This window comes from Enterococcus sp. 5H, assembly GCF_028128615.1.
Classification (GTDB): Bacteria; Bacillota; Bacilli; order Lactobacillales; family Enterococcaceae; genus Enterococcus_L.
Genome location: NZ_AMDP01000024.1, coordinates 1 through 57,671 on the forward strand (window position 1 = coordinate 1; position 57,671 = coordinate 57,671).

Sequence of the window (57,671 nt, forward strand, 5' to 3'; positions counted from 1 at the left end):
ATGTTGTTACTGTTGGTTTCAGAAGCACCGAAGGCAATCGTCCAAACGCCGCGGCCATTTCCAGCTGTCGCTGTGGCTAATTCGTAAGCTGTGTCAATCGAATTTAGCGCAATCGTTTCTCGGGTTACCGTTGGTGAACCGCTGTTGCCACTGCTGTTAGCCCAGCCTTTATCTAAGGAAAGGACCGCACCGCTTAGTTCTTGTTCGCTGGCTTCTTGAATCACCGTATTACGAAACTGATGATTTTGCTTCACTTGAAGGGTCCAGCCAGTCGAATTGGTGCGCTGATCGGTAATTTGGATAAAACTACCTCTTGGCCCAGTTTCACCTAAAAATTGTTGCGCTAATGCTGGAAAGATCCGGTTGGTATCGGTTAATTGTGCTCGACCAAAGTCAAGGGATGAGACATAATCTATCCTCAATGGTCCTTCAGTAGAAGGTCCCTCTCCCGGGTCAATAACCTCACCAGGATTTTCTGGATCAACTGGATTAGAAATCGAACTTCCTTCAACCGTTACTGTTCCAGTTTGTCCTAATGAATCGGTCGTTGCATGAACTGACGGAGTATAGAGAGTCAATCCAGCTAGTATAAGGAGTAAGCTATTAACAGCTTTAAACTTCTGTATATTCATCTACTTCTCCTCCTTTGTCCATCTACGTAATACAATCAGCAGAAGGAAAAGTAACACTAGCCCAATACCGATAAAACCAAAATTCCCGATCAATTCACCAGTACTAGGCAGATTTCCAGCAGGTTTTTTCACCCCAGCAGTATCTTGATCGCTAGAGGAACCTGATTCTTCTGGTGCTATGGGCGCGACTTCATCAGGTATAGCTTCTTCTTCATAAAATGAAATTTTCCCACCTGTATTGACTTGCCCGCCTGCAGCTTCTGTTCCATAAACCATTAGTGGTGATATCGCTAGACTAACCAGCACTATTAAAGAGCAGAATAAGATGATCATTTTGTTTTTTCTCATTTTTCCCCTCTCCTTTTAGGGCTGTCCAGCCATGACTTTCCATGTAATTTCACCGACATAACTTCCTGTATGAACTGTATCAGATGAACCAATTTGTAGTTTGACTCCATCAGTACCAGTTTGATTTCCCCAGCTATTACTTATATCAAAAATTCCAGATGAGCCGTCAGTATTTAGATAAACAGTCTGTGCATTACCATCTAAAATCACTTCTTGCCCTCTATATACGTAACGTAAAGCGTTAATTAACTCTTGCCCCTCATTATTTCTCATCGGACTGGATAATGATGCCGTCAGGGTCCAACCATTAGCAGGGTTTGCACGTGTATCGGTAACAATTAATCGTTGGTCAATTTCCGGATCTTCTACTCGTTTGGTTGTAGCGTTATAGGTTAATGAACCGAAATCAAGAGCAGCAGGTGCTGAAGCTAAACTTAGAACGCCTTGAAGCTTGTAGCGAACTGTTACTTCTGTAGTATCTAAAACAACTGCCGTTTCATTTGCAGGCCGCTCAGAAATTTCATATCCCGCATTAAGTAAGCCTTCTAATTGCTTGACCACAGTCTCTTCTTTCGTTAAATCAATTTCGTCTCCTATCAGACCATCAATCATGATTGTATAGCCTGGAAGTAATTGATCAAGCTCATTAACAAATTCTACAGTTAAAATGGAATCTATTATTTCTGTTACAGTTAAAATAGTCCCTTGACTAAACGTTGCATCGTGAAACGCCAAGGCTTCTGCGGGATTGATATTTCCAGTTTCATTATTGGTGATAGGCGGATTAGCAACACCTGCATTTTCTGCTAGACCTGCTTTATCTCTTAGAAACACCTGTATTTCATCATTTTCAGATAATGTTAGCCCATTTAACAAGATTTCGAAGTTCCCTGAACTATCAATTGATACATCTGAAGTATTAATGGCTTGTCCATTATGAGTTGCAGTAACTTCTGCATCTCTATTTTCAGAATATCCTTGAATAGTGGAAGCTGTACTTAGCACTATTTCATTGTCGAATACAGCAGGTGTTGGCGGAACTATTGGAAACGTGACTGTTGGGTCACTTAAAATGGTATTCTCAAATCCTGGTGTTAATTCTCCACTAGTTAAACGAACCTCTTTTATTTCAACCTTATCTCCCGCTTCTAGATAATCATTTAGGGTAATTTCAAATAATCCCCCTCTTCGCTCTTCACCGTATATACTGATTCCAGGATCCTCATCGGAGTGTCCCACAGATTTTGCTCTGTAACTTTGGTTAGAACCATTAGATTTTGTCACTTCAACAGACACTTCTGCCTCATCGTCCCAAGCTGAGCGTGATTCATAAAGTCCTACTGGTATACTAATGTGTCCATAGATTTTCTTATCCGCATTTGTTGGAACTCGTAATTCATCAGCAATTGCCCAACGAGCATTGTTTGAACTTAAACGAGAATATGCTGTTAAACCAGTAGTTCCAAAATTGTCTGTGTTCAAAATATCCGGATTATTGGTAGACGCTAATGTATTGAAATTCTGACCGCTAAACGAATAGTCAAGTGTCCGATAATTAATATTCGGATCGCCATCTAAGTCCGCTCCATTTCGCCAAACAGCCAAATCACTGTTTGTGGCTGTTAAGGTCGAGCCATTAGACACATTAAAGATATTTCCCCCAGCAGGACGATTATTCCGGAAATTCATATACAAGGGATTATCAAATGTTACACTTAAGTTTCCTGCATTGAAAATTCCACCACTTGCGCTACTTGTTCGTCCTGATGCTTGAAAGTAGCCTTGATTCAATACATCAATCGTTCCTGTGCCAGTACCCATATCAATAGATGGGCCAGTTGTAGCATTAATGATAACGGATGAGCCAGGATCACTAACGGTAAAAGAATTCGGTGCATTATTTACTGTATAAAGGACTCCTTGATTCGCAGTATCATTGGCAGTACCATTACCAGGATTATTTATCCGAAACATCCCACCGTTTTTAACCTCTATGTGATTATTCCCACCGTACATACGAATTCCTGGAGAATTCCCACCACTTTTACTAATTTCTAACAATGCATTATCAATGGTGAAATTATAACTTCCAAAATATAAGAAACGTAAAACTGCTGCTTCACCTGTTGAAGCACCACTATTTAGCTTCAGACTAGCATCATCAGATAAAAGGAAAATTCCGTCTCGACTTTGAATCCCCATTGCAGAAGATACATTACTAGTCGCTTGAACTTGTGCACCATCAGTAATCTCTATACGAGCACCTAAGGTAAGTGAATTTGCAGTTGCTGATCCAAGATAGATCGCCGCATTGACATACCCAGCGCTTACTGTACTACTTGCAGTTAGCTCCGTTTCAGGATCAGCTACTCTTAATCTTGGTCTTTCTCCATGAAGAGTTAGTCCATTCGCAGCGCCAGAAACAATATTAGCAGTAGATTTACTATTTATATCTACACTGCTATCGTTACCTGACAAATGAATGCCCATAGCATTACCAGTAGTTACATCAATGGTTGAGCTCTCTACTTGCAAATTAGCTGTAATACCATTAAGGAACAGCGCTCTTTTAGTTCCTGTCGTTCCCAATCTAACTTTTGAACCGTCTTTAATTTCCACACTAGGTGTAGTCCCAGTCAATATAATCCCATTGTTTGCTGTAGCAGAAGCGCTTCCCGTAGTTGCACCCGGGCTAGTCATTTCAAAACTAGAACCTCCATCAACTCGGAATGTCGGATTAGCAGCTGAATTTCCTATTACTACAGTTTGTGCATTACCTGATCCAGTGGTTAAATTTGCCGTTGATCGTGAGCCTAGATGGAACAGTGAATTTGCTCCATCCAAAACAATCTGTTGGCCGTTTCCGGTACTAATCAAGTTTATTGAGCTTTCATTATTGATTAAAACTTGAGGAGTTGTTCCTGCCACATTAATACTTCGTCCTGTCACAGCATTAACGGTTAAATCACTCGAGTCAATGATCATTTTAGCTTCCGCAGCAACTAAACCAATCGCTCGCTTGGCACTGGTCGTTGTAACCGTCAGCTCGGAATTACCAAGCACTTCTAAAGTCGGTTGTGTCCCAGTCATAATAATCGCATTATTTGCCGTATTCGACGGTGAAGCTGCTGTTCCTGGTGCATTTATCAGCAATGTGGACTCCTCTGAAACTACAACTGAAGGATTTGGACCTCTCATATCAATCACATTAGCAGTCCCACTAGCTACAGTAATCGAAACATTCGCATTCTCACTAATCACAATTTTTGAATCAGAAACTGTTGCAGCTGAAAAGAAAACTGCTGAGTTTCCTCGAGTAATTGTTACTTCGGCTTTGTTATTAACATAGACTTCTTTTGTTTGAACAAACACATTTGTCAATGTTTGCGCAAATATATTCGCTCCGCCAGTGAACGTTAAGCGTCCCTCTGGAATTAAAGCTAGCCTAGCCGCATTACCTGTCGCTGTACTGACACTTTCAAGTTCCAAATACCAACCTGCTCCAGTCCCACTCGCATTAAAAATAGAGGTCGCTCCTGTTTTTACCAATGAAGCATTCTCCACTCGTAAAAGAGCTTCCTGCTCCGCCGCCAAGTTACCTAAAGTTAAACTGCCGTTATCAGCACCAAAGTTGATTAAATAGCCATTTCCTTTGATTAGTAAATTTCTATTTAAGGTTCCTATCGCAGTTGCTACGCCCGTCCCACTGCGAACCAAATCGTTTTGAACTTCAATTTGTCCGACTTCTGAGTTTGCTACAGCCAATCGTAATTCTTCGAAAGTTGAAACTTCCACCGTTTCGCCAATAAAAGCTGTTGTTTCAAGTTCTTCTGCCAAACTACTACTTTCAGTTTCTTCAATAAACGTATTTGGTGATTCTATTTCTGAGATTTGTTCTAACTCGACATCTTCATCAGTTCGATCTAGCTGAACGGCTTCATTTGAATTAACTAAATCCTCTGTTTCTTCTGTACTAGCAAAGAGCTTAGTAGCAGAAACGTAGAAATAACCAACTGTAATTGAACACAATAGTGACACCATTAAAATAATGCTATACGTTAGTCTTTTTTTTCTGTTCATTTCATTCATTTTGCCTCCTTTGTATTATTTTTTTCAGCTAGTGAGTTCTATCACCTCCTTTAATTTGTCACTTTCCAAATTTGAATCAAGTAGGTAACCAACTGAGCGAACTGTTCTCAACATTTTCGGATTCATGCTATATTTACTAAGTTTGTTTCGTATGTGAAAGGCTAAGTTTGATGTTCGATATCGTTTAGATGCACTATCCGTATCTTCCTCATCTTCCCAGATATATTTATAAATTTCTTCATATGTAAATGCCTGATTCATTCGGCTAGCTAATAATGAAATCATTTTGAACTCCATACGTGTAAGGCTTACCTCCGCTTTTCCAGGAGCTTTTATACTAAAATTCAACGAATTAAGAAGTAATTCATTACTCATTTTTGTTTCAACATTTCCTTCATTTTCTTTTTTATGAACAAGACTCAATGTGTTTTCTATAATGACAAACATTTCTTCATTCGTGACGTTTTCATCAAAGTTACCTAATACACCTAACTCCAGATTTAGTTTTTTACTTATAACATTTTTCGTCTCAGACCTTACCCAAATCGGTAAGATAAATCTTCTTTTAATAGATAAAATTAACTCAAGAACTTTATTTTGGTTTTCATCTGCAGAACAGTGAATAACAACACCGTGGACGTTCTCTAGCTGATTTAATAAATGACTTTCATCAGAAAAATAAAAATCACAAAGTTTGATTGATACTGGTATGGAATAATCGTGTAAGTTAAACATTGCCAAATTATACATACTTCGTTTCCTCCTTTTTTGTATTTTGCATATGAAAAAGATAATACATATATTTTTTTTTCACAAACTAGAGTTGTCCATTAAACGGACACGAAATAACATAAAATTTCATCTCAAAAAAATGATAATTTAATATATGAGCTAATTAAAAATGTTCCATTAAAGTACAGGCTATTGGGATTAACCTGTATAAATAGATTTCTCCTTAAAAATTTCAAAAAATCACTTTTCACAAAATTGATTTTTTCTAAAAAGAGGACAAATCGGTTATATCTAATTGAATTTTTATTTATATTTAATTTAAATTTACAAAAACAACCTAATTCTAATTTTAATGCTGAACTTATTATAGTATTCAAATAAAATAAAATAGTCCCAATAGCCTGTACTCTATTGGGACTATTTTGTTTTATTTCACTACTTTTCATATGTAAAAAATATTATTTAAACTACACTAAAATCTTTTAAAGCTATTTCTCACAAGCTCAATTTGAGGAAAGATTAGTTATTATTTTAGACTATGAAAATATTAGTAATACACAGGTTTCACACAGAAACGGTAAAAAATGATCATAACTTATCAATATATAATCATTTTTACTTTAGAAATCTTGGTTTACGATTTTTTTGTGATAATTTTGACTAAATTAAGGCCTATTCCAATTTCATCTTACATTTCTGTTCGCTTCTATAAAATGATTCTTAATAAGAAAAGCAGAGTGAATTCATACCATGACGGTAAAGTATAATTTATCAAAGAAAGAAGGAGAGATTTATATGAAGAAAAAAATTTTTACTTGTGCAGCTGTAGCTCTATCAACCCTCAGTTTAGTTGCTTGCCACTCACCTACGACTCCTAATAGAAAAAATACTGAAAATTCTACCAACTCTAAGGTACAGAGAAAAAAAACTACTACTTCCTATTTCAAAAAAAGACCAGGTTCTATTAAAAAAAATAAAAAAGTTCTAGAATCTTTGCCTAGAGATCCTAATACTAAACATAGAAGCTCTAATGCAAATCAACCAAAAGGAAAGCAAAGTAGTAACTTGTACGAAAAGGCGCCTCAAAAAAAGAAAAGAACAGGCAGTAGAATAAAAATACCTGGATTGGCTAAACAAAAAAGAAAGCTTGATACTGTATCACACAAAACTACTAATATAAATCCATTACATTTGGAAAAAAATTGACTTTTTCTAAGTTAAAACATTATGAAGTAGAATAGTGTTGTTCATCCCATAAAAATAAAACCTTTTGTATAATTGTCAGAACCAGCTCAAGTGAGACAATTTATACAAAAGGTTTTTAAAGCACTTAATATTAACCACTTAAAAACATTATATTTTCTCTACTGAATGTGTAATTTGAGTAATAAATTCCAAATAAATATGAATGGATAATAATTTTTCAAAAAAATAAAAAAGAGTAAGACTTTTTTCTAATTCTCACTCTTCTATCTATCTTGAAACTAATAGACCAATCTTAATATTAGTCTAATCTAAGAAGTACTTATATTTTTTTCAATACATTTATAAAAGATCATCTGCTCTTCTTTCAAGCTTAAAGGAACTTCTACAATCTCTCAACTCTGGTATTATTCAAAATAAAAACAAATAATATAGACGGTATCTAAACTCTAATCATTTTAAATAACTTCTATCGAATATTCTGAATTTGATAATTTTGAAGATAGGCTTCCAAATTCTATTTCAGAATAAATCACTTAACAAAATAATTATAGTCACTTTGACTGCCTTTTAAGCATACAAAACTTTCAGTTTTTTATTCGTCACTTTACTAGTACTTTTTCGCTTTTTATTGTTATACTAGAACTGAATAAGCAATCAGTAAAGGTGGTTATCTTATGATTGATACTTTTGTTGAAAAAGATCTGCTTGTTAAAAGTGAATTATTAAAAAAAATGTATTATCAAGAACCACTCATTATTTCACAATTAAGCCAACAATTTGCAATTTCCACGATAACTTGCACTAATTATATTGAATCACTTTGTATACCCTTTCAAAAATGGATTATCAAAAAACATTATCATCATGGAATATACAAGTTCTATTTAGATCAGCACAAACCATTGTATCAATATCAGCAACTTTTGCTACAACAATCCCATTTTTTAAATGGTTGCCGTTTTTATCTACAACGAAAAGAACACTATCTTCATTTTGTTGAAGAATTATTTATCTCTGTTGGAACTGCCTATCAACTTAAAACACAAGTAGCTTTATTTTTTGAAGAACTCTTTACAGAGCCTAATAATCCAACCGAATTAGAAGAACGCTTACTCATTCTCAAACTTAGTTTAAAAACAGCTCCATGTTTTCCGATTTCTAAAAACTTTGTGTTTCAACAACATATTAATTATTTTTTCTCCTATATTCGCCAAGAAGGATTACTTTTATCCGATGAAAGTCGCTACTATGTTGCTCTAGCTTTTTTACTTTCTTATCAGAGGGATAAGAAAGTCCAGTTTTCCGATACGCAAAAAATAATGTTGAAACAATTTCCAATTTATTTAATTATTAAAAAATTCTTTTCGGAAACAGCTTTATCAAACTACTTAGATCAAAATGATCTATTATTTTTAACAATCATAATCAACGCCGTTCCATATACATTTACTGATGTAAAACTCTTCCAAAAACATTATCAGCAACTGAATCGATTATTGTACACACCGCTAGAGCTGAAACAGCTTTTTTATCAGTTTGAACAAGCTTTTCATTCTGAAGTTCCTAAAAATATATTTTTTATTAATGCACTCATCAAGTTACTTAAAACGACTACACAAAACATGCAACCACTCTTTCCCGATATGACCATTTATTTATCCGAAAATGAACAGCATATCTATTCACTTGTCCATCAGATACTAATCAATCATTTCAAAGAGCAAAAACTTAACTTTCGTTTCAACAAAAGTTTCGTCCAACGTTTTACTAAAGAAGTTAATTTTCTCCTTGATGATAAAACTATAGTTATTCATCTCTTTTTTGTAGTTGCAAACAAGCTATATCTACCTTTGATGGAAAGTATTTTAGAACAGATTAAAACTAGCTACCTAAATATCCCTGTCATAGTCTGCACTAGCTACGATGAATTGCAGCAACAATCACAACAGACTTTGAAACAAGCATTAATTTTTTATGATGATAAACTTGAACCTCCAAAAAATATAGCGAAAATGACGATCCCGATTAATATTCAAAAAATTTGTGAACGTTTCTCTTAAAAAATAGAGTACCTACCAACACTATCTTCTGTGATGATGGGTACTCTATTCATGTTTTAATCTAATGCCATTTTATTTGCATTCATCATCAAGTGTTAATGTATGAACCGTCATCTGTTTTTTAACTGAAAATGCAATTGGTTCTGAATGAGTTAATAGTTCTTCGTTTAATTGAACAGTATACAGAGCATTGTTTTCATATAGCATAAAGTAATAGGTCAAATTAACCGTATCCAATGCTGCTTTATACTGAGTGAAGTCAATATCACCATTATCCTTTAAGTCAATACCTTTTGGTACATTTACACTATCCAATGCGTGGAAAATATTTCCTACTGTTTCCGTTGGCTTTTCACTTGTTACTAAGTATTGCTTTAAAAATGCAGCACGAATAAAACGATCTGTTGAAACGTAGCTTCCAGGAAGAGGTAAAGTTCCCGATCCTTGTCCGAAAGCTTGTAAGGTTAGTTCTCCCATTTTTTGTGTAGGTAAATTTGTTGGCTGAACGCCAACATAGCTGTTTAAATTTTGCAAATGCCATTCTAAATTTGGACTATTTGCCATGACACCGATTGGGTTTTCTTTAACAGTCAGTTGATTGTTTTCTGTTTCAATAGTGATTGTTTCACCTGTTGCATCAGTTACAATGAAATGCAAAGGTACCGTCAGACCAAGCAAAGGTACTGGACTATCTACTAAGCAAAGATCAACTACTTGCTTTCGAACCTCTTGAACGGTTGCATTTTCACCCAATAGCCACATAATGAATTGATGTGGCGCTATGTTTTTCTTACCAGCAGTAGGTTTATCTGGGTAACTGGCAAAATTAGGATAGTATAATTCAGCTGCCGCAAGTCCTCTTTCATTCATGCCATCTGCTACTAGATACTCATCTAATTTACGACCAGATCCAACAAAAGCATAACGTGAAACTTGTACTTCTTTGTTAAATGAAGTCCATTTATAGCCTCTCGGAATAAAAACTGGTTGGGCATCTAAAATAAAGCTAAAATCCATTGTCCTAGATAAAAAATGTTGATCTGGAGCACTAAAAGTAAAACTGGTACACATAAAAATTCCTCCTTGATTTTTGTTTTTAATAAGTAGTTCTACATTACTTGTTTTTTACCTGATCTTGAATAGAGATGTTTAATTTTGTTACAATTTTTTCAAAAGTTGTTACGTCTCCCGATGTGTAAATAATGGGTTTTAATTGGTTCTTCTTAAGAGAATCAATTATATGTATTTGTCTTTTTGCTGCTTCTGCTTGATAAATTGCAGGATTAATAAAAGTTATCTGCGGAAAGCACTGTTCAAAATGATCAAGAACAATCGGATAATGCGTACAACCTAAAACAACTTCTTTCATCGCTGTTTGTGCTAATAATTTAGTCATTTCCTCTTCTATCTCATGATTAATCATGTCACCGTTAAATTCACCACGTTCAATCAAATCAGCTAACGTAGCACTTCCTTGTCCTACAACATGAACTTCACTATTTTCGGCATGAATCATTTGTGGATAAACCTTTGATTGGATTGTATCCATTGTGGCAATTACACCTATAGATTCTGGTTTTAAAGACGTTGCCAGATAATGAGCTACTGGTTCAACAATACTTAATAACGGTATAGAACAAGATTTTTCCAATTCTTTGATGACTGTTGAAATTGTGTTGCAGGCAATACAGATAAACGTTATTTCTTTTTCTTGTAAAAATTGAATAACTTTTTGAGCCAACTGAATAATTTCTGTACGACTTCGGTTACCATAAGGACAATTACCGCTGTCACCATAATAAATGATTTGTGCATCCGGAATCGCACATGACAATTTTTCGACAACTGTTAATCCACCAACACCACTGTCCATGACGCCAATCTTTACTACCAAGTTTGTTTCCTCCTCTATTTTAATCAATGTTTCAAAAACTTGATTCTTGTTGCTATGCCTTTTAAATAGAAATTTATCGTTCCTCAAAGGCTAAAAACAGAATAACATACTGACTTTCCAATTTTTTTATATATTTTTACTAATATTGCTTAAAAGTTATAAAAAAATGAAAAGTCACTAATTCATTTGTGCAGAACCGATGTTAGAGTTAAATATAAATTATCATTTTTAAATAAAAACACATCTACTTATACCAAATAAGGCTTCTCAAAAAAAGAAAAAGAATGAAACAATAATCAGTTTTTTTCTGACTATTGTCCACTCTCATGAATTCGCTAGTATTTTATAAAAAATTATTATCAGCAATCAATGCATATAAATATAAGCCGAAATCAAATACAAAATCCAAATATGCAATGGATAAAAGAAATAAAAGAAATTGCGCATCCCTTTACCTTTTTCGCCATTAAATAATATAATCGGTAAAACTGCAAAAATCATCATCCATTGAGTTGAACCTTGGAAAAAGAAAAACAGTGCAGTTAATGCAATTAACAGACATTGAAGCCAACGATAATTTTTAGCTAAGTACATCAAAGGAATCAATAACACCATCACACTATTTTCAGTAAACAGCAACGCTGGAATAAAGTTAGCAGCCCAAACTCCTACGATAGTTGTAGCGGGAGTTGAAATTAACATCATTAATACTATTGAAGTAATAATCGGAAACAAGATTATCAAAATTCCAAAGAAAATCTCACTCATTTTTTTACTCGAATGTCCTTCAGCTATTTTATCAATTCCGTACATCATCAGCGCTCCCACCAACAAATCACGAAAAATATTATTCATTAATTGAACTTCCTCATAGCCAACAATATTTTGCAAAACTAAACTACCTAACGTCATCAACACCATGCCTAAGTATAAACGAGACATATATTTCCCTTTGCTTCTTGTATGGCTAAACCCAATTACACTGACAAAAAAGAACAATGTCGCAACTGGCCGACCAAACCAGTCTAACCAACTCGGTGCACCCATTGGAACAAACATTTGATGAATATGATCGATAAACATCAAAACAATCCCAATGATTTTTAAATCAAATGTAGACAACCCTCTAAACTTACTTGCCGATAAACTATTCATTACTTATTACTCCTCATTCTTTAATCTAGTTTATTATAGAAGAAACAGAACTTTGGCACCTTAGTTTAGCCTTTCAAAAAACTATCAATTTTGTTAGATAAATTTACCCACAACAAGCCATGTTTTTACCATTTAACTCTAGAATGCTGTGTTAAGACTTATTCTCCGTTTCATGTTAAAATTTAAGACTAAAACCTACTCATACAGGAGCAGAAAATGGAAATTAATTTAGGCGTACGTATCAGTGAAAACGAAACAGAAATTCAATGGAATAGTAACCAAAATAAGATCGCTATCTTTCATACACCAGACCAAAAAGTTAACATCGAAACATCTGAACTCTATTTTTTATTTCAAGATAACCAATTGGTCGCTATCGGACAATCTACTTTACCAACTGAAAAAGTAACCTTTAATAAAATAATCAAAATTGTTTCACCTTGGGACATCGAATTGGGCTATCTAGAACAACTCTTCATCAGAGATGCAAAAGAAAATGGGATTGAACTTGCAAATATCCCTGAAGTAGAAACAAAAATCCCTGTAAGTTCTGAAAAAACCATTACTGAATACAAAGACGAAATACTCTTAATTCTTGAAAGATTCGGCTACCATTTAAAACCTCAAGAAGAACCTAAAAAAGCGAAAGCAAAACCGGCAAAAGCTAGACATAAATGGACCAAAGAAGTAAGTCAGATTGAGTTTTTTATTGACACTAGAGAAAGTAAAGCAACTGCGCTTTGGCATAAACGTAATGAAATGTTGATAAAAGCTGGTGCCACTATGATGGCTGAACCACCATTAAATAAAGATGGGTCTCTTGGCTTTTCTGCCAAAATGGGGCAGCGAATTCGCGAAGACCACAAAGATAAAGTCAAAAACTTTGTCACAACTGAGGATATTATTTTGAAAAGTGTTAATGAAGTTGGGTTATTTTTATATTTTGGTGGTACAAATAGTTGGCTGGAATTAATTGATGAAAATGGTAAAACGATCAATGAATGGACCGTTGTCGACTAGCTAATATAAGGTATACGCTCTCTGTCAGTAATTACTGACAGAGAGTTTTTCGTATGTCTATCAAATTTTCAATACAAATACTGCTGACCAGATAGCTTTTGATTATTGAACCTATATTGACGATATCTTGAAAAATACAGGTATTCTTTGACATATCAAAATCTTCCCTTTGATTCTTTCCAGCATTCTTAGTATAATGATTATGTTTTTCTGGAAAGTCACTGAAAGCAATAGAGCGGAGAATATAGAATGATGAATAATTTTTGGGCGGAACTACCAAAGCCTTTTTTTATTTTAGCACCAATGGAAGATGTTACAGATGTCGTCTTTCGTCATGTAGTCAAAAAAGCAGGCGCACCTGATGTCTTTTTTACTGAATTTACAAACTCGGATAGTTATTGTCATCCGGACGGCAAAGAAAGTGTGCAAGGTCGCTTAGTTTTTACAGAAGATGAACAGCCGATTGTTGCCCATATTTGGGGTGATAAGCCAGAATTTTTCCGTGAAATGAGTCTTGGTTTAGCTGAAATGGGTTTTAAAGGAATTGATATTAATATGGGCTGTCCAGTTCCTAATGTAGCTGGACGAGGCAAAGGCAGCGGACTTATTTTACGTCCAGATGTAGCTGCAGAATTAATCGAGGCGGCTAAAGCTGGCGGCTTGCCTGTTAGTGTTAAAACTCGGATTGGTTATAAAGAAATTGCAGAGTTAGAGAATTGGATTACTCATTTGCTAAGACAAGATATTGCCAATTTATCTATTCATTTACGGACACGAGATGAAATGAGCAAAGTTGATGCTCATTGGGACTTAATCCCTCAGATTATGGAGATTCGTGATCGCATTGCACCTCAAACATTAATTACGATTAATGGTGACATTCCTGATCGTCAGACAGGTTTACAGCTTGCTGAACAATATGGGGTTGATGGTATTATGATTGGTCGAGGTATTTTTAAAAATCCTTTTGCCTTTGAAAAAGAACCGAAGACACATACACCGCAAGAATTACTTGGCTTATTAGAGTTGCAGCTAGATTTACAGGATCATTATGCAAATTTAGTACCTCGTTCGATTGTTGGATTGCATCGTTTCTTTAAAATTTATGTTAAAGGATTTCCCGGAGCTAGTGATCTAAGAGTTAAATTGATGGGGACAAAATCAACGGATGAAGTTCGAGAAATTTTAGCTGATTTTTATGCAGGAAAGTTTAAACATTCCGATGAAATTAAAAATTTTCAGCAGTTGTGATATGATTATTCTTGTTTTGTAAAAGTTAAGTGTGGAAAAATTGCTATACCGAAACCTTTCATTTTGGTGTTTATTACTAGTATATTAAAAGTGATCTTGTATAATTACGAGACCACTTTTTTGTTGTGAATTAACACTTTTAAGTAAATTATTATACCCTTATAGTTATAAATAAAATTGTTTCTATGTGTTTGTTCTGATATACTTTTCTTAAACTAAGAAAAGGAGCCTCACATGACGATTAATAGTAATTCAAGTATTACTGGGAGTGTATCTGCTTCCTTCAGTAAGTCTGCAAGTGCATTAAATAGTATTTCTATTGCTGTCAGTTCTGGACAAATAAATGTCGCTGGAAATTATACCGCAATCAATAGTTTTTCAAGTTTTCAATCGAGTGTAAAAGCTGTTTCTAACAGTGTGGTTAAAGCTGGAGATAATATTAATTCTGTTGCTGAAGAGTTTGAACGGATTGACCAAAAAATAGCACAGTTACCTAACCTATCCTTTAGAGGTATGAGGTAACTGTTAGTGGGACTTAAATTTGTAGTATCAGAAGCACAAACAAGAAGTACACAAGCTTCACAGGCAAGTAGTCAGGCACAACAAGCAGTAGTAGCGTTACAACAAAGTATTCAAACTTTTCTATCAGCGCCGTTATCTAGTAAAGCTTATGATTCCGCAAAAAATTACTTCATGGTTGCCTATACACCAATCTGTCAATCAATTATAATGACAGGCGAAGCCTTAGCGAATGCACACAAGAAGTTCTTAAGTGAGTACCTGGCAACGGTCAATGGATCTGATCTAGATGAAGACCAGTTAGTAGCCGAGATTGACAATTACAAAGTATTATTAAACACGATTGATGATCTAATTCGGGATGCAAAAACGCAAAGAACCGATCTAGAAAGACGCTCGGTGAACGTGTATCAAGCGATGCAGAAACGACAAGAAAAATTAGAAAAGTTTCGTGATTATAGTGGTCAGTCAGCAAGTTTCTTTTCAGAGTATGAAGCGTCTCAGAAAGAGTTGAATAATGGCATAGCACAAGTGAAAGACTGTAAAGCATGGAACGCGTCTACTGGTACATTTGATATTACAAGGCTAGATATGAGCTGGGCAAAAGATATCAGTGAACGTTGGGAATCAAGAGCAAAACAAATGGAAAAAGGACATGCTGATAAATTTAAAAAAGCAATGGAAAGCAGACAATACGTTCGTGTTCAATTAACATCGGGAGCCTATGAATGGATGTGGGTTAAAGACCCTTCCAAAGTAACGCAAGAAGATTTCAAGTTTAATGAAACATACAAAGATTATCTCTATATCTTAATGAATCCTAAGAAAAATGGCATACTGGATGATTATTTTGCAACAATGGCAGAAGAATTGAGAACTGGTATAAATGCAAAAACAGGTAACCCTTTGACCGATTTAGAAAAAGCTCAACGATGGGCAGCCGTCGCAAGTGCAGTCACAACCGTTATAATTGCAGCTAAATATAGTAAAGATGGAATAGATGCTAAGTCTGCAACACCTAAAAATCCCGTTTTAAAGGGGAATAAGAACGGTAAAAACTATACTTTAGATAGAAATAAACGTACAGGGAATGCTTTGTATAAAAAAGTTCCTAAAATACCCACGAAAAATTTAGATTCTGTACCTCAAAACGTACTGGAAGCATTTAACAAATATAAAGATAATGATTGGAGAGGTACCGTGGCTGGTCAAGCAGAGGGAACAAAAGCAGGAAAAGCATACAAAAATAGAGATAGAAAACTACCTACGGTTGACAATAATGGTAATGCAATAAATTACAAAGAATACGACGTTAATGATAAAATACCTGGTATGGATAGAGGTAGCGAACGATTAATAAGAGGTAGTGATGGAAAGATATATTACACTGATGATCATTATAAAACCTTCGTGAAATTGAAAGAATAAGGAGTAGGGATATGAAAAATGAAATCTGTACAATGACAATTGAGGAATATAAAAAATTAAGCCCTGTAATAAAGTTAAATAACTGCTTTGTTGTCAATATTGATGGAGAAAAAGTGAACAATAAAATTACTCTTTTCGAAACACTAATGACAGAATTTAGTTTACCTGATATTAATGGTTGGGATAGTGCAAGTGATTGGATGACTGATTTAGGCTGGATCAAAGCTAAAAATTTTCAGTTAAATATTCATAATTTTTCTAGTTTTTTAGAAAATGACATGGAATCAAAAAGAATATTTATGGAGATGCTTTCTGAAGATGTGCTTCCTTTTTGGGAGAAAGAAGTTTTAACAACCGTTGTCGAAGGTGAAACAAAAGGATTCGATGTATACTGTTTGGATTAGCTTATTTACTTAATATTATAGTCAATATAATCACAAAACAACAAAAATAGCCCTCCAGTTCATCAAGCAATTGGTTGGCTATTTTTAAGATAATTTTTGAAGGAACTTCATTTTCGAATAATACTATGGTTTCGCTATTCTCATTCTATTTTATTCAAAAGATTATTGATGCACACTAAAACGTTGATTCGGGTGAGCATTTTTTTCAATTTCGTCAACCATTGCAATGGCATAATCATTATAAGAAATATAACTCTTACCATCTTTATCCGTTTCCAACTCTTCCCCAGCGATCACATAGCTGCCAGTCGTTGCACCTTCAGCATCAAATTCTGCCGCTGGACTTAAGTATGTCCAATGAACATTTTTCGTTTCTTTCAACAAGTCTAATCCTTTCCCCATAGCTGTTGCTAGCGGTTGGAATGCCTCTGGAAAATCTGGCGTTTCACTCAAACGCAATGTATGTTCAGGATTTACATATAAACTGCCAGCGCCGCCAACTGTCAATAAACGAGTTTTTTGATTTTCTACAATATCAATTAAATGTTTTGTTGATCCAGTAAATTCACTGACATCTCCCCAAAAACCTAGAGCACTAACTAATACATCAAAATCTTTGATATCATCTGTCGTTAAATGATAGACATCTTTTTCAATAACTGGTGTTCCATCAGTGATTGTTGCCGCATTACGCACGATAGCTGTTACTTCTAATCCACGTTTTTTTGCTTCTTTCAAAATGGCTGAACCTGCTTTACCATTTGCTCCTAAAATTGCTACTTTCATTTGTTTATCCATCCTTTCATTAAATAGAACTTATTTTGTTACATTTAAATTTAAAAAGAGAAGAGACTTTACGATGTCTCTTGCTGCTTAATTTGATGAATCACATCAGACAAAGCAATCTCTTTTAATTCTGCTTCCATACTGCGTTGTACTTTCGTGTATTGATCTTCTAAAACGGATTGAATATTCGCTCCCACCAAACAACTCGGATTAGGATTCTGATGAATATTAAACACTTCGTGATCCAATTCTACTGCTTCATAAACATCGTATAGAGAAATGTCTTCTGCTTTTTTTAACAAATAAGTTTGTGTTGCGCCTCTGCTTGTATGAATAAGTCCAGCTTTTTTCAGCTTACTCATTAATCGTCTGACTACTACAGGATTGGTATTAACACTTCCTGCAATCAGTTCGGAATTCACACGATCAGGCGGACCGATTTCGATCAAACTGAGAATATGAATCGCAACACTTAATTTCGTCGACATGGCCATGTCTATCACTCCAACTTTTAGTAACAAATTAAGTTACATTTAAATCTTAATGCATCCTAAAAAAAATGTCAACTAGAAAGAATTTCGTCTTTTCTCTAAAACAAACCGAAGAATGGTCTCCATTTCAAAAAAATGACCATTCTTTAGCTAAATTTTTCTTATTGATTTTTTATATCATTTTTAGTAATAATCTGGGTATATTTTTTATAGTCTTCAATATTGGCTACTAGTTGATTATTCGTGATAACTGCTGTCAAATCAGATAAATGATAAAACGTATAAAAATCCTCACGATTAAATTTTGCGCTATCTACACATAGATATTTTTGAATCGAATTATCTAAGGCTAAACTTTGTGTGATACCTTCTTCCATTGTCGCTGTCATAATCCGATCTTGATGAATAGCATTGGTCCCTAAAAAAGCTTTTGAAAAACGAATATCCTGAATTGCTTTATTTGCCATTTCTCCAGAAAAGGCACCTGTTAATTGACGGTATTTTCCACCAACTAAATAGATTTCATACTGCTGTGTTTTATTTTCCAAAATATTAAATACAGGCAAGCTATTTGTTATAATTCGAAGGTTTTCAACCGTTAGCGCTTGTGCTAACAACTCAATACTTGTGCCTGGTCCTAAAAAAATCGTACCTTCTTCATTGATTAGCGTTAACGCCGTCTGGGCAATTTCCTTTTTTTCATCAGGCTGAATAATTTTCTTTTTCTCATGGGATAATTCTGCAAGGTTAAATTTATTCACACTTTGAGCGCCACCGTGAATTCTATGAATGCGACCTTGAGCATCTAATTCAGATAGATCACGCCGAATCGTCATATCCGAAACAGCCATATTTTCCACTAAATCAGTAACAGTGACTGTTCCTTTTTCATCAATCAAACGCAAAAGTTCCGTTAATCTTTCTTCTTTTAACATACTTTAGCTCCTTTTTATTCGTTTCTTTCTACAAAGCACACAAAAAAGAACGTTTATATCTGTTTATTCTTATCATAACAAACTATTTAGTAAAAAAAAAGTGCTATCCAGCTCTTTTACGAACATAACCAACCACTTTTTGTTCATTATTGTTTATTTTAATGTTGATTTTTGTTCGTTTTTACGTTAGAATGAAATCGAAAAAAAGAAATGGAGGTTTTATCATGAAAGTAGTACTTTCTTCTGACACACAAGGTTTAGCCTTGAAAAATTCAATAAAAAAATTCTTGCTGGAAAAAGATTATGATCTTATTGATGTAACACCAGAAAATGGTAATTTTATTGATTCTGTTAAAGCAATCGTCGAGGTATTACACGCAGATCAACAAGCCTTAGGAATTGCCATCGATGGGTTTGGTGCAGGAAGTTTCATGGTTGCAACAAAGTCAAAAAATATTGTTGCCGCTGAAGTTTCAGATGAACGTTCAGCCTACATGACACGTGAACATAACAACTCACGGATGATTACATTAGGTAGTGAAATTGTTGGTGATACGTTGGCTAAAAATATTGTTTTGGCCTTTTTACAAGCTGACTATGATGGTGGTCGTCACCAAATTCGCGTAGATATGTTAAATAAAATGTGCTAGGAGGAAAAGAAAATGAAAATTGCCATTGGTTGCGATCATATCGTAACAGATACAAAAATAAAAGTAGCAGATTTCTTAAAAGCTAAAGGTCATGAAGTGATTGATGTTGGGACCTATGATTTTACTCGAACTCATTACCCGATTTTCGGACGTAAAGTTGGTGTATTAGTAGCTACAGGACAAGTCGATCAAGGTGTGGTTATCTGTGGTACAGGCGTAGGTATTACAAATTCTGCTAATAAAGTTCCCGGTGTTCGTTGCGCTTTGGTTCGTGATATGACAAGTGCGCTTTATGCTAAAAAAGAATTAAATGCCAACGTGATTGGCTTTGGCGGACGGATTACTGGTGAATTTCTCATCTGCGATATTGTTGAGGCTTTTTTAAATGAAAACTATCAGGCAACACCTGAAAATGAAGCATTAATTACTCAAATCGATCAAATGGCTCACAATGATGAGGTTATTGAAAACCAAGATATCTTTAACGAGTTTATAGAAAAATGGGATCAAGGATTTTATCACGATTAAAGCTGAATCAAGTGCCAATAATCATTTTTCAGTTAACGATAAATAGAAAACGCTTCATTCGAACAAAAACAAACATTTATAATATTCTAAAATAAGGATGGACTCACTTATGCATACAATAACACAAGAAAAATATGCAGCAATGGAACGTTTATCAAATGAACAAAAACAAATTGCTGCTTTAGCAATCGATCAGCGTGGCGCCTTAAAAAAAATGATTACCTCTGCTGGTGGCAGTGAAGATGTTGCATTGATTGAAGATTTTAAAAAAATTGTTTCCACTGAATTAACCCCTTACGCTTCATCAATTTTACTAGATCCAGAATTTGGCTTGCCAGCAGCTAAAGTTCGCTCTGAAACTTCAGGACTTTTACTGGCTTATGAAAAAACCGGCTATGATTCTTCTACACCTGGTCGGATGCCTGATTTATTAGAAGATTGGTCTGTTTTAACTTTAAAAAAACAAGGTGCAGATGCAATCAAATTTTTACTTTACTATGATATTGATGAAGATGAGAAAATTAATGAGCGAAAACATCGTTTTGTCGAACGGATTGGTAGTGAATGTGCTGCTGAAAATATTCCTTTTTATTTGGAGCTTGTTTCTTATGATTCAGGGAATCTAGACCCAAATTCTGTTGACTACGCAAAAGTTAAACCTCATAAAGTCAACGATATGATGAAAGAATTCTCTAAACCACAATATAAAGTGGATGTTTTAAAAATGGAAGTCCCCGTCAATATGAACTATGTAGAAGGTTTTGGCGAAACAACGGTTTATACACAAACTGAAGCAGCCAATTTCTTTAAAGAACAAAGTACTGCAACTAATTTACCGTTTATCTTTTTAAGTGCGGGTGTTTCTGCTGAGTTATTCAAAAAAACCTTAACTTTTGCCCATGAATCTGGTTCAACCTTTAACGGTGTGTTATGTGGTCGGGCGACTTGGGCAAATGGTGTGACACCTTTTGTTACAGGTGGCGAAACTCAAGCTAAAGAATGGATGAATACACACGGTCGTCAAAATATTGATGCATTAAATGAAGTATTAGCACAAACAGCGCAACCTTGGACAGATAAAGTCACTGCAGAATAGGAGTTTAGACTATGATTGTTACAATTACGGCGAACCCTTCAGTAGACGTCTCTATGCCGCTGAATTCGTTTATGCTAGATCAAGTCAACCGCATCGAAAAAGCCGACAAAACAGCAGGTGGCAAAGGTTTAAACGTTACTCGAGTTTTGCATCAGCTGGATAAAGAGGTGCTTGCGACTGGGTTTGTTGGCGGAGATTTTGGGCGGTTTATTCAAAATGATTTAGCTAAACAAATGATTAACTTTAATTTTATACCGATTCAAGAATCTACACGCATCTCAATCGCCTTACTTCACGAAGGCAAACAAACAGAAGTATTAGAAAAAGGGCCTACGATCAATGACTCCGAACAGCAACAGTTCCTAGTACTTATGAATGAATTGGCTAAAACGACGCGTTTATTTACTATTTCTGGAAGCTTAGCTGCTGGATTACCCCAAAATTTTTATGCCTTGCTGCTACCTATTTTACAAAAACATGGTGCTAAAGTCATTCTCGATTCATCTGGCGACTCTTTAAAACAAGCTATTAGTGGATCTGCGAAACCCTATTTAATTAAACCCAACGAGCAGGAGATTAAAGAATTACTGGGAGATAATTTCACTGTCGATTCAGTTGCTTCATTTAAATCAGCTGTAGAACAACCACTATTTTCAGAAATTCCGTGGATCGTTTTGTCTCGTGGTAGTCAAGGTGCCTATGCGAAAGTTGCTGATTCGTTTTATAGCGTGACCATTCCAACAGTGGAAGCGATCAATCCAGTTGGTTCAGGAGATGCTACTATCGCAGGATTTGCTTCAGCTATTGAGGAAGATAACTCTATCGAAGACATTTTAAAAACTGGGATGACTTGCGGTATTCTAAATGCATTAGAAGAATCAACAGGCAGCATTAATATTCAGCAATTTGAGCAGATTTTTTCTCAAATAATTGTAGAAAAAATATACTGAAAACAAAAATAGTTCGTATTACTCTTCCAAAATTGTAGAGTAATACGAACTATTTTTATTTTGATGCTAGCTATTTTTTCTGTTTTTTTCTTATTAATAAATATAATCCAAATAAGCATAGTCCAAAGAGAAATACATTATTTTCCAAGCTTCCTAACTTTGGGAGTGCCTTCGAAGGTTTTTCAGTTTGTGAATGATTTGCCTGCTCTTGAAAAGCTACATGATAAATTAATTTTTCTTGGCTATTTTGTATCTGGTTATCGCTTTTTTCACCATGGAAAAACAACTGAGGGGACAATTCTGCTTGATCTGAAAACGTAATCGTTTGACCATCGATAGCTTGATCTAGAGAGATAGTTTGCTCTGACGACATTGTTTTTATCACTATCTGTCCTTCTAGTTTTTCTTGATAGGCAGCTGGAATTTCAACTGAAAATTGAACCTGGATATTTTTCATCCGACTTGAATTAGTTAATTTCAGCGGTTCAGATGCCAAGATAAGCCCAGGTTCAAAATAATCCTGCGTTGTAAAAGAGGAAGGCTGCGTCACCTGATAACTACTATCTGTGTCACTAATTTTCAATTCTGCCGCTTGCTCAATTTTCGGAAAAAAAAGCAAACTACTCAAAAAGAGCAAACTTAAGAAATGTCTATTTACCACGATTTAATAATTGACGCAATGTGCTCATCGCTTCTGATTGCGCCCCTCTAGCGGTCAGACTGCGTGCTGCTGGAGCATTTGGATCTACGTATTCTTGTAATGTTTCTGCATCAATCCCAAACTCAGACTTAATTGCCCCTTCTAAAACTTGTGTTGCTTTTAAATTACCTGCAACTTTTACTTCAGCATTTGCATAATCAGCATCCATTTTTTCACCAACAAAGTCAGTATTAACATTAATTGTAGCTACCTCTCCCGGAGATAACAATAGATAATGACCGCCAGCAGAATCACTGTACCAATAACCAGCTCCACCAGCAGGTTTGATACTTAATTTAACAGCTTCATCATCTGCTTTGGTAAAATCTGCTGCATTCCCTAACTTCACTTGGCTATCGCTTTCAATCTTAATAATCGCATCGATTGAACCGCTATTTGTAACTGTGCCATTTTGTTCAATTGACAATCCCGGTTCAAAATCTGTATTGTCTGAAACATCTTCAAACTCTGCAGTAACGGCTAAGTTCCCCATAATAACTTGTTGTTCTACTTTAGAAGATGCTGTCCACCAAGCATAGGTTGTTCCTACTGTTACTACTAATAACGCCAAACCTGTTAATATTAATTTCATTTTTCTGTTTTTCATTCTGTACAAATCTCCTCATTAATCATCTGATTTTTTTCTTTTGTAAATAGTAATTGGACAAAGTAGTCAAATAGTAATAACTGAATAATCGTTAAAATCGAAGCGATTTTCCCTCGCGGCGACTGAATCACGGATAGTATTCGACCTAATTTTGGAATAGAAAAAATGATTTTTCCGGTAATATCTTTAGGAAATACTACTGTTTGGTCGATTGTTTGATTACTATCGCCTTTAGTTTGAAAGGTAAGTTGCCCTTGTGTTTGGTCAATCTTGGTGATTCTATGACTAACTGTTTCATTGCCTTTTTCAAACGAGATAATATCCCCGACTCTGAGCTTTTCAGGAGTTTCATCTTTAACAACTAATAGACTTCCTTGGGGGAAAATCTCCGCCATACTTCCTGTTAGAACTGTCTTTAACTGAATTGGTCCTGCTTGACCACATAAATGAATCCAGCTAAAAAATAAAATGATGCAGATTAGAAAAAGCACATACATTTTTGCCGTAACTTTATTCAACAGTTGTATGATTCGTTTCAATTTGAACATCTCCTGACTCATCACTCGTGCTGCTTTGTTCAACAGTTGCATTGGTCGATCCTGTTTCAATTTGCTTGTTGTCGTTTAACTGTTCACTATCGGTTGTTGCAATAGTTTCACTTTCCTCAATAGTAGAAGTTGTTATTTGTTGTGCTACTTCTTTACTTCGGTAAAAACCGAGAGGGAAAGTTGTTTCATAGACAAAGTAGCCGAATGCTTCACTTACAACTCCTGTTAGCGCTGCACTTAGCACTAAAATACTAATAATTATTTTGACGTTCTTTCCCACTACGATTCTCTCCTTATTTTGTAACTCTAATAGTAAAAGTTGCTGTTTTACCGTTATTTGTTGTACTTGTCACACGAGCCGTTCCAGCTTTTTTTGCAGTTAAAATCCCAGCTGCATTAACTTCGGCAATTTCGGGTTTATCTACTTGCCAGCTCAAGTTTTTATTTGTCGTATTTTCTGGTAAAACTTGAGGATCAAGATTCAATGTACCATTGACTTTTAGAATACTAAGAGTACTGGCATTTAATTTTACTGATTCAGCTTCCACTACAGCCGGCGGATTTTCAGTTGTGACTAAACTCCAGCTATCCGTTGTCCCCCAAGCTCCTGCATCTCCTTTGACACTTAAACCTAGGTTGACTTCTGCGGCTTCAGTTAAGGTAAATTCAACTAGTCCTTCTTGCCAGTTCGCTAAACCTTGCAATTTCAGTTTACTACTGCTCTTAATAATACTTCCATTGACTTTAGCATAAGCATAAATATCTTCTGACGTTCCTGTTTCATCTCCTTGGATAAATAGATTGAAACGATAGTGTCCCGGTGCTAAACTAACCTTTTGTTCAACGGTAAAATCAACAGCATCTTTGTTCCAAAAATGAAGTGCATTGGTACCAATTTTCGGTGTATCAGCTTTACGAGTAACATAAGGTTGAGAAATAAGATAATCACTGAGGTCTGCCGTTTCAAAACTGCCATTTTTCAATAAATTTTCTTCTACAGGCGCTTCGTTATACCCTGTTTGTGCATATTTAAAGACTTTTAGGGAATCTAGTGCTTTTCCTGAAAAATCAAATAATGCTTGGTTATCCCACTCAGAACCACCATAATTTGTAGCATTTACTGCAGTATCATAGCCAATAGCTGCTGTCGATGCCCAACCTGAGCCAAATTGTTCCCAAATCGGCAAATTTGCTTCTCTATCAGCAGCGCCAACTGGTGTCCACGCTGGTTCCCAATAAAAAATTCCTAAGGCACTATCACCAGCTTTAACTGTAGCATTCATCACATCTCTTAAAGAGTTGGCTTGTCCTTGGACAGAAGCTGGGTACCCACCGGCTGTTATTTGACTTGCACTATTCACTACGTTTTTCTGCCCATCACCATCTGCTAGTGTATACGCATAGCTTGTTTCAGCTATAATTGTTTTTTTGCCATAGGTAGACGAAACAGTTTTTAAAACATTGGTTAAATTATCTAAACTCCCATGCCAGAATGCATAATAACTTGTAGCAAAAACATCATAGTCAACACTGTTATCTTTTAAGGTCTTCGCATAATTCAGAATCGTAGATGTCTTTTCTGGATTCGTAAAATGTAACGCAATTAAAATCGACGGATCGACTTCACGAATCGCTTTACTGCCTGCTTTAAATAATGTGTAGCGACCATTACCAGATTCACCAGCAACTCCGCTTCCAGTCGTTTCATTTCCTACTTGAACCATGCTGACATCAACACCAGCTGCTTTCATTTGCTGTAAACTATCTTTAGTAAAATTATAAAGAGCTTCAGCTTTTTGATCGACAGTAAATCCTGTCCAAGCTTTTGGTGCAATTTGACGTCCTGGATCAGCCCAGAAATCTGAGTAGTGGAAATCAATTAGTACTCGCATACCAGCTTTAGTCGCGCGTTTACCGATTTCTATCGCTTTAGGCACATCACAATTCCCAGCCCCATATCCTTGACCATCTGCATTATAAGGATCATTCCAAACACGAATCCGCACATAATTGACACCATTTTCTTTTAAAATTAAGAATAAATCTTTTTCCCCGCCATTTTCATCATAGTATTTTACGCCGCTCTGTTCTTGAGCAATTACCGTTGAAATATCAACACCTTTGATAAAATCTGCAGGCATTCCGTCAACTTTTTCGACGTAAAAATCATCGGTCTCAGCAGCAAAAGTACTAGATGTACCTATTGTTGCAAAAACAGCACATACACCTAACGTGAGCCCTAAGGCTGTTAATAATTTTAGCTTTTTCATCATACACCTTCCTTATTTTGTTATTCGAATAGTAAAACTAGCTGTGTGTCCATTAATTGTTTTAGCTGTGATTTTTGTTGTTCCCGTTTTAACTGCTATTAATTTATTATTTCCATCTATTTTTACCAAATCAGGTTTATCAATCAGCCACTCAATCATTTTTTCTGTTGTTGCATTTGGTGAAAAGCTAGGAAGTAAGTCAATTGAGTCACCATTTTTCATAGTTTTTATACCAGTAATATTTAATTCAACATTATCAGGTAAGACTTGGTTATCTACTTCTACCAAACCATTGATTGCATCTGTTAATTCTGTAATAATCATATCAATTTGTATTTGAGTAGCTTCGTTATTTTCATTAACCGCTTGCGCTTTTTGAATGACTGTTTCAAGAAATGCTTTACTTGCTTCAGTAAATTCTTTCCCTTGGCTTGGCTTTATTTCTACAGCTTTTGTAATCAATTCATCTAGTTTCATTTTATCTGTTGTTTGTTTTACTAAAGATAGATTGTCTAATTGAATATATTTAGTTCCCGTACTACTTTTAGCTTGCAGTTGAATTTTAACTTTACCTTCGCTTAAACGAATATTTCTTAAATTAAATTGCTGCCAGCCATTGGTCTTTTGGTTTAAATCGAGCGTATACTTTTCATCATCAGCACCAGAAATAATTACTTTTGCTTCATCTAAATCACCTGCACCATTGGCAAGAATACTAAACTGATAGGTTCCTTCTGGAATTTCGTTTTCTTGTGTAACTAGCCCAGAATATTTAGTGTCAGCACCTAATTTCAATCCAAACCGACTACCATTAGCACCCGGGGAAACATTACTGACAAAATTAGCCGATCCTTCATCAATCGTATTTGTCCAACCAGTCAATTGATTTACAATAATTCGATCTGCTGCGAATTCAGGATTTAGTACAAAATTATTTTTATCACCAACTTGCCATTCTCCTGTCGTTGCATTCAATTGCCAGTCACTTAAAGAATTAAAATATAGACCGCTTTCATTTTCTGATATTGGTACCCATTGATTATATCCTAGACCATTCCAAGCAAAATCTGCCCAGCGATCACCACAATAAATGACCGTTTCTTCTTTTGTTCCTTTAACTTTCACAAAAAATCCAGCTTGAGTCACATGACTATAATCTTTTTCCGTGCCGGCTAAAACGTATCCATTACTGTATTTCCCTTGAATGTCATCTGTTAGAGAACTGATTAAATAGGTAACCGAAGTATTCCAGCCATGCAAATCAGAAGATGCCGCATGATATCGGTCATTCAATTTAAACATCGCATTCCCTTCACGTCCGCTGCTGACATATCCAACTTTTACACCTGGATCTAATGTCAATGAATCTTCATCAGAAATTTTACTTACTAAAGTATCTTTTCGACCATTACGACCAGAGAAAACTAAATAATCCTCGCCGTCATCATCTGTGAAAAGCGTTTGATCTCCTGTACCTTGAACCGGCGCATTTTCAATATGCGTTTGGATGTTTCCATATTTGAAATCACCAGTCGGAGAATCTCCTTGTAAAAACAGGACACATGCATTTGTATCTCTAACAGGATCAAAACGATTTTCCATTTGCGTTAACAGCGTATATTTCCCTGTTTTTTCATTGTATGCAACTCCTAAACGACCAATCCAAGATGCATCCGCTAATGTTTCCATACGTGAAAAATAATCGCTAGAGACATTTTTACTGCTGTCGATAAACACTTTTGTCTGCTGTGTAGCAACATTATTTTCAAACGTCCAATTCACTAAATCAGTGGACGAATAACAAGTAATTGAATAAAAAATAGGTGAATTTGCATTATATATTTTGGTTGGATTATTATAATAATATTCGGCTTCTACATAACGCACACCATACCAATAATACTTATCTCCAAAACGAAAAATACCGCCACCTTGCGAATAAATCGGATTGCCGGCTGTATCATGCCAAAAAGTATTATTTGTAATCGACTCAAATTGACCAGCAGATGTACTTACCAAGGCATCAGCCGCTGTTTGTAATTGATTTTTTGCGTTCACCACTGCTTCATTCGTTGCATCTTCCGTTGTCGAAACTGCTTCTGCAAGTGTTAACGCTTGGGTGAAAGGCAACCATGAAGCATTATCATAATCGGTTGATATTCTAGTTTTATACTCCATTACTGACTGTTTAAGACCAACATTCATAACTAATTCTTTTGCTGCTGCGTCAATATTTTTGTGTGCCTCTGCAAGTTCTGTAACTGTTGCGGCAGAATTATTTACAACTGTTTTTGCCTGAATGAATACTAAACTAAACGCTTCCCATGAATGACTTGTATAGTCACTTTGCGTTAAGTTATCGTACTTTTTCACCCATTGTCTAGGATCTTCGGCTTCTTGATACGTTACAACTGTGCTCACATGATTAATCCAGCCAATCGCTTGAACACGAATTGTATGCTCCCCTTCAACTAAATTCTCTTTTGTAAAAAGCAAAACATTTGACGTTTTAGCACCTTGATAATCAACTTCTCCTACTAAAACATCATCAATAAAAACTTGCCCTTTACCATTTGTAGTATTCCGATTTCCATATAAGCTAACCTTATTTCCAGTAAACTTCACTTCAAAAAAATCACCATTATTACCCCAATGATTCGTACTATTACTACCCCATTCATCGCCTTCATAATAGGTTTTGTTAGCTGTTCCCCTAGTTGTTGTGACATCGGTATGGCTGATCGTCGTTGTCCGTTCTCCTGCAAAAGAATGTCCGGGAAATAACAACAGCGATATCATAAAAATCAATGTACCTATCATTTTATTTTTTTGACTGTTCTTTTTAGTCATTTTATCTACCTCCCCATCGGTAATCGCTTTCAAACAAATATACAGTCTCATTTTTTCCTTTTTATTCTTTAAGAGCTACGTTTAACTCAAGCCAAATATTTGAGATAAAAGTCCAAAAGAGATATTTTTATTAAACTTAAAGATAAAATATATTTACATATAAAACATCACTTGTTTAAAGACCTTTATCTCATTTTTAATCTACTATTTTTTATATCTGGCTTAATACAAAGTCAACTGCACCTTTAGGATCGCGTGTTAATTTAATATATTCTGCGCCCTTCGTTGCAACAACTTTAACGCCAATTTTGTCTGCGTCTTTTTGAATATCATCCAAATACGTATTCACTTGCGGAGCTAGCACCACTAAATCAAAGTTTTTCATAATATCATAGTGCGAACCATAGGCACCAGCTTGTGCTTTAATATTAACCCCTGTTTCTTTTGCCCCTTCTTCAAGCGCATTCGCCAACATTGCACTTGTTCCTGCACCCGCACATAAAACTAAAACATTTTTACCATCACCAATTTTACCTGTGTCAATTTTGGCTACCACCGCTGCAGCTGTCGCACCTAGTTCTTTAACAATGTCTTCGGCTTCTTCTTCTAATTCAACTTCGACTGCATTTTGTGCTTCCTGAAGAACTAATTCTGCATCGTACGCTTTAATAAATGGTAAATAAATGACTGAATCAACAACAATCAATACAACAGCTAAAACAACAGCCAAAATACTTACCCCTGTACCTAAAATCAAACCAATCGGAGCAGGTGTTGCCCATGGTAAAACATACATAAAGCTGTTCATTTTAAAAACATCAACAAAGAATTTGAAAATCCACACGTTCGCAATTGGAGCAATTAAAAACGGAATAAAGAAATATGGATTCAAAATCATCGGTGCCGCAAATAACAATGGTTCATTTACCGCAAATAGAACCGGTACAGACGATGCTTTACCAACTGCTTTTAATTGTTTTGATTTTGCAAAAATCATGAATAAAAATGGAACGACCAGCGTTGCCCCAGTTCCTCCCATGGTTCCAACAAAATTTCCTAAACCAACCGTTAAAACTTTTGATGCTTGTTCGCCATTTTGGAATAATTGCAAGTTTGTTTCTACATTTGCGTAAATGATCGCAGCGATTGCCGGCTCCACAATTGATGGTCCGTGTACACCTACAAACCAGAATAACGCCATTGCTCCCCAAATAATTGCAATTCCTAAATACCCATCCGCTGCTGTAAATAATGGTTGTAATGCTGTAATAACAGTCTGAGCAACTGAAGCACTAAACACATTTCGGAAAATCAAATCAAGAATAACTGCAGAAAAAACAGCTAATGAAAATGGAATTACATCACGAAACATTTGAGAAATTGTTCCCGGTACTTCTTTCGGCATTTTAATAGTCAAATCACGTTTCACACAAAATTTGTATACGTTTACAGTCAAGAACGCTGCAATGAAAGAGGCGATTAACCCTTTCGTTCCCATGAAATCACTACCTAAACCACCCTCGACTTGATCCACGCTTAACATCAAGAATCCTGTGATTGAAGCCAACATAACAGAAACATCATTGATTACTTTTCCTTCTGGCATTTTGCGATTCATCGAAACGGCCAAACAACGTGCAGTTGTTGCTGCTACTAATAAACCGACGATTCCCATTGAATAGCCATAGACTTTCCACAACCAAGTAGATACAGCTTCCGGCCAAGCAAAACCAATAACTTCCGGTACTGCGGCTACCATAATAAAAATACTAGAAAATAAAATTGCAGGCATCGCTGTCAAAAATCCATCTCGAATTGCTCCGAGATAGATATTGCGCGAAATTTTCTCAAAAAACGGTTTACCTTTTTCAATTTGCTTGATAATTGCATTCATGCTAAAACTTCCTCCTTCTTAAAACTATTTAGTATATTTTTCTTTATACAAATTGATAAAATCCTGAACCATATCTCTCAACAAAAGAGTTGTCATTAAATGATCTTGTCCATGTATAAAGATAAACCCAATCTCCAAATCGCTGCCGCCAGCTTCTTCTGCCAGCACTTGTGTTTGAGAATTATGCGCCAATTTTAAATTCTCATCAGCTTCTTTTAATGCAGCATCAACATTTGAAAAGTTCCCTGTCCGAATTTCTTTTAAAAGATTCAACAATGTACTGCGTGCATCTCCCGAATAGGCTACTATTTCAAAACCTAGCATTTGTAGTTCTTCTTTGTTCATTCTATTTCCCTCCTGCTTACTAGAGTCTGAGACAAAACTAAAGATCCGTTTCGCTCCGTACACTACACCCGAATAAACGGTGGGATCAAAAGCAACCTCTTCGGAAATAAGCTGAGATTCACAAAAATTTAAAGAATAATTTCCGTGTATTTCTTCTTATTTCTCGAGGTTTAACACTTCTGCCCCAACCTCTTTTTCTTTCATTCATTGTATTTGTGCTCCTAAGTTGTTTAAATAATCGTTTTTGTTTCACTCAAAAATTTATACCAATAAGCTGACTCTTTTGGATAGCGTTTTTGTGTTTCAAAATCAACATAAAATAAGCCATAACGTTTATTGTAGCCATTTGTCCAAGAAAACATGTCCATTAATGACCACAAGAAGTACCCTTCCACATTTACACCATCTTCGATCGCATCGCTTAACGCACCTAGATATTGACGTAAATAATCAATTCTTGGCGTATCCATAATGACACCATCTTCAAAATCATCTTTGTAGCCCATACCATTTTCGGTGATATAAATCTTTTTATAATTAGGATAATCTTGTTTAATTCGCATCAATAAATCATATAGACCTTGCGGATAAATCAACCAATCCCAGTCTGTACGTGGAATTTCTTCTCGATAAACGCGCTCCGCAATGCCATTAACCCGATAGACCGATGTTCCTTTATCACCAGTACCGTTATGATAGATTTCATTCGGACCTGTATAAGCTTGACAAAAATGACTATGATAATGATTAATTCCAAGAAAGTCATTACGATCAGAAGCTTTTTCCATCTCAATATAGTCTTCTTCTAAAAATTCATACGAAGCATCCTGCGCTGCACAAATTTCATCCAGCGCACCTAATAATTCTTTCGTATAACGCCCAAGATAAGTAGCTTCAAGCAAGAAACGAATTGATAAAGCATCTTCTAAAAAGGCTGCGTGTTGATCTGCTTCTGAATCTGAGTTTGCGTATTTTGTTTCTAGTGAATGAACAACCCCAATTTGCCCATCATAGCCATTATCTTTAAACACATTCACAGCTTTCGCATGAGCGACCATCATATTGTGCAGACACATAATAATTTTAGTAAAATCAAACGTAATCCCTGGCGGAAATACACCTAACAAATACTGATTTGTAGCAACTGGATAAATTTCATTGAACGTACTCCAATGTTTCACTTCCGTAAATTCTTCAAAACAGAATTTCGCATACGCAACAAATGCATCAATATTTTCACGATTTAAGAAATCACCATTATCAAACAACGCTTTCGGCGTATCAAAATGATGCAGTGTAACAAAAGGAATCACATGATGTTCTTCACATTTTTTAAACATAGCATGGTAGTAATCAATTCCTTCTTGATTCGGTTCACCCACACCTTCTGGAAAAATCCGACTCCATGCAATAGACAAACGAAGCCCATTAACCCCAAATTTTTCGCAAAGCTCGATATCAACTGGATACTGATGGTAAAAATCACTTGCAGGATCCGGACTGAATCTTCCTTGTTTTTCCAGAAACTCATCCCAAGCAACTGCCCCTTTTCCGCCTTCTTTAGTCGCACCTTCACATTGATAAGCTGCCGTTGCACCGCCAAAAATGAAGTGCTCAGGTAATTTTTTCATGATTGCTACTTCCTCTCATTGATAAAATTTAAATAAACTTACATCAGTCGTTGAATATGGATTGTAAAATACACTTTTTCATGCGTGTTCAACTGAATGCCCATGCTATCGTGGATAATCTGATAAATCTCTTCTGATATTTGAAACGCCGCCGGATAGTCCTTCTTTAATTCAAATGCCATTTTTTCAGCAAATGGATCATTCTCAGTCTCTTGACTTGTTCGTTCCAAAACATAGCGTAAGTGGATCATCATTCGATCGTAAAAATTTTGATTATCAGCATTGCGGGAAATATTTCTTTTCCGCAGTTCGCTTTCAATCAAATCTAGTGTTGTCCGCTTTTTGTCGATCGTTTTATCATCTGTTGCATGTTCGGTTTTCCCTTTTGCATTAATGAAATGCAAGCTGATATTTTTACTTTCTTCTGTAGGAAAGTCTATATCTAGCCGCTCCTTGATTATTCGTAACGCATCTTGGGCAATTTGATATTCAGTTGGATATTGATCTTTTGTTTCTGGTAACTGGCTTTTTTGGTATTCGTTTTTCTTTAATCGTTCATAACTCCAAAAAATATGATCTGTCAACGTCACATAAATATATTCCTGAACTGGATAATTATAATTATTAATAGCGTTTTCAATAATTTCATAAGCAGTTTTGATAAAGTCCAATGGAACATCTTTTAACAATACTGAAAAATTTTCTTGTGACTCTTTGTTTTTTAAGACAAAAAGATTAGTGACTTCATCCGCTGAGATCATATCCCCTTTTTTCTTCTGAAAAACTATTCCCTTGCCCATTGCAATAGCTTGTTGATCTGCTTGCGTTCGTATAATAGCTACATTGTTATTCAGCACTTGGACAATTCGATACACTACATTTCCTCCTATCCTAAACAGAAAAAAACCGCAAACAACAGATTGAGCCAATCAGTCATCCGCGGTTTTTGCCTAATTTAATAGTAACAATCCACATACGTATTAAGTTTATGCCAAGATAATAGCATAGATATTTTTATCTGTAAACCCTTTCTTTTTAAAAAATATACTATTTTTTTGATATATTAGATATTTGTCTTGTATTTTTTAGTTGTGATATGAAGGAGATTACATTTTTATTTTTCAGTTTGCTTGGCTAAAAAAAAGACACTTTCCATTTTTAAGAAAGTACCTTTATGTTATTTATCTATGCTGTTTACCTAGAGAGTCGCTCATGAAAATAGTTACTTGTTATTTAACTTATTTATTGTAAATCTTTGGACCTTTTCGCATATTTGTACGATCATTTTTTGGTGTAGTTGTTTGCTTGGATTTTCCTCCACCAGCTTGTTTCTTTTTGATTAATTCTAACATTTTTTCTTTTGAATTCATTGTGTGCACCACCTTTTTTCTACTTGTGCTTGTACTAAACTTGTTATAAATAAAAAATTCAGCAAGATTATTGAGAAATGTCTTAAATGTTGTTTTTTATGTACACTTGGCTCGGTAAAGCTTTAATATTCACAAGGAATAATGGTATCAGTTATGGTTGTAAAAGTCAATCTTGTTTATATGGGAATGTCTGAAGTGTCTTAGATGTTTCATATGGTGTTCGTAAGCGAATAAATTCGCAATGACTGCAGCAATTAATGTTTTGAGAATTGTGAATTTTACGGGCTTTTTTAAGACATTCTTAATAGCTATAAATTCCCATACAGTTTCAAAATAAGAGTACAGATGTATTTCATGTCATTACACCTTATCACTTTCTAAAAATACTTAAGTAACAGAAAATAAGGAAGAGATGCATCATGAGCGCGCAACAAAAAGAAAGTTTTTTAGCAAAGAACCACAGCCGAATCTGAAACAACCATTTTTAGCATTTTATATTATCCTTTGTTTTCATGTTAGCAAAATACAAATTGTTTCCGAATTATCAACATAATAATTTTTTACTTCTGAATAATTGAATAAACATTAAAAGGTATTTTTTCTTCTCTTAACAACTCAAAATATTTTTCTAATGGAATAGGGCCTTGAACTATTTTTACGTCGCCACTCTGATATCTTGGATGGACTACAAGAGTTTTATTCGGAGAAGTATCTAGCATCTCACTTAATAAAATAAATAAATCTTCTTGAAATTCTTTTTTTACCCTTACAGGAGTAAACGCTTCAAAATCATCTTCATCATCTATCCATGGAGCAGATATAGACAATGGTTTGTTAAAATCTGTATCAATCAAGCCCAATGCCCAAACAAGCCCATCATCATTTTTTCCTAATGTATACCACTTACCTTTCATACTATCATAAAAATAATCAGGTTCAGATTCGGGAATAATTAGTTTTTCACCATATTCTTCATATAGTTCCTCAAAATCTTTTTTTGTTGATTCATGATATGCTTTTGCTCTAAAAGAGTTTGTGGTAGTATATTCTTGAATTTCTTCTTGATACAAAACAAGTACATCTAATGAAAATGACATTATTTTCCTCCTTAATTATGGTAACAAATACCATTCTAACTTTAAATTGGTTATAAGTTCTGCAAATGGTTTCTTCCCGTTGGTTGCTCTTAAAACAATATTCCCCAAACTATCTACGCCTATATCGGGATTATCTCCAAATTGGTTCAACCACTTCTTAAACTTTGGGTCAGCTTTTAAATCTTTTTTGATTTCTGGTTTAACCTTGTCATGGAATGTATTTTTGTCAGTACCAAAATTCTTTTTAAATTCCTTATTTCCTTTTGGAAATTTTTTATTATAACTTCCTCCACCATCACTTGAAGTAAAGTTACTTGTTGTTAATCCATTTATACCACCAACAGTAACCTCTATTCCTTCAGCTGTCAAAGCTACTCCATCAAGAATAACTTCCCCACCAACTAAAATCCCAACGCCATTCGTGGTAGAAACTATTGCCATACCTCCGATTGTTCCAATTATGCCTGTAATTGTTGTCGCTATTCCTAGAGAAGTCCACACAACATCTCCTACAATATCCAAAAATTTAGCAACTGCGTCTATACTTCTGTCCAGCAAACTTCCTTTCATTGCTTCCGTTAACTGAGTTGTTAATTTTTCATCTCTTACACCATTTCTATAGACCACATAAACAACATTTCCAGCATCATCTAATTCTGTCACTGTTTCAACACGACTTTTTGGTTGGCTATCATTATATCCTTTTAAATTTTTAAACCATTGTTGATTACCATAGTCAACAATTCTATATCCGTCTCTTGGATTCAGGAAATTTGCTGGATTGCCTAATTGTGCTAACCCTGTGTTTACATCACTGATCAAACTAGATAATTCCGAATAATGAGAGGCATGGCTGGATTCAAAAGCTTGATATTTCTGTAAAATCTCAATATCTTCTTTAATAGGATCAATGCTCTGTTGTTTAAAAAATTCACCTAATATAGGAACATTCTTCGTCTCCTTAGCCAAATCACTCATTAAATTAGTATATTCGTTTTGAGCCATTTGTAAATCTCTAAGCAATCCTCCTAAATCATCTGTGTCTAGTACTTCATCTGTCTTGCCAACTTCACCAACAAAATCTGTTAGATAGCTATTTAAACTATTATCCATTTCATAATAAACATTAAATAATGCTTTGTCTATCTCTTGATAGGCTTGCAAATGATCCGCAGTTGAAATCCATCCAGTTCCTAATAAATTTCTATTTTCTGCTAATCCATCAATAGAACTTGTAACAGAATTGAAACTACCTACAGCATTTAACCGTTCCGAACGAATACTACTTTTTACATCACTTAATTCCTCATACATTATTTTCATCAGCGTCCTCCTTTCTAGTTTCTTCATATAATAATTCAGCTTTTTCGTAAACTGCTTTTCTATTTGTTAGTTCTTTTTCGATTTCTTCATCGGCAATAGAAAAAACTTTTGTAAGTTCCCTTTGCTTTTCTTCCAGTTCATCTAATTTTCGATAGACTTGTCTTTCTGAATCTGTCCCTTTAGAATAGTGCAAGACTCTTTCCCATATCTCTTTTTGTCGATTGATTATTTTTTGACAATCTTCATAGATAAACGGAATATCACCTGTTTTCTTTTTCAAACTATTAAAATCTTCTTCTGCTTCCTCTACTTTCATACGCAAGCTAAATAAATTTTTATCCATCTATTCCACCTCATGCTTGCATCGTTGTTGCTATGCTATCTTTTATTTTTTTATCTGCTTCTTCAATTGCATTATGTACAGCTTGTACATTTCTTACCGCTGTAGCTAGGCAGGTTTTATAGATATTAATTGTTTGCTGAAAAGAAGACATCAATGTTTTCAACTCATTTGTTGCTGGACTTGTAGATGTATTAATCCTATTTGTTGGCTTAAAATCAATATTTCCCTTTGCAACTAAAATATCTGCGGTAAATTTAGCTACTGCATTTCCATCAGTACTGACCGTTTCTCCCATTTTTTTCACTCCTATTAGTTTTTTTGACAACGATACACTAAAAGTAAATATAACATTATTAAAAAGTTAGTAAACACGACAAATAAAAAAACATATATTACTAAAAATGAAGTATAGACTCAAACAGAAGTATTTTGGTCCTTTTTTATAATTTTTCTATCAAACTCTTTTCTATTTATCTACATTCTCTTCCAAGTTCATTTATAAACATTTCTAAATAATTAGTGACATAGTTAGAGAAAACTATACTCAAAAAAGACACCTTCCAAAATTTGGAAAGTGCCTTTTAATGTTAAAATTGAATGGTACTCGATTTCCTTAGAAATCTCCGTCCCATACTGCATTCGTAAGCGAAGAAATTCGCAACGATACCAGCAATTAACGTTTTGAGAATTGTGAAGCTTTACGAGCTTTCTTAAGACCTGGTTTTTTACGTTCTACCATACGGGCATCACGAGTAAGAAGACCAGCGCGTTTTAAAGCTCCGCGGAAGTCAGGATCTACTTCTAACAATGCGCGAGCGATTCCGTGACGGATCGCACCTGATTGACCAGAGTAGCCTCCACCATTAACGTTTACGATAACATCATAAGCGCCTTTAGTTTCAGTTACACCAAATGGTTGGTTGATAACTTCACGCAAGTCAGCGTGTGGAATATATTCTTCAACGTCTTTTTTATTTACAGTAATTTTACCAGTACCTGGTACTAAACGTACGCGGGCAACAGATTTTTTACGACGGCCAGTGCCGCTATATTGTACTTGAGCCAATGAATTTCCCTCCTTAAATTAGGTTAGTAATATCTAATACTTCTGGTTGTTGTGCAGCATGTGGATGCTCAGCTCCACCGTATACGTTTAATTTTGTAAGTTGTTTGCGACCTAAAGTATTTTTAGGAAGCATTCCTTTTACAGAAGTTTCGATTAAACGACGAGAGTTTTTATCGCGTAATTCACCAGCAGTAACAGATTTCAACCCACCTGGGTATTGGCTGTGACGGTAGTAAATTTTATCACTTGCTTTGTTACCAGTTAATTTAATTTTGTCAGCATTAATTACAATTACGAAATCTCCAGTATCCACATGTGGTGTGAATGTTGGTTTATTTTTTCCACGTAAGATAGAAGCTACTACAGTTGAAAGACGTCCCATTGGGATATCTGTCGCATCTACTACATACCATTTACGTTCTACTTCGCCAGATTTGGCCATATATGTTGTACGCACGTTTCTTTCCTCCAATTTTCTATTCGATGTTTGACATACACTTGAGTTTCCGGGGCTCATTGTGGGGCAAACAATACCATTTAACATGATACCTTCTATCACTAGTAAAGTCAATGAATTTCTGCGGTTTTCCTGATATTTTTCTTACTCATTTTATTCTATAAGTCTGTAAAAATGTAAATGAAAAAAAGCTGCGTATTATATATTACGTAATCCCTCAAAATAAAAATGTATATTTTTCCTTTAATTTCTTTTTTTATGTATATTTATTTATAAAAACGGTTGATTTTTGCATTATCAGATGATATGATGAGAACAACAAAAAAAGATAATTAGAAAATGAGGAGTGTCCCTGATGAAAGAAAAAGTTGTTTTAGCCTATTCTGGCGGTTTAGATACCTCTGTTGCTGTAAAATGGTTAGTCGATGAAGGCTACGATGTTATTGCCTGCTGTTTAGATGTTGGTGAAAAAAAAGATTTAGACTTCATTAAAAACAAAGCACTTCAAGTTGGAGCTTCTGCTTCTTATACTATTGACGCCAAAGAAGAATTTGCCCAAGATTTTGCCTTAATTGCTCTACAAGGTCACACATTCTATGAACAATCTTATCCATTAGTATCTGCTTTATCTCGTCCATTGATTGCTAAAAAATTAGTAGAACTAGCACATGAAACTGGTGCTACAACAATCGCTCATGGCTGTACAGGAAAAGGGAATGATCAAGTACGTTTCGAAGTAGCCATCAACGCCCTTGCACCTGAGCTTAAAGTTATTGCACCCGTTCGTGAATGGAAATGGTCGCGTGAAGAAGAAATAAATTATGCCAAAGAAAAAGGCATACCTGTACCCGCCGATTTAGACAATCCTTATTCAGTCGACCAAAATTTATGGGGCCGGGCAAATGAATGCGGTATTCTAGAAGACCCTTGGGCTACACCGCCTGAAGGTGCTTATGAACTAACTGCTAATCTGGAAAATGCACCAAATGAAGCAGACATTATTGAACTGACTTTTGTTGAAGGTATACCTACCGCAATCAATGGAAAAGAACTCCTTCTATCTGATTTAATTCTCGATTTAAATGATTTAGCCGGCAAGCATGGAATTGGCCGAATTGACCATGTAGAAAATCGTTTAGTTGGTATTAAATCCCGCGAAGTATACGAATGTCCTGCTGCCATTACTTTGATGACTGCGCATAAAGAATTGGAAGATTTGACCTTTGTTCGTGAAGTTGCGCATTTCAAACCAATAATCGAAAATCAATTGTCTCAAATTATCTACGATGGCCTGTGGTTCAATCCATTAACAGACGCGCTAATTGCCTTCTTAAAATCAACTCAAAAATATGTTAATGGTGTTGTCCGTGTGAAACTATTTAAAGGACATGCTATCGTTGAAGGACGCAAATCAGAAAATAGCTTATACAACGAGAATTTAGCAACATACACTTCAGCTGACACTTTTGATCAAGATGCTGCTGTCGGTTTCATCAAACTTTGGGGACTACCAACAAAAGTTCACGCTGAAGTACAGGCATCACTAAATAAAAAGAACTAGCTTTTGAATAACGTTAAATGTGAGGTAACATTTACACAAGTGTAAATAAAGTTATCCGATTCACTCACCTGGCTTATCCTTGGAGAATTTCTTTTCTATCTGCGGACAGAAATAAGGAAATCGATAAGCAGTTAATAATAACGCTCGCTACGACAGATAACTACATTTAATTAGAGCTATAGAGTGTGGTACAAAACTAAAAAACAGTTTTACTCCACACTTTAAATCCGAATAAACGGCGAGAAAAAAGCAACTACTCCACTTCGTTCCGATCACATTGTCGTAAATCACGAAGAATATTGTGATCCGATGATGAACGGTACAAGGCACATAATGTGCGTTGCTCCTTTTAAAAGCTCTAAGAATTGAAGGCTTCGGAAATAAGCCAAAATTGCTATGAAACACAGTGAGGTACGAACTGATGTAGAATAGTACCTACTTGGTTCAAAAATTTGAAGAGCACCGAGTAGACACCAATCATCATCCATTCGCAAGCTCATGGTGATTCTTAGCAATTTTCGTGAATCCCTTCTTATTTCTGTAAAACACAACGAGAACCGAGTTGATGTTGCGCAGTACTTACCCGGTTCTCGGAGTTAAGCGCTTTTCTCCCAGTCTCATTTTTACAGAATGAATAATAATACAGTATATCGAGGTGCAGATAATGGAAAAATTATGGGGCGGACGTTTTGAAGGTAAAAGTGAAACTTGGATCGATGAATTTGGTGCATCGATTCCTTTTGATCAAAAATTAGCGAAACAAGATATCATTGGCAGTTTAGCCCATGTCAAAATGTTGGGAAAAACCGGAATACTAACTGACACAGAAGTTATTCAAATTACAAATGGATTAAACATCCTTCAAGAAAAATTATCAACTGGTAAACTCGAATTCACACTTGAAAACGAAGATATCCATTTAAATATTGAAAAATTTTTACATGAAGAAATTGGATCAGTCGCTGGAAAATTACATACTGGACGTAGTAGAAATGATCAAGTAGCTACTGATATGCATTTATATTTGAAGGACATTGTACAAGAAGTTATTGAAAAAATTCATTTGTTTCGTCAAGTCTTAGTAAATACTGCTGAGGCAAATATCGAAACAATCATGCCCGGCTATACTCACTTACAACATGCTCAACCTATTTCATTTGCTCATCATATGATGGCTTACTATGGTATGTTAACACGGGATCAAGAACGCTTTTCCGAAAGCCTAAAACGAGTTGATATTTCTCCTTTGGGCTGCGCTGCCTTAGCAGGAACAACCTTCCCAATCGATCGGGAATATACTGCGAAATTACTAGGTTTTTCTCACATCTATGAAAATAGTTTAGATGGCGTTAGCGACCGAGATTTTATCTTAGAGTTTCTTAGTAATAGTTCCATTTTGATGATGCATCTTTCTCGTTTCTGCGAGGAAATTATCCTATGGTGCAGCCATGAGTTCCAGTTTGTGGAATTGACAGACACATTTTCAACAGGAAGTTCTATTATGCCTCAGAAAAAAAATCCTGATATGGCGGAATTGATCCGTGGAAAGTCAGGTCGTGTCTATGGTAATTTATTCAGCTTATTAACAGTTTTAAAAGGCTTACCTTTAGCATACAACAAAGACTTGCAAGAAGATAAAGAAGGCATGTTTGACACAGCTCACACAATTTTAACTAGCTTAGAGATTATGGCGGGCATGGTTGATACAATGAAAATAAATCGTGAAGTTATGGAAAAATCAACTGAAAAAGATTTTTCAAACGCTACAGAACTCGCCGATTATTTAGCTAGTAAGGGAATGCCGTTCAGACAAGCCCATGAAGTTGTTGGTAAGTTAGTCCTTTCTTGCACAAAAGAAGGTATTTATTTGCAAGATGTTCCGTTAGAAAAATATCAAGCAATTACGCCATTAATTGAAGCGGATATTTATCAGACGCTGGCATCTAAAACTGCAGTGGAGCGTCGACATTCTTATGGTGGAACAGGTTTCGATCAAGTAACATCAGCTATTCAAAGAAGCAAGCTGCAATTACAAAGTGAAGAAAAGTAAAAAAAGGTATGACACAAATGAACTGTGTCATACCTTTTTCAATATTACTAACGAGTTTTTGTACGTGAATCGGCATCAATACCTGGCGCTTTGCCAAGTTTTGCTTGAAGCATCCAGATATTCTTTTCGATATCTGTTTTATTAGCAATAAAAATATCTTGTGTAGAATCATCACCTTCATCACCAGATACTTCAATTCCTTTTTGGTAAAGATCTGCCAAATAACGATATCCTTCTACTAATTTTTCCATACGTTCAGGGATTGTACGTTCATATGTACCGATTTCATCTTCGATACCTGTATGATCTGCGAATTCTTGTAATGTTGAATAAGGAGCACCATCTAATGTGATTAAACGTTCTGAAATAACATCTAATTGATCGTTGATTTGATCCATGTATTCGTCCATTTTAGGGTGCAATGTTAAGAATTCTGGTCCACGCATATACCAATGTGTTTGGTGGATTACCACTGAAAATTGACTAAGATCTGCAACTAGTTGATTCAATACTTCTTTCGTTTGTTCGAATTTCATTATACATCATCCTCCTAATGTTTTTTCTACATCTATAATTGTAGTACGAATCACTGAAAAAGTACACTGAAATCTGTCATTTTAATAATATTTTTAATTTAATAATAATTCTAATCTAACTTTTTAATTATTATTAGTTATTGGCTGTGAGTTTAAAGTATCTACTACTTCTTTTGCAACTACATTTAGGGCTTCTTCTAACTCTTTATTCATTGTATCTGCATCTTTTGTACCTGAAATAAACGCCATAAACAAGTTCGATACCGCTTCTTCTTGGTCTTCAGGTACGAACCATTCGCCTTTTTCTTTTTCTAAATGCAATTTTAGTTCCACTGGATCAGTTTTAATTTTAATTGCTTTAACACGTTCTTCTAAAATAGAAAATGTTGCTTCTAAAGCTTTTTGGTCATCCTTTGCTATTTCAGGATCATCTGTAGCTTCTTTTATTAATTGTCGTGTCATTTCCTGCATTGCACTAACAAGATCTAAGCCAGTTACATAATAAGAAATTGTCGCGCCTGATTTTTTTTCATCTATTTGAACAATTTTATAGGTTGTTTTTTGTTTAACTTGCTTCAATAATTCTTGTGTTAATTGATCTGCTTGTTTTTTAGGCACGTCTACGCCAGTAGCTGCCAGTCCTTCTGTAAAATTTTCCTCAAAGGCATCACTGTTTTGATCCAACTCTTTTCCAACTTCTTTTCCATCACGAAATTCGTTAGCAAATTTACTTTCATCTTTTTGATAAACTAGTCGATTAACAAAAAGCTCACCAGCATCTTCTGCCGAAATTCCTTTTCTGCCACAACTTGTCAGGAAAATTCCCACTAGTATCAACGGAACTATCCAAATTTTTCTCATTACCTTTCCTCCGTTCTCTTATCTACTAGTAAAACAAGTTCAGCGTTATTTGTCAAAAAAAGTTTTATTCCAAATCTAATCGTAACTTAGCCAACTGGTGATAGCTAGCTGCTATTTGTTGTTGAGTATTCAAATAAAGTGGATAAATTTGTTGGTATAATCGCTGATTTTCTATTGTAGGATCGACCACTTCACTGATTTTTACCAAATGACTAGCTGCATCTAAGTCTGAAATTATTCCTAAGCTTTTCCAACCCAGCAAAACAGCTCCTAACGCTGAAGCCTCCACGCTTTCAGTAAATGAGAGCTTTAGACCTAAGACATCCGCCATTACTTCTTTAAAAACAGCCGACTCAGCAAAGCCACCTGTTGCTCGAACTTCTTTGACATTGCCACCTAATTCCTCTAGCTCAATTAAAACACGTTTTAAATTCAAACAAATTCCTTCAATCACCGCACGCATCATCATTCGGTCATCATGATGCCTTTTTAAGCCAATAAAGCTTCCAGTTGCTTCTGCATCCCATAATGGTGCTCTTTCCCCTAATAAATACGGATGAAATAATACACCTTTAGAACCAACAGAGGTTTCCTTTACAACTTCCATTACTGCATCATAAGGATTTTCTCCTGCTAAACGTGCTTCTCTTTGGACTTCCTTTAATAAATTTTCACAAGCCCAGTCAAAAATACCTGCACCATTACTAGTAGCTCCGCCAATCACCCAGTGATTTTCATCTAATACGCAGCAAAATGTTTCTCCATGTGGATGTATCCTAGGATTATCTACTATATAACGCAATGCGCCACTCGTTCCTACAGTTAAGGTAGCCGTTCCTTCCGTTAATGCACCTAATCCTAAATTAGACAACGGACCATCTGCCCCACCAAGGATAAAAATCGTATCTGCTGATAACCCCAATTGTTCTTGCCACTCTTTTGCCAGTCCAGTTACTTGATGAGTTGATGTAACTAATTGAGGCAGCTGGTCACTTGTAATCCCAACTTCTACTAATGCCTGTTGGTCCCAATCTAGTTCATGTATATTCAAAAAACCAGTTCCTGATGCTGTACTGATATCTGTCACGTATAGATTAAAAAATCGATAAAAAATGTATTCTTTCATTCCGACAAATTTAGCTGCTTGCTTGTAGATTTCTGGTGACTCCTCTTTTATCCACCTAATTTTTTGAAAAGGCGTCATTGGGTGCATTGGCATGCCAGTATTTTGATAAAGCGTTTGGCCTAATGCAGTATCTTTTAGTTCTTCTGCAAATTTTTCCGCACGATTATCTGCCCAGGTAATAACTCTCGTCAATGGTTGATTTTGTTTGTCCATCACAATTAATCCGTGCATTGCCGTAGAAAACGACACTAGTGAAATCTCGCACGGTTGAACAGTTCCCACGACTTTTTTAATACATGTAACAACTGCTTGAAAAATCTGTTCAATATTTTGTTCTGCCATTCCTTCTGTTTCTTGAATCAAAGGATAACGAACGTAAAATGACGTACGCACAGTTCCATCCTCATTAAATCCAACAGCTTTAGTTTGAGTTGTACCAATGTCTACTCCAATCGCTATTTTCTCCATTAGATCGCCTCATTTCTCACTTCCATTATTCCTAATAAAAAAATATTTGTCTAGTTGAAAAAGTGTTTTTTTTGCGTATTCTTTTTTTGAAAGGAGAATTTCTATGTTAATTGTTTATTTTATCTTTGGTTGTATTCTCGGGTCATTTCTTTGTCTAGTTGCAGAAAGAGTCCCAGCAAAAAAATCTATAATCATACCTGGTTCCCATTGTGCTTTTTGCCAAACAAAATTAAAAGTATTTGAGCTTATTCCACTCATATCCATTTTATTACTGCGATTTCGTTGTCGCTATTGCCAGCATCGTTTGCCTATAACCTATTTTTTGAGCGAACTGTATTGTGGAATGTTATGTGTACTAGTTTTTCAAAATACACAGCCGCTTTATTCATTCAGCATCTTAGCTATGGCATTTCTATTGTCCTTAACTGATATTTTTTATTTAATTGTTGAACCGAGATTATTTTATCCGTTAGGAATTATATTATGTATTGAACACATTATTTTAGCTTTACCAATTCACTTTTTCACTTGTTTTATTGTCTTCCTATGCCTAATTATTTTGAATTACCTAGTGCCAGATTCTGTCGGTGGGGGGGATATCTTTTTATTAACACTTTGGGGCGCCCTTTTAGGTAGTCAAGCCCTGATACTTTTATTGTTTGTTGCCAGTGGTAGCGGATTGTGTTTCTTTTTATTTTATCGCTTTATTTTAAAACAAGAACTTCAACAACTGCCATTTGTTCCATTTTTAAGTTTTGGATTGCTTTTTGTTTTGTTACTTAAATAGATAGACAGAAGTATATTCTACTCCTGCCTATAGTCTAATCATTATTTTTCTTTCCAATTTTTACGGATAAAGCCGGCTCTTCCAGAGCCTTCTCTGTAGAGGTTGTAGTGAACACTATGTTTTTTATAATAATCCTGATGGTAATCTTCTGCTGGATAAAAAGTTTGTGCTGGTTCAATTTTTGTAACAATCGGTTGGGTAAAACGCCCACTGGCTTGTAGATCCTCTTTAGATTGTTCTGCAATTTCTTTTTGGGCTTCATTTGAATAAAAAATAACTGGACGATACGAATCACCACGATCTGCAAATTGACCTAAAGCATCAGTCGGATCTGTTTGCTGCCAATAAGTTTCTACTAGTTTTTTATAGGAAATCACGCTCGGATCAAAAGTAATTTCAACAGCTTCTGTATGTCCTGTAGTTCCTGTCGTAACCTGTGCGTAGGTTGGGTTTTCCACATGCCCGCCAGTATATCCTGATATAACAGAAATAATCCCCGGTTGACTATCGAATGGTTTGACCATACACCAAAAACAGCCGCCAGCAAAGATAGCTTTTTCATATTGATGTTCCATTTGTCTTTCACCTCTTCTTTTTCTCTATCATAAATCGGAAGAAAAAATAATGATATTGATTTGCTTAGAAGTTATTGACATGGGATGGATCCCACATGTTATGGTAAGAAAAAGAAAGGACTGTGAATAAAAATGAAGATTATTGTTGAAGAAACATACGAAAAAATGAGCCGTGTCGCTGCAAATATTTTATTAGGCAAAATGTATCAGAATAAACGTGTAAACTTAGCGATAACAGCTGGTTCCACACCCGTTAAAATGTATGAATATCTTGTAGATGATGTGAAAGATAAAACATATTTTGACAATGTTCATTATTACAATTTTGATGAAATTCCTTTTATGAAGAAAAAAGGCTTTGGGGTTACAATGACAAACCTGAATAAGCTTTTCTTTGACCCAGCTGGAATTGATACAGAACATATTCATCCGTTAGACCAAGATAATTATCAGACACAGGACTTGAGAATTAAACAAGACGGTGGTTTAGACTTAATTTTGTTAGGTATCGGTGCTGATGGACATTATTGCGGAAATCTTCCTGGAACAACAACTTTTGAAAATGAAACTTTTCTAGTAGACGAGAACGCTACACCAAATATGAAAGAAATTCTACTAAATGAAGTTGGTGGTGATGAAACTGAGCGCCCTAGTTTCTATGTTACAATGGGTCCAAAAAGTGTCATGCAGGCAAAAGAAATCGTCTTATTTGCAACTGGTAAGAAAAAAGCCCAAATCATTAAGCAAGCTTTCTTTGGACCTGTTACAAACGATGTTCCCGCTTCTCTTTTACAAACTCACCCTAATTTAACGATTGTGCTTGATAAAGAAGCTGCAGCGGAAATAATTTAATCGTCAGAAGAGAAAAAAACCTTGGAATCAAGCTGATTCCAAGGTTTTTTCTTATTTATTTAACTCATTCAACGCATCTTCAGCAGCCATTTGTGCTTCAATATCAGAGATACTGTAGACATTTTCGCTAGCTACGCCGACTTCTTTTGGTTCCATGTTACGGTAACGAGCCATACCAGTACCAGCTGGAATGATCTTACCAATGATAACATTCTCTTTCAAACCAAGTAATGGATCTTTTTTACCGCGAATTGCAGCATCGGTTAACACACGAGTTGTTTCTTGGAATGACGCAGCGGATAAGAAACTATTCGTTTCTAATGATGCTTTAGTGATTCCTAGTAATACTGGACGGCTTGTTGCAGGAACGCCACCAGCTACTAATGTGTCGTAGTTACGATCTTTAAATTCTGCGATATCTAATAATGTTCCTGGTAAGATTTCAGTATCACCTGGATCCATAACGCGAACTTTACGAAGCATTTGGCGAACCATTACTTCGATATGTTTATCTCCGATTTCCACCCCTTGCATACGGTACACGCGTTGTACTTCACGCAATAGGTAGTTTTCAACTGATAATACATCACGAACTTGTAGTAATTGTTTCGGATCAATTGAACCTTCTGTTAGAGGCTCGCCACGATGAATTGTATCGCCTTCTGCGACTTTCATACGTGCTGTATAAGGTACTGTATACGTACGAGTATCAGTTTTCCCTTTGATTGTTACTTCTTTTTGACGCGTTGCAGGATCTTCAAAGATATCGATGACTTCACCAGTTACCTCTGTGATTACTGCTTGCCCTTTCGGATTACGTGCTTCAAAAATTTCTTGAACACGAGGAAGACCTTGAGTGATATCGTCTCCGGCAACCCCACCTGTATGGAACGTACGCATAGTCAACTGAGTACCAGGCTCACCGATTGATTGAGCAGCAATTGTACCAACTGCCTCACCAACTTCAACACCTGAACCGGTAGCCAAGTTACGGCCATAACAATGTTTACATACACCATGTTTTGTATTACATGTAAATACAGAACGAATTGTTACTGTTTCGATACCGGCATCAATGATTTCTTTAGCAAGATCTTCAGAGATTAATTGATCTTCACCCACGATTACTTTACCAGTTTCTGGATGGATAACTGATTTACGTGTATAACGTCCTAGTAAACGTTCTTCTAAAGGTTCGATGATTTCATTACCTTCACGAATTGATTTAATTTCAAGACCGCGGTCAGTTCCACAATCGTCTTCACGAATGATAACATCTTGTGCTACGTCAACTAAACGACGAGTCAAGTAACCTGAATCGGCTGTCTTCAAGGCTGTATCGGTCATACCTTTACGAGCTCCATGGGTAGAGATAAACATTTCCAAGACAGAAAGTCCTTCACGGAAGTTAGAGATGATCGGTAATTCCATGATACGTCCATTCGGAGCGGCCATTAATCCACGCATACCAGCAAGCTGAGTAAAGTTAGAGATGTTACCACGGGCACCTGAATCTGACATCATGAAGATTGGATTTTTTGCATCCATACTTTCGATCAGTTTTTGTTGGATTTCATCTTTAGCTGTATTCCAAACACCAATAACACGTTCATAACGTTCGTCATCTGTAATCAGACCACGACGGAATTGTTTCGTGATGTTTTCTACTTGTTTATGGGCGCTATCAATGATTTCTTGTTTTTCATGTAAAACCATGATATCAGCAATTCCCACTGTCATACCAGCATAAGTTGAGTGTTTATAACCCAAGTCTTTCATACGGTCAAGCATTTTAGAAGTTTCAGTGATATGGAATCTCTTGAATACTTCAGCAATGATATTTCCAAGATTTTTCTTCTTGAATGGTAAAACAAGTTCTTGAGCTTTAATATGCTCTGGAATATCTGTCCCAGCTTCTACAAAATATTTATCCGGCGTTTGCACAGTTAAGTTGTAGTCAGTTGGTTCATTCAAGTAAGGGAACTCTACTGGCATGATTTCGTTAAAGATAATCTTACCAACAGTTGTCACTAAGATGCGTTCTTTTTGCCAATCTGTAAATGGTTTATCTCCAAGTAATGTTGTTTGAACACCGATACGAGAATGCAGATGGACATAGCCATTACGCCATGCTAATACAGCTTCATTCATATCACGGAAGATCATACCTTCGCCTTCGCGATCGTCTTCTTCCATAGTCAAGTAATAGTTACCTAAGACCATATCCTGAGAAGGAGTTACAACTGGTTTACCATCTTTAGGGTTCAAGATATTTTGAGCAGCTAACATTAGCATACGTGCTTCTGCTTGTGCTTCTTCATTTAATGGAACGTGAACGGCCATTTGGTCCCCATCGAAATCGGCATTGTACGCTTCACACACTAATGGGTGAAGACGAATTGCGCGACCTTCAACTAAGACAGGTTCAAAGGCTTGGATACCAAGTCTATGAAGCGTAGGTGCCCGGTTAAGTAAAACTGGGTGTTCTTGAATAACTTCTTCCAGAATATCCCATACTTCATCTTCTTGACGTTCAATTTTACGTTTTGCGTTTTTAATATTTGTGGCAATTTCACGTTGAACTAATTCACGCATTACAAATGGTTTAAATAATTCAATCGCCATTTCTTTTGGAAGTCCACATTGGTACATCTTCAAGTTAGGTCCAACGACGATAACTGAACGACCAGAGTAGTCTACACGTTTACCCAGTAAGTTTTGACGGAAACGACCTTGTTTCCCTTTCAGCATATGAGAAAGAGATTTCAATGGACGATTACCTGGACCTGTAACAGGACGGCCACGACGACCATTATCAATCAATGCATCTACTGCTTCTTGCAGCATACGTTTTTCATTTTGCACAATAATGTTTGGTGCATTTAAGTCTAATAGGCGTTTCAAACGATTGTTACGGTTGATTACACGACGGTATAGATCGTTTAAATCAGATGTCGCAAAACGTCCACCTTCCAATTGAACCATCGGACGTAAATCTGGTGGAATAACTGGAATAACATCCATAACCATCCAGCTTGGTAAGTTTCCTGAAGCACGGAAGGCTTCTAAAATATCCAAACGGCGGATTGCACGGGTTCTTTTTTGACCTTGAGCTGATTTCAACTCTTCTTTAAGTTGAACAACTTCGCCATCTAAGTCAACGTTATCTAATAATTGTTTTACAGCTTCTGCACCCATTGCCGCAGTAAAGCCTTGACCATATTGATCACGTTTATCGCGATATTCGCGCTCTGTTAATAATTGTTTTTTCTCTAAAGAAGTATCACCAGCATCAATTACTACATAAGATGCAAAGTAGATGATTTCTTCTAACGCACGAGGACTCATGTCCAATACAAGTCCCATACGAGATGGAATACCTTTGAAGTACCAGATATGTGAAACTGGCGCTGCTAACTCAATATGTCCCATACGTTCACGACGAACTTTAGAACGAGTCACTTCTACACCACAACGGTCACAAACGATACCTTTATAACGAATACGTTTATATTTTCCACAAGCACATTCCCAGTCTTTAGTTGGGCCGAAAATGCGTTCACAGAATAAACCTTCACGTTCAGGTTTTAGCGTACGATAGTTAATCGTTTCAGGTTTTTTTACTTCACCGTAAGACCAGCTTCTGATCTTTTCTGGAGAAGCCAAACCTATTTGCATACTTTCGAATTTATTTACATCGATCAAAAGGGATTCCCTCCATTCAATTAGTTAGAAAAGCTGAGTGAGCTATTCACCGCGGTTCAGAAAGGTTGGAACAGAAGTCTACTCTTAAAATGAGTCACTTCCAGATCCAGACCTCTTTGAACGAACGGATTTCATTGGCACTTTATACAAAATGTAATACAATTAGTCTTTTGTATCTTCAGCAGTTTCTATTTCTTGTTCAAGCACTGCATCAGCTGCTTCTTTTGCTTCCGCTGCTTCTTTTTCTAATTGTTTCGCTGATTGTTGTTCTGCGAATTTTGTTAGGGCATCAACGGTGATCAAGTCATCATCATCATCGTCCATGTCACGCAATTCGATTTCTTCTTCTTCGATATCTAATACACGCATATCTAATCCCAGTGATTGTAATTCTTTTACCAATACGCGGAATGATTCCGGTACACCTGGTTTTGGAATTGGCTCACCTTTAACGATGGCTTCGTATGTTTTCACACGACCAACAACGTCATCAGATTTGTACGTTAAGATTTCTTGTAATGTGTAAGCAGCACCATATGCTTCCAGCGCCCATACTTCCATTTCCCCAAAACGTTGTCCACCAAATTGAGCTTTACCTCCAAGTGGTTGTTGAGTAACAAGTGAGTATGGTCCAATAGAACGAGCATGCAATTTATCGTCAACCATGTGGGCAAGTTTGATCATATACATAACACCTACAGAAATACGGTTATCGAAAGGTTCACCTGTACGTCCATCGTAAAGAACTGTTTTCGCATCACTAGCCATACCAGCTTCACGAACTGTTTCCCATACATCATCATCGTTGGCACCATCAAATACTGGTGTTGCAATGTGGATACCTAACTGACGAGCAGCCATACCCAAGTGCAATTCTAGTACTTGTCCGATATTCATACGTGATGGTACCCCTAATGGGTTCAACATGATATCGATTGGTGTTCCATCAGGTAAGAATGGCATATCTTCTTCCGGCATGATACGGGATACAACCCCTTTATTACCATGACGTCCGGCCATTTTATCACCTTCGTTGATTTTACGTTTTTGAACGATATATACACGAACTAGCATGTTTACACCTGGAGATAATTCGTCTCCAGCTTCACGAGTAAAGATTTTCACATCATGAACAATCCCACCGCCGCCATGAGGCACACGTAGAGAAGTATCACGAACTTCGCGGGCTTTTTCACCAAAGATTGCATGTAGTAAACGTTCTTCAGCAGATAACTCAGTTACCCCTTTAGGCGTTACTTTACCTACTAATAGGTCACCATCTTTAACTTCAGCACCAATACGGATAATTCCCATTTCGTCAAGATCTTTTAACGCATCTTCCCCGACGTTTGGAATTTCGCGAGTGATTTCTTCAGGTCCTAATTTTGTATCACGAGCTTCTGATTCGTATTCTTCAATATGAATAGAAGTATAGACATCATCTTTAACCAAACGACGGCTCATGATGATCGCATCCTCGTAGTTATAACCTTCCCAAGTCATAAATCCGACAAGTACGTTTTGTCCTAAAGCCATTTCTCCTTCTTCCATAGAAGGTCCATCTGCTAAGGTATCGCCTTTTTCAACTTTTTCGCCTAAAAGAACGATTGGACGTTGGTTGTAGCTTGTTCCTGAATTTGAACGACGGAATTTTGTTACCATATATTTATCTAACGCGCCATTGTCACGGCGAACACGTACTTCAGACGCATCCACATATTCAACGACACCATCGTGTTTACATAGTAAAGCGGCACCCGAGTCATGTGCTGATTTGTATTCCATACCAGTTCCCACAAGTGGTGAACGAGGTTGGATCAACGGTACTGCTTGACGCTGCATGTTGGCACCCATCAAGGCACGGTTGGAGTCATCGTTTTCCAAGAAAGGAATACATGCTGTCGCAACGGCAACTACCTGTTTAGGTGAAACATCCATGTAATCGACTCTATCGATAGTTACTTCAAGGTTTTCACTTTGTAGACGCGCCATTACTAATTCTTCAGCGAATGTGCCATCTTCATTTAAACGTGAGTTTGCTTGCGCTACGATATAGTGATCTTCCGTGTCAGCAGTTAAGTAATCTACTTGATCGGTTACTCGGCCAGTTGCACGGTCTACGCGACGATAAGGTGTTTCAATAAAACCAAATTTATTCACTTTGGCATAACTTGATAAACTATTGATTAGTCCGATATTTGGTCCCTCAGGTGTTTCAATCGGACACATACGGCCATAGTGGGAATAGTGAACGTCTCGAACTTCATAGCCGGCACGGTCACGAGTCAAACCACCAGGTCCTAAGGCAGATAGACGACGTTTGTGTGTCAATTCACCTAGAGGGTTTGTTTGATCCATGAACTGTGATAACTGAGAAGAACCAAAGAATTCTTTGATACTTGCAACAACTGGACGAATATTAATCAATTGCTGTGGTGTCAAGGTTTCAGTATCTTGGATAGACATTCTTTCACGAACCACACGTTCCATACGAGCTAAACCAATACGGAATTGATTTTGTAACAATTCACCGACTGAACGGATACGACGGTTTCCTAAGTGATCGATGTCATCTACGTTGCCGATATCTTCTTGTAAGTTAAAGAAATAACTCATTGAAGCTACGATATCTGCTGGACGAACTGTTTTCACACTTGTATCAGGGTAACCATTCCCAATAACGTTAACAAGACGTTCTGGATCTTTTGGAGAAAGCACTTTAATCACTTGAACGGTCATTGGTTCAGTAACTACTCCATCTTCGCTAGGATAATATGTTACGCTGTTCAAACCATTATCGATATGTTCGCCTAAGGTTTCCATTACTTGGTGTGTCAGCACTGTTCCTTTTTCAACAAGGATTTCTCCTGTTTCAGAATCGATCAATGTTTCTCCTAAAGTTAGGTTTAATAGACGAGTTTTTAAATCTAATTTTTTGTTGACTTTGTAACGACCAACATTTGCTAGATCATAGCGTTTTGGATCAAAGAAACGAGCATTCAGCAAGTTACGAGAACTATCTGCTGTTTTGGGTTCGCCTGGGCGAAGACGCTCATAAATATCTTTTAAGCCTTCCTCTGTACGAGAGTCGCTAGCATTTTTGTGTAAATCTTTTTCGATTGTGTTACGTAAGCTTAAAGATTCACCGAAAATTTCAAAAATTGTATCGTCAGAGCCAAAACCTAAAGCACGAACTAATACAGTTAATGGAATTTTACGTGTACGGTCAATACGTACATAAGAAATATCTTTGGCATCTGTTTCCATTTCCAACCATGCACCACGGTTAGGGATAACAGTTGAGCCAAAACCTTCTTTACCATTTTTATCTACTTTTCCATGGAAATAAACACCTGGTGAACGAACCAACTGAGAAACGATAACACGTTCTGCTCCGTTGATAATGAATGTTCCCATTTCAGTCATTAGAGGGAAATCACCGAAGAAAACTTCTTGTGATTTGATTTCTCCAGATTCACGGTTTGTCAATCGTAGAGTTACGTGTAACGGTGCAGAATAGTTTGCATCATGAGAGCGCGCTTCTTCTACCGTATACTTAGGTTCTTTTAATTCATAGTCCACAAATTCCAATGACAAATTCCCTTGGAAATCATCGATTGGTAAAATGTCTTCAAACATTTCTCTCAAGCCTTCATCTAAAAACCATTGGTAAGAGTCTGTTTGAATCTCGATCAAGTTGGGTAATTCCAACACTTCACTGATCCGGGCGAAACTTCTACGTTCGCGGTGTTTTCCGTATTTTACTACGTGTCCAGCCAAGCTCTTCACTCCTCTAATTAAAAGTCTATCAAAACACTAACCGAAAACATTTCATTAATATTACAAATATTAAATATTCGTAATATTGAGCATTTTTTGCAGTTTTTAGGCAAAAAAAAACCAAAAATAGAATGTGCTCTTGAAAATTTCTCGTGCGTTTCTACTTTTGTTTCCCTATTAAAAACCGGAACGGACAATATTTCGCTCCTGCTTCGTCATTTTTCAGATAGTTTTTGCATCTATACATTCTACTTCCTTCTATAGTAAAAGTCAAGGTATTTCCAGATTTTTCCATCTTGATGTATATCTCTTATTTACCAAAAAAAAGACACCCAATAAAAATTGAATGTCTCTTCATCTTTAGTTAATTAAGTTTGATTTACTTAACTGTTACATCACCAGTAACTGAAGCATCATTTTCTTCTAATTTAGCAGAAGTTTTGTATTCTTCTTTTTCAAACGTTACGTTACCTTCTACTTTAGCGCCATCTAAAACAAAGCCATTAGCTTTAACTAAGATGTCACCTTTAACTGTTCCGTGTACGATGTTGAAGTTTTCAGATTCAACAACTAATTCAGGAACTGTCATTGTGTATTCAGCAGTTACTTTACGATCTGAATCTTGTGAGTATAAAGCTAATTTTCTGTAGATATCGCCAGAAGATTCGCCTTTATCATGGAATTCACCCGCAACAGTTACATCTTTATCAAATGTTACGTCTGCTGTAGCTGCAATAATCCAGTTACCATCTTCTCCTAAAGCTTTTTCAAGAACTTCTGGTTTGTCGCTGATTGATGCTGAAGTTACAACATCTGTACTAGAGCTTGTTGAAGTTTCTTCTGTTTTGCTGCTTGATGATGAGCTGTCTTTTGAACTGCTGCTATCACTACTACATGCACCTAATGCCAACACTGCTACTGCTAAAGTTCCTACTGTAATTAATTTTTTTGAAATCATTTGAATCCCCCTAATAAAATATAATTATTAATTCAACTTAGATTTTACCATGAATACAGTAAAATGCATAAAAATATCCCCTTGCTTCTATTAATTTATTAAATACTTATAGTTTCCCCTATCTATTTTTAAATAAAATAACAGTTCAAATTTTCAGAATATTTTAAATAATTAGTTGACAAATTTCTACTTTTTCCTTTATACTGAACACAATTCAATTTGCGGAGGGATTTTTATGAACTGCTTAATCAACCCACAACTGAATCATTCTTACTTTAGCTATTTTAGATAGTTTTGTATTCATGCAAATCGTGGGTACAAACAGCAAAAACCTGTTTTTGTATCTATGATGGCTAGAGCATTTTGCACTGAACAAACAGCCACGTAGACATTCCTAAGTGGCGAGTGAAGAAGTGTTTACCATACGACTTTTATCAATCCATTTAGGCTCAAATGTCTAAATGGATTTTTTGTTTCATCAATTATATGACAAACGGAGGAATCAAGATGAAAAAAAGATTATTAGGACTAAGCATTCTATCAGCAGTAGCATTATTAACACTTGGCGCTTGCGGTAACGAAAAAAAAGCTGACGGCGAAAAAAATGACGATCACAAAACCATTGGCGTTTTACAACCAGTTGAGCACGGATCGCTTGATGCTGCTTTTGAAGGTTTCAAAGAAGGATTAGCAGATGAAGGATTTAAAGAAGGCGATAACCTAACTATTACTTACAGCAATGCCCAAAATGACCAAGCTCAATTAAAAAGTATGAGTGAAAAACTAGTCAGAGGAAAACCCGATTTATTATTGGGAATTGCAACACCTGCCGCTCAGTCATTATTAAACGAAACCACTAATATCCCGATTGTCGTCACAGCTGTTACTGATTTAGTTAGTGCAAAATTAGTCAAATCCGATGAAAAACCTGGCGGAAACGTAACTGGTACAACAGATATCGTACCAATCGAAGACCAAATTGCCTTATTATTAAGCATCGTTCCAGACGCTAAAACAGTAGGAATTATGTACAACGCAGGGGAAGCAAATTCCAAAATCCAAGCTGATTTAGCTGAAAAAGCATTGAAAGATGCTGGCGTTAAAGCAAAAGTTTTAACCGCTAATTCAACCAATGATGTTCAGCAAGTGACAACAAGCTTAGCTAAAGATGCGGATGCTATTTACATTCCAACCGATAATACCTTTGCTTCAGCAGCTGCTGTTATTGGCGAAGTTGCCAAAGAAAAGAAAATCCCCGTTATCGCAGGTTCCATCGAACAAGTTGAAGCAGGCGGTTTAGCAACAGTAGGGATTGATTATAAATCCCTAGGCAAACAAACTGGCGTAATGGCAGCGAAAATCTTAAAAGGTGAAGCAACTCCAGCAGATATGCCCGTTGAAAAAGCAAAAGACTTTGAGCTTTACGTAAACAAAGATATGGCTGAAGCCTTAGATATTGACCCAGATAGCATCAAAGCTCCTTAATTTTTTGATCGAACCACTTAGTATATGAGTAAACGGCTTGGCAAAAGCGATTATAAGCAAGTAAACTAATTACTTTTGCCTCAGCCTTTATACATAAAATTTTGTTGAAAGAAGTTGATTTAATTGATAGATATATTACTTTCCTCTACATCCCAAGGATTATTATGGTCATTATTAGCTATTGGAGTTTTCCTGACTTACCGAATTTTAGACATTGCAGATTTGACAACAGAAGGTAGTTTTCCTTTAGGT

50 protein-coding genes and 2 pseudogenes (1 of these 52 running past the window's edge) are annotated in these 57,671 nt (G+C 35.9%); 17 read left to right on the forward strand and 35 right to left on the reverse strand.

What is annotated here, in order from left to right:
* The 4 genes from C240_RS10415 to C240_RS10430 form a co-directional block, all read right to left on the reverse strand.
* A partial coding sequence (locus tag C240_RS10415) for a WxL domain-containing protein (RefSeq protein WP_271495238.1) occupies window positions 1–632 on the reverse strand: 632 nt, incomplete at its 3' end.
* Window positions 633–980, reverse strand: coding sequence for an LPXTG cell wall anchor domain-containing protein (locus C240_RS10420; RefSeq protein ID WP_271495241.1), 348 nt, complete (start codon window positions 978–980; stop codon window positions 633–635). It lies immediately after the preceding gene.
* A gap of 15 nt (window positions 981–995) precedes the next feature.
* A complete protein-coding gene (locus C240_RS10425) occupies window positions 996–5,060 on the reverse strand; it encodes a pectate lyase-like adhesive domain-containing protein (RefSeq protein WP_271495244.1) in 4,065 nt (1,354 codons plus the stop codon).
* Between the two features lie 33 nt (window positions 5,061–5,093).
* Window positions 5,094–5,819, reverse strand: a complete 726-nt coding sequence (locus C240_RS10430) for a winged helix-turn-helix domain-containing protein (protein WP_271495248.1) — start codon at window positions 5,817–5,819, stop codon at window positions 5,094–5,096.
* Window positions 5,820–6,596: 777 nt separating this feature from the next.
* Here C240_RS10430 and C240_RS10435 point away from each other — a divergent pair.
* Window positions 6,597–7,007, forward strand: coding sequence for a hypothetical protein (locus C240_RS10435; protein ID WP_271495251.1), 411 nt, complete (start codon window positions 6,597–6,599; stop codon window positions 7,005–7,007).
* 674 nt (window positions 7,008–7,681) lie between these two features.
* The gene (locus tag C240_RS10440; protein ID WP_271495254.1) at window positions 7,682–9,067 is read left to right on the forward strand and encodes a hypothetical protein; all 1,386 of its coding nucleotides are present in this window, start codon (window positions 7,682–7,684) and stop codon (window positions 9,065–9,067) included.
* 72 nt (window positions 9,068–9,139) lie between these two features.
* On the opposite strand, the gene C240_RS10445 is transcribed toward C240_RS10440, so the two are convergent.
* From C240_RS10445 to C240_RS10455, 3 genes are all read right to left on the reverse strand, one after another.
* Window positions 9,140–10,138, reverse strand: a complete 999-nt coding sequence (locus C240_RS10445) for a choloylglycine hydrolase family protein (protein ID WP_271495257.1) — start codon at window positions 10,136–10,138, stop codon at window positions 9,140–9,142.
* Between the two features lie 43 nt (window positions 10,139–10,181).
* The gene (gene murI, locus C240_RS10450) at window positions 10,182–10,961 is read right to left on the reverse strand and encodes a glutamate racemase (RefSeq protein ID WP_271495260.1); all 780 of its coding nucleotides are present in this window, start codon (window positions 10,959–10,961) and stop codon (window positions 10,182–10,184) included.
* 366 nt (window positions 10,962–11,327) lie between these two features.
* Window positions 11,328–12,116: a TraX family protein gene (locus tag C240_RS10455; RefSeq protein WP_271495263.1), complete on the reverse strand. Its 789-nt coding sequence runs from the start codon at window positions 12,114–12,116 to the stop codon at window positions 11,328–11,330.
* Window positions 12,117–12,332: 216 nt separating this feature from the next.
* Between C240_RS10455 and C240_RS10460 the strand changes: the two genes are divergently transcribed.
* The 5 genes from C240_RS10460 to C240_RS10480 all read left to right on the forward strand — a co-directional run bounded on the left by C240_RS10460 (window position 12,333) and on the right by C240_RS10480 (window position 16,738).
* Window positions 12,333–13,136, forward strand: a complete 804-nt coding sequence (locus tag C240_RS10460) for a hypothetical protein (RefSeq protein ID WP_271495266.1) — start codon at window positions 12,333–12,335, stop codon at window positions 13,134–13,136.
* A 249-nt stretch (window positions 13,137–13,385) separates the two neighbouring features.
* Window positions 13,386–14,387, forward strand: coding sequence for a tRNA dihydrouridine synthase (locus tag C240_RS10465; protein WP_271495269.1), 1,002 nt, complete (start codon window positions 13,386–13,388; stop codon window positions 14,385–14,387).
* Between the two features lie 234 nt (window positions 14,388–14,621).
* Complete coding sequence (locus tag C240_RS10470) at window positions 14,622–14,909, forward strand: TIGR04197 family type VII secretion effector (protein WP_271495272.1); 288 nt, start codon at window positions 14,622–14,624, stop codon at window positions 14,907–14,909.
* 6 nt (window positions 14,910–14,915) lie between these two features.
* Entirely contained in the window at window positions 14,916–16,334 is a 1,419-nt protein-coding gene (locus C240_RS10475) for a ribonuclease domain-containing protein (protein ID WP_271495275.1), read from the forward strand.
* Between the two features lie 11 nt (window positions 16,335–16,345).
* Entirely contained in the window at window positions 16,346–16,738 is a 393-nt protein-coding gene (locus C240_RS10480) for a barstar family protein (RefSeq protein WP_271495279.1), read from the forward strand.
* A 162-nt stretch (window positions 16,739–16,900) separates the two neighbouring features.
* Here the strand turns inward: C240_RS10480 and C240_RS10485 are convergent, their stop codons facing one another.
* From C240_RS10485 to C240_RS10495, 3 genes are all read right to left on the reverse strand, one after another.
* On the reverse strand, window positions 16,901–17,524 hold the full coding sequence (locus C240_RS10485) for an NAD(P)-dependent oxidoreductase (protein WP_271495282.1): 624 nt from the start codon (window positions 17,522–17,524) through the stop codon (window positions 16,901–16,903).
* A 68-nt stretch (window positions 17,525–17,592) separates the two neighbouring features.
* Entirely contained in the window at window positions 17,593–18,018 is a 426-nt protein-coding gene (locus C240_RS10490; RefSeq protein ID WP_271495285.1) for an Rrf2 family transcriptional regulator, read from the reverse strand.
* Between the two features lie 158 nt (window positions 18,019–18,176).
* A complete protein-coding gene (locus C240_RS10495; RefSeq protein WP_271495288.1) occupies window positions 18,177–18,950 on the reverse strand; it encodes a DeoR/GlpR family DNA-binding transcription regulator in 774 nt (257 codons plus the stop codon).
* Window positions 18,951–19,174: 224 nt separating this feature from the next.
* Between C240_RS10495 and lacA the strand changes: the two genes are divergently transcribed.
* The 4 genes from lacA (at window position 19,175) to C240_RS10515 (ending at window position 22,174) form a co-directional block, all read left to right on the forward strand.
* Entirely contained in the window at window positions 19,175–19,600 is a 426-nt protein-coding gene (gene lacA, locus C240_RS10500; protein ID WP_271495291.1) for a galactose-6-phosphate isomerase subunit LacA, read from the forward strand.
* A 12-nt stretch (window positions 19,601–19,612) separates the two neighbouring features.
* Complete coding sequence (lacB, locus tag C240_RS10505) at window positions 19,613–20,128, forward strand: galactose-6-phosphate isomerase subunit LacB (RefSeq protein ID WP_271495294.1); 516 nt, start codon at window positions 19,613–19,615, stop codon at window positions 20,126–20,128.
* A gap of 109 nt (window positions 20,129–20,237) precedes the next feature.
* Window positions 20,238–21,224 carry a tagatose-bisphosphate aldolase gene (lacD, locus tag C240_RS10510; protein WP_271495297.1) on the forward strand — a complete coding sequence of 329 codons (987 nt, stop codon included), beginning with the start codon at window positions 20,238–20,240 and terminating at the stop codon, window positions 21,222–21,224.
* A gap of 11 nt (window positions 21,225–21,235) precedes the next feature.
* Window positions 21,236–22,174: a hexose kinase gene (locus tag C240_RS10515; protein ID WP_271495300.1), complete on the forward strand. Its 939-nt coding sequence runs from the start codon at window positions 21,236–21,238 to the stop codon at window positions 22,172–22,174.
* A gap of 70 nt (window positions 22,175–22,244) precedes the next feature.
* On the opposite strand, the gene C240_RS10520 is transcribed toward C240_RS10515, so the two are convergent.
* The 18 genes and pseudogenes from C240_RS10520 to rplM all read right to left on the reverse strand — a co-directional run bounded on the left by C240_RS10520 (window position 22,245) and on the right by rplM (window position 38,660).
* Window positions 22,245–22,757 carry a hypothetical protein gene (locus C240_RS10520; RefSeq protein ID WP_271495302.1) on the reverse strand — a complete coding sequence of 171 codons (513 nt, stop codon included), beginning with the start codon at window positions 22,755–22,757 and terminating at the stop codon, window positions 22,245–22,247.
* Between the two features lie 67 nt (window positions 22,758–22,824).
* Entirely contained in the window at window positions 22,825–23,481 is a 657-nt protein-coding gene (locus tag C240_RS10525) for a TasA family protein (protein WP_271495305.1), read from the reverse strand.
* Window positions 23,478–24,020 carry a signal peptidase I gene (locus C240_RS10530; RefSeq protein WP_271495309.1) on the reverse strand — a complete coding sequence of 181 codons (543 nt, stop codon included), beginning with the start codon at window positions 24,018–24,020 and terminating at the stop codon, window positions 23,478–23,480. Before C240_RS10530 ends, C240_RS10525 begins: the two co-directional genes overlap by 4 nt.
* The gene (locus tag C240_RS10535) at window positions 23,992–24,309 is read right to left on the reverse strand and encodes a hypothetical protein (RefSeq protein WP_271495312.1); all 318 of its coding nucleotides are present in this window, start codon (window positions 24,307–24,309) and stop codon (window positions 23,992–23,994) included. The genes C240_RS10530 and C240_RS10535 overlap by 29 nt, the downstream gene beginning before the upstream one ends.
* Before the next feature lie 13 nt (window positions 24,310–24,322).
* The gene (locus C240_RS10540; protein ID WP_271495315.1) at window positions 24,323–26,299 is read right to left on the reverse strand and encodes a glycosyl hydrolase 53 family protein; all 1,977 of its coding nucleotides are present in this window, start codon (window positions 26,297–26,299) and stop codon (window positions 24,323–24,325) included.
* A gap of 12 nt (window positions 26,300–26,311) precedes the next feature.
* Window positions 26,312–29,149 (reverse strand): family 43 glycosylhydrolase, encoded by a 2,838-nt coding sequence (locus C240_RS10545; protein ID WP_271495318.1) that lies wholly within the window; start codon window positions 29,147–29,149, stop codon window positions 26,312–26,314.
* Window positions 29,150–29,360: 211 nt separating this feature from the next.
* A pseudogene (locus tag C240_RS16380) lies at window positions 29,361–29,753 on the reverse strand (lactose/cellobiose PTS transporter subunit IIB); the annotation flags it as partial.
* A 17-nt stretch (window positions 29,754–29,770) separates the two neighbouring features.
* Window positions 29,771–31,043: pseudogene (locus C240_RS10550) on the reverse strand (PTS transporter subunit EIIC); the annotation flags it as partial.
* A 24-nt stretch (window positions 31,044–31,067) separates the two neighbouring features.
* Window positions 31,068–31,388 (reverse strand): PTS lactose/cellobiose transporter subunit IIA, encoded by a 321-nt coding sequence (locus tag C240_RS10555; protein WP_271495325.1) that lies wholly within the window; start codon window positions 31,386–31,388, stop codon window positions 31,068–31,070.
* 230 nt (window positions 31,389–31,618) lie between these two features.
* A complete protein-coding gene (gene lacG, locus C240_RS10560) occupies window positions 31,619–33,019 on the reverse strand; it encodes a 6-phospho-beta-galactosidase (RefSeq protein WP_271495329.1) in 1,401 nt (466 codons plus the stop codon).
* Between the two features lie 38 nt (window positions 33,020–33,057).
* Window positions 33,058–33,894 carry a PRD domain-containing protein gene (locus tag C240_RS10565; RefSeq protein ID WP_271495331.1) on the reverse strand — a complete coding sequence of 279 codons (837 nt, stop codon included), beginning with the start codon at window positions 33,892–33,894 and terminating at the stop codon, window positions 33,058–33,060.
* A 363-nt stretch (window positions 33,895–34,257) separates the two neighbouring features.
* Window positions 34,258–34,389: a hypothetical protein gene (locus tag C240_RS10570; RefSeq protein WP_271495334.1), complete on the reverse strand. Its 132-nt coding sequence runs from the start codon at window positions 34,387–34,389 to the stop codon at window positions 34,258–34,260.
* A 560-nt stretch (window positions 34,390–34,949) separates the two neighbouring features.
* Complete coding sequence (locus C240_RS10575) at window positions 34,950–35,486, reverse strand: hypothetical protein (RefSeq protein ID WP_271495337.1); 537 nt, start codon at window positions 35,484–35,486, stop codon at window positions 34,950–34,952.
* Between the two features lie 15 nt (window positions 35,487–35,501).
* Window positions 35,502–36,809, reverse strand: a complete 1,308-nt coding sequence (locus C240_RS10580) for a T7SS effector LXG polymorphic toxin (protein WP_271495340.1) — start codon at window positions 36,807–36,809, stop codon at window positions 35,502–35,504.
* Window positions 36,793–37,152: a hypothetical protein gene (locus tag C240_RS10585; protein WP_271495343.1), complete on the reverse strand. Its 360-nt coding sequence runs from the start codon at window positions 37,150–37,152 to the stop codon at window positions 36,793–36,795. The genes C240_RS10580 and C240_RS10585 overlap by 17 nt, the downstream gene beginning before the upstream one ends.
* 10 nt (window positions 37,153–37,162) lie before the next feature.
* Window positions 37,163–37,447, reverse strand: coding sequence for a hypothetical protein (locus C240_RS10590; RefSeq protein ID WP_271495346.1), 285 nt, complete (start codon window positions 37,445–37,447; stop codon window positions 37,163–37,165).
* A gap of 378 nt (window positions 37,448–37,825) precedes the next feature.
* Window positions 37,826–38,218: a 30S ribosomal protein S9 gene (gene rpsI, locus C240_RS10595; RefSeq protein WP_069662643.1), complete on the reverse strand. Its 393-nt coding sequence runs from the start codon at window positions 38,216–38,218 to the stop codon at window positions 37,826–37,828.
* 13 nt (window positions 38,219–38,231) lie between these two features.
* Window positions 38,232–38,660, reverse strand: coding sequence for a 50S ribosomal protein L13 (gene rplM / locus C240_RS10600; RefSeq protein WP_333908811.1), 429 nt, complete (start codon window positions 38,658–38,660; stop codon window positions 38,232–38,234).
* Window positions 38,661–39,030: 370 nt separating this feature from the next.
* Here rplM and C240_RS10605 point away from each other — a divergent pair, with 370 nt between their 5' ends.
* A complete protein-coding gene (locus tag C240_RS10605) occupies window positions 39,031–40,236 on the forward strand; it encodes an argininosuccinate synthase (RefSeq protein WP_271495359.1) in 1,206 nt (401 codons plus the stop codon).
* A 664-nt stretch (window positions 40,237–40,900) separates the two neighbouring features.
* Window positions 40,901–42,286 (forward strand): argininosuccinate lyase, encoded by a 1,386-nt coding sequence (argH, locus tag C240_RS10610; RefSeq protein WP_271495362.1) that lies wholly within the window; start codon window positions 40,901–40,903, stop codon window positions 42,284–42,286.
* A 47-nt stretch (window positions 42,287–42,333) separates the two neighbouring features.
* Here argH and C240_RS10615 read toward each other — a convergent pair whose 3' ends face one another.
* The 3 genes from C240_RS10615 to C240_RS10625 form a co-directional block, all read right to left on the reverse strand.
* Complete coding sequence (locus tag C240_RS10615; RefSeq protein WP_271495364.1) at window positions 42,334–42,822, reverse strand: Dps family protein; 489 nt, start codon at window positions 42,820–42,822, stop codon at window positions 42,334–42,336.
* A gap of 123 nt (window positions 42,823–42,945) precedes the next feature.
* Window positions 42,946–43,683, reverse strand: a complete 738-nt coding sequence (locus tag C240_RS10620; protein ID WP_271495367.1) for a DUF5105 domain-containing protein — start codon at window positions 43,681–43,683, stop codon at window positions 42,946–42,948.
* Window positions 43,684–43,747: 64 nt separating this feature from the next.
* Entirely contained in the window at window positions 43,748–45,277 is a 1,530-nt protein-coding gene (locus C240_RS10625) for a gluconokinase (protein ID WP_271495370.1), read from the reverse strand.
* 103 nt (window positions 45,278–45,380) lie between these two features.
* Between C240_RS10625 and C240_RS10630 the strand changes: the two genes are divergently transcribed.
* Entirely contained in the window at window positions 45,381–46,064 is a 684-nt protein-coding gene (locus C240_RS10630) for a prepilin peptidase (protein WP_271495372.1), read from the forward strand.
* Between the two features lie 41 nt (window positions 46,065–46,105).
* Here the strand turns inward: C240_RS10630 and msrA are convergent, their stop codons facing one another.
* Entirely contained in the window at window positions 46,106–46,639 is a 534-nt protein-coding gene (msrA, locus tag C240_RS10635; RefSeq protein ID WP_271495375.1) for a peptide-methionine (S)-S-oxide reductase MsrA, read from the reverse strand.
* Window positions 46,640–46,771: 132 nt separating this feature from the next.
* Here msrA and C240_RS10640 point away from each other — a divergent pair, with 132 nt between their 5' ends.
* Complete coding sequence (locus tag C240_RS10640; protein WP_271495378.1) at window positions 46,772–47,491, forward strand: glucosamine-6-phosphate deaminase; 720 nt, start codon at window positions 46,772–46,774, stop codon at window positions 47,489–47,491.
* Between the two features lie 51 nt (window positions 47,492–47,542).
* Here the strand turns inward: C240_RS10640 and rpoC are convergent, their stop codons facing one another.
* The 3 genes from rpoC to C240_RS10655 all read right to left on the reverse strand — a co-directional run bounded on the left by rpoC (window position 47,543) and on the right by C240_RS10655 (window position 55,934).
* On the reverse strand, window positions 47,543–51,196 hold the full coding sequence (gene rpoC, locus C240_RS10645) for a DNA-directed RNA polymerase subunit beta' (RefSeq protein WP_271495381.1): 3,654 nt from the start codon (window positions 51,194–51,196) through the stop codon (window positions 47,543–47,545).
* A gap of 162 nt (window positions 51,197–51,358) precedes the next feature.
* Window positions 51,359–54,976: a DNA-directed RNA polymerase subunit beta gene (rpoB, locus tag C240_RS10650; protein WP_271495385.1), complete on the reverse strand. Its 3,618-nt coding sequence runs from the start codon at window positions 54,974–54,976 to the stop codon at window positions 51,359–51,361.
* Window positions 54,977–55,355: 379 nt separating this feature from the next.
* Window positions 55,356–55,934, reverse strand: a complete 579-nt coding sequence (locus C240_RS10655) for a polymer-forming cytoskeletal protein (protein WP_271495387.1) — start codon at window positions 55,932–55,934, stop codon at window positions 55,356–55,358.
* Window positions 55,935–56,441: 507 nt separating this feature from the next.
* Between C240_RS10655 and C240_RS10660 the strand changes: the two genes are divergently transcribed.
* Together C240_RS10660 and C240_RS10665 are read left to right on the forward strand one after the other, a co-directional pair.
* Window positions 56,442–57,419, forward strand: a complete 978-nt coding sequence (locus tag C240_RS10660) for an ABC transporter substrate-binding protein (RefSeq protein WP_271495390.1) — start codon at window positions 56,442–56,444, stop codon at window positions 57,417–57,419.
* 123 nt (window positions 57,420–57,542) lie between these two features.
* Window positions 57,543–57,671, forward strand: partial view of an ABC transporter permease gene (locus C240_RS10665; protein WP_271495392.1) — the beginning only. Its footprint extends 822 nt past the window's final position; the window shows 129 of its 951 coding nt (coding positions 1–129); its start codon is at window positions 57,543–57,545; its stop codon lies off the right edge, out of view.

Bases quoted from the DNA above. Each gene is read 5' to 3' on its own strand.
- lacB (WP_271495294.1), top strand. From the start codon at position 19,613: ATGAAAATTGCCATTGGTTGCGATCATATCGTAACAGATACAAAAATA.
- C240_RS10495 (WP_271495288.1), bottom strand. From the start codon at position 18,950: ATGTTAAAAGAAGAAAGATTAACGGAACTTTTGCGTTTGATTGATGAA.
- C240_RS10630 (WP_271495372.1), top strand. From the start codon at position 45,381: ATGTTAATTGTTTATTTTATCTTTGGTTGTATTCTCGGGTCATTTCTT.
- C240_RS10620 (WP_271495367.1), bottom strand. From the start codon at position 43,683: ATGAGAAAAATTTGGATAGTTCCGTTGATACTAGTGGGAATTTTCCTG.
- C240_RS10545 (WP_271495318.1), bottom strand. From the start codon at position 29,149: ATGACTAAAAAGAACAGTCAAAAAAATAAAATGATAGGTACATTGATT.
- C240_RS10605 (WP_271495359.1), top strand. From the start codon at position 39,031: ATGAAAGAAAAAGTTGTTTTAGCCTATTCTGGCGGTTTAGATACCTCT.
- C240_RS10555 (WP_271495325.1), bottom strand. From the start codon at position 31,388: ATGAACAAAGAAGAACTACAAATGCTAGGTTTTGAAATAGTAGCCTAT.
- lacG (WP_271495329.1), bottom strand. From the start codon at position 33,019: ATGAAAAAATTACCTGAGCACTTCATTTTTGGCGGTGCAACGGCAGCT.
- C240_RS10460 (WP_271495266.1), top strand. From the start codon at position 12,333: ATGGAAATTAATTTAGGCGTACGTATCAGTGAAAACGAAACAGAAATT.
- rplM (WP_333908811.1), bottom strand. From the start codon at position 38,660: ATGGCCAAATCTGGCGAAGTAGAACGTAAATGGTATGTAGTAGATGCG.
- lacD (WP_271495297.1), top strand. From the start codon at position 20,238: ATGCATACAATAACACAAGAAAAATATGCAGCAATGGAACGTTTATCA.
- C240_RS10590 (WP_271495346.1), bottom strand. From the start codon at position 37,447: ATGGGAGAAACGGTCAGTACTGATGGAAATGCAGTAGCTAAATTTACC.
- C240_RS10440 (WP_271495254.1), top strand. From the start codon at position 7,682: ATGATTGATACTTTTGTTGAAAAAGATCTGCTTGTTAAAAGTGAATTA.
- C240_RS10525 (WP_271495305.1), bottom strand. From the start codon at position 23,481: ATGAAAAACAGAAAAATGAAATTAATATTAACAGGTTTGGCGTTATTA.
- msrA (WP_271495375.1), bottom strand. From the start codon at position 46,639: ATGGAACATCAATATGAAAAAGCTATCTTTGCTGGCGGCTGTTTTTGG.
- C240_RS10430 (WP_271495248.1), bottom strand. From the start codon at position 5,819: ATGTATAATTTGGCAATGTTTAACTTACACGATTATTCCATACCAGTA.
- C240_RS10585 (WP_271495343.1), bottom strand. From the start codon at position 37,152: ATGGATAAAAATTTATTTAGCTTGCGTATGAAAGTAGAGGAAGCAGAA.
- C240_RS10465 (WP_271495269.1), top strand. From the start codon at position 13,386: ATGATGAATAATTTTTGGGCGGAACTACCAAAGCCTTTTTTTATTTTA.
- C240_RS10425 (WP_271495244.1), bottom strand. From the start codon at position 5,060: ATGAACAGAAAAAAAAGACTAACGTATAGCATTATTTTAATGGTGTCA.
- C240_RS10435 (WP_271495251.1), top strand. From the start codon at position 6,597: ATGAAGAAAAAAATTTTTACTTGTGCAGCTGTAGCTCTATCAACCCTC.
- C240_RS10660 (WP_271495390.1), top strand. From the start codon at position 56,442: ATGAAAAAAAGATTATTAGGACTAAGCATTCTATCAGCAGTAGCATTA.
- C240_RS10455 (WP_271495263.1), bottom strand. From the start codon at position 12,116: ATGAATAGTTTATCGGCAAGTAAGTTTAGAGGGTTGTCTACATTTGAT.
- argH (WP_271495362.1), top strand. From the start codon at position 40,901: ATGGAAAAATTATGGGGCGGACGTTTTGAAGGTAAAAGTGAAACTTGG.
- C240_RS10625 (WP_271495370.1), bottom strand. From the start codon at position 45,277: ATGGAGAAAATAGCGATTGGAGTAGACATTGGTACAACTCAAACTAAA.
- C240_RS10490 (WP_271495285.1), bottom strand. From the start codon at position 18,018: ATGGCCATGTCGACGAAATTAAGTGTTGCGATTCATATTCTCAGTTTG.
- C240_RS10480 (WP_271495279.1), top strand. From the start codon at position 16,346: ATGAAAAATGAAATCTGTACAATGACAATTGAGGAATATAAAAAATTA.
- C240_RS10580 (WP_271495340.1), bottom strand. From the start codon at position 36,809: ATGAAAATAATGTATGAGGAATTAAGTGATGTAAAAAGTAGTATTCGT.
- C240_RS10570 (WP_271495334.1), bottom strand. From the start codon at position 34,389: ATGAATTCAAAAGAAAAAATGTTAGAATTAATCAAAAAGAAACAAGCT.
- C240_RS10420 (WP_271495241.1), bottom strand. From the start codon at position 980: ATGAGAAAAAACAAAATGATCATCTTATTCTGCTCTTTAATAGTGCTG.
- C240_RS10540 (WP_271495315.1), bottom strand. From the start codon at position 26,299: ATGAAAAAGCTAAAATTATTAACAGCCTTAGGGCTCACGTTAGGTGTA.
- C240_RS10575 (WP_271495337.1), bottom strand. From the start codon at position 35,486: ATGTCATTTTCATTAGATGTACTTGTTTTGTATCAAGAAGAAATTCAA.
- C240_RS10640 (WP_271495378.1), top strand. From the start codon at position 46,772: ATGAAGATTATTGTTGAAGAAACATACGAAAAAATGAGCCGTGTCGCT.
- C240_RS10655 (WP_271495387.1), bottom strand. From the start codon at position 55,934: ATGATTTCAAAAAAATTAATTACAGTAGGAACTTTAGCAGTAGCAGTG.
- C240_RS10445 (WP_271495257.1), bottom strand. From the start codon at position 10,138: ATGTGTACCAGTTTTACTTTTAGTGCTCCAGATCAACATTTTTTATCT.
- C240_RS10485 (WP_271495282.1), bottom strand. From the start codon at position 17,524: ATGAAAGTAGCAATTTTAGGAGCAAATGGTAAAGCAGGTTCAGCCATT.
- lacA (WP_271495291.1), top strand. From the start codon at position 19,175: ATGAAAGTAGTACTTTCTTCTGACACACAAGGTTTAGCCTTGAAAAAT.
- C240_RS10470 (WP_271495272.1), top strand. From the start codon at position 14,622: ATGACGATTAATAGTAATTCAAGTATTACTGGGAGTGTATCTGCTTCC.
- C240_RS10615 (WP_271495364.1), bottom strand. From the start codon at position 42,822: ATGAAATTCGAACAAACGAAAGAAGTATTGAATCAACTAGTTGCAGAT.
- C240_RS10515 (WP_271495300.1), top strand. From the start codon at position 21,236: ATGATTGTTACAATTACGGCGAACCCTTCAGTAGACGTCTCTATGCCG.